The following is a 54,037-nucleotide window of genomic DNA, read 5'->3' as shown; positions in this document are numbered from 1 at the left end:
CCCCTCGCCCGCGGCGCTGCGGCTGCGCGAGCTGGCCGAGCGCGAGCTCGGCGCGATCAGCCGCGACGGCGCCCGGCTGGCCATCACCGACTACGGCCGGCACCTGCTGGGCTCGCCGGAGGCCATGTGGGAGGCGATCACCCGGCTGCTGCTGGCCAGGGGTGAGCACGAGTTCGAGGTCTCGGCCCGCGAGGCCACGCTCATGCTGCTGGCCGACGGCGTCCTGATGTCCCCCGCCGAGCTGCGCGAACGGGTGGCCGAGGTGGTGGGCGGCGAGGGCTGGCACCCGGCCACGAGCCTCGACGACGTCACCGCGCCGGTCGCCGACCTGGTCTCCCAGCTCACCGCGCTGGGCCTGGCCTACAGCGACGACCTGGTCGTCCGGATGGACCGGCCCGGCCAGTACGCGGCCCTGGCCGCGCTGCGCGCCCACGCCCTGCGCCCGCGCAAGTACGTCAGCTCTGGCTGACGGCCTTCACGGCGCGCTTGAACTCGGGGCACTCGACCAGCGGGTCGTGCTCGCACACGGCCGCGTGGCGCAGGCTGTCGCGCAGCCGGGTGAGCTGCCGCACCCGCTGGTCGACCTCGCGTTCCTTGGCGGCCATGCGCTCGCGCAACCGCGTGTCCGCCGGCCGGGCGCGCAGGAACTCGGCGATCTCCGACAGCGTGAACCCGGCGTCGCGGGCGCAGGTGATCAGCGCCAGCCGGTCCAGCGTCTCGGGCAGGTAGACGCGGCGCAGGCCGTTGCGGCCCTCGGCCTCGATGAGCCCCTTGCGCTCGTAGAAGCGCAGCGCGGACGCGGCCAGCCCGGTACGCCTGGCCACCTCGCCAATGTCGATCAACGTGTCCCGCATGCCCCGGCTCCTCGACTTGAACCACCCTTCAAGCCGGATATTAGCGGAGACCCCCGAAGAATGGTTACGCAGCGTAGTTACGATGGACACATGGAGCTCTTTCCGGCCATGCCATTCGAAGAGTGGGCCGACACCAAGGAGACCTTCCACCGCTTCGCGCAGATCGTCGGGAAAATCCGGCTGACGGTGAGTAACCGGCGTAACCATTGGTGGCAGGTGCCGTTCCATCTGACCGGGCGCGGCCTGACGACACGTCCCATGGGCGGTCTCGCCGAGCAGCCGCTGTTCTGCGTGGACTTCGACCTCGTCCGCCACCGCCTGGTGATCGACGTGCTGGACGGCCGCAGCGCGGAGTTCAGCATGATCGGGCTGTCGGTGGCCGCCTTCCAGTCCCGGCTCTTCCAGACGCTGGCCGACCTGGGGATCCGGCCGGAGATCTGGGCGGTGCCGTACGACCTGGACGACGAGACGCCGTTCGCCGAGGACACCCGCCACGCGCACTACGACCCGATCCTGATCAACCGCTACTGGCGGATCCTGTCGCAGGTGGCGCAGCTGCTCGACCGGTTCGCCGCGGACTTCGGCGGCAAGGTCAGCCCGGTGCACCACTTCTGGCACACCTTCGACATCGCGGTCACCCGCTTCACCGGACGCCCGGCCGAGGTGCCGGAGGAGGCCGACCCGGTCACGCGCGAGGCGTACAGCCGGGAGGTGATCAGCGCGGGGTTCTGGTTCGGCGACAAGGAGCGGCCCTGGCCGGCGTTCTACTCCTACACGGCGCCGGAGCCGAAGGGGCTGGAGCTGGAGCCGCTGCTGCCCGAGCAGGCCGAGTGGCTGCCCGCGCGCGGCAGCCATCTGGCCGTGCTGCGCTACGACGACGTGCGGGCCATGGGCGATCCCGTGGCGGGCGTGCTGGAGTTCCTGCAGAGCGCCTACCAGGCCGGGGCCAAGCTGACCCACCTGGACGCCGAGGAGCTGGCCTGCCCCGGCGGCATCACCGACCCGTACTACGTGAAGAACCGCCCGGCGTGAACGACGCGAAAGCCCGCCCTCCGGAGAGGGCGGGCTTCCACGTGTGCGTGTACCGGTGTGCAGGTCGCCTCTCGGCGAAAGGCACAACGCGGCTCCAGCCGAACGGTAGTCCGCGAAGGCAATAGGTGAGGCCCGGGGACACTGGACACACCGGCCACGGTCTATGTAACGGGGGCTCCCCCAGGAACATTCCCGCGTTTCCCCCGATTCCGCTCAGGCCCGGACGGCGGCCGGCTGCCGGGACGGGAGCCCGTTCTCGCGGACCAGCAACAGGACGGCGAAGGCCAGCAGGCCCGCGACACCGCCGGTCCAGGCGACGGTGGAGCCCACGGCCGCCGCACCGACCTGCGCGCCGATGAGCGACTGGGCGCAGGCCAGGCCGAAGGAGCCGCCGAGCTGCTTCGACAACGCCGAGCCCGCGGTGGCCGTGCCCATGTCGGCGTGCGGGACGCTGCTCTGCGTGGCGATGGTGAGCCCGCCCATGGCCGGGCCCGTGCCGAGACCCACGAGCAGCAGCCAGACCCCGACCAGGTACGGCGAGGTGCGCGGGCCGAGCGCGGCGAAGGCGATGGTGCCGGCGGTGACCAGCGCGGCCCCGGTCAGCAACACCGGCCTGGTCCGGCCGGAACGCAGCACGAGGACGGCCGTCAGCCGGTTCCCCGCGATCATGCCCACCAGCATCGGGAGCAGCAGCAGGCCGGAGACCGTGGCCGAGTAGGCGCGTACGTGCTGGAGGTACAGCGGCAGCAGCACGCCCGCGGGCAGCCCCGCCACCTGGAAGAAGAACCCGCCCGCGAGCAGCGCCGCGTACGTGCGGCGGCGCATCAGCCGCGGCGGCAGCACCGGCGTGTCCGCCCGCCGCTCGACGGGGACGAGCGCGACCAGCAGCGCCACCCCGCCGAGCAGCGAGCCGAGCACGGCCGGGTCGCTCCAGCCGCGGCCGGTGTTGCCCTTGAGGCTCAGGCCGACCAGCACCAGCGACAGGCCCGCGGTGAGCAGCGCGATCCCGGCCGCGTCGAGCCTGCCCGAGCTGCGCGGCGGACGCCGGTCGGGCAGGAGCAGCGCGATCAGCGTGGCCGCGAGCGCCCCGGCGGGCAGGTTGACCAGGAACGCCCAGCGCCAGCCCGCGTGGTCGGCGAGCAGGCCCCCGAGCAGCGGCCCGCCGACCATCCCGACGATCATCATGGCGGCCAGCAGGGTCTGCATGCGGATCAGGCCCTCCGTCCGGTGCGGCGGATGGAGGTCGCGGATCAGGGCCATGCCCAGGGTGAGCAGCGCGCCCGCGCCGACCCCCTGGACGGCCCTGCTGACGATCAGGACCTCCATCGAGCCGGCGAGCCCGCAGGCCAGGGAGCCGGTCAGGAAGATCGCGATGCCGGAGAGGAGGAGGCGGCGGCGGCCGTACAGGTCGGAGAAGCGGCCGTAGATGGGGACGCTCACCGACGAGGTGAGCAGGTAGGCGGTGATCAGCCAGACGTACCAGGAGGTGGTGCCGCCGACCTGCGCGACGATGCGCGGGAGCGCGGTGCCGACGACGGTGCCGTCGAGCATGCCCAGGAAGGCGCAGCCGAGTAAGGCGAAGGTGACCGCCGTGCGGCGGCGGGGCGCGAGGTCCTCGTAGAGGTCGGTCAAAGGCGTTCGCCCGCCCCGAGCGCGCCGTTCAGGAACAGGTCCACCAGCTCTTCCGAGCTCAGCGGGGACGGGCCGCGGCCGGCCGCCATCACCATGAACTGGAACGCCTCAGCCAGGCGCTCGGGGGCCAGCCTGAGCCGGTCGCGCTCGGGCTCGAACAGCCCGGCCAGGGCCTCGCGGGAGGCCGCCATCGACTGCTCCCGCCCGGACACGGGCCGCCCGCCGCCCTCGGCGGCTCGGGCCTCGCCTCCGGGGTCGGGGCGGTGCAGGCCGCCGGTGGTGGCCAGGGCGCCCGCGACCGCGCCCATCCTGGCCAGGTAGCCGCGCAGCGCCTCGGCGGCCTCCACCAGCCGGTCGCCCAGCGGCAGGTCGAGGGAGATCGCGGACACGTGGGCGAGGGTGTCGTCGGGGCGCAGCGCCTCGGCCATGCAGGCGGCGAGCAGCGCCTCCTTGTCGCCGAAGGCGCGGAAGATCGTGCCCTCGCCGATGCCGGCCGCGCGGGCGACCTGGGCGGTGGTCACGGAGGTGCCGTACTCCACCACCAGGGGGAGGGCGGCCTTCACGATCATCTCGCGGCGTCGTTCCGGGCTCATCGCCGGCGCTCTCCGCCGGCTCGTCTCGTTCGTCATGCCTTCACAGTACGGAGTGAGTACTCACTCCGTCAAGGGCACGAGTGTCGCCGTGGCACCATCGAAGGCGTGCCTTTCGCCATGACGACGGGCGGCGTCAAGCTGTCCTACCAGGTCCGCGGCAGCGGCCCCGCGCTCGTGCTGCTCCAGGGCCAGGCCAACGACCACCGCTGGTGGGACCCGGTCCGCGACGACTTCGACCGCGCCCACCGCACGATCACCTTCGACTACCGCGGCACCGGCGACAGCGACAAGCCCGACGAGCCCTACACCACCCGCGGGTTCGCCGAAGACGTGCTGACCGTGCTCGACGAGCTGGGCGTCGCCCGCGCCGACGTCTACGGCACGTCGATGGGCGGCCGGGTGGCCCAGTGGCTGGCCGCCGACCATCCCGGCCGGGTGGGGGCGCTGGTGCTCGGCTGCACCTCACCCGGCGGCGTCCACGGCCTCGAACGCGGCGCCGACGTGCGCAGGGCGCTCGCGCAACCCGACCGGGCCGCCGCCGGGCGGGCGCTGCTGGAGCTGATGTACACGCCGGGCTGGCTGGCCACGCATCCGGGGCCGTACCGGACGGTGGGCGATCCGGGCATGCCCGCCCACGCCCGCCGCCGCCACCTGGCCGCCAGCGCCGGGCACGACGCCTGGGCCGTGCTGCCCGGCATCACCGCGCCGACGCTGGTCGTGCACGGCACCGACGACGTGTTCAACCCGGCCGCCAACGCCCCGCTGCTGGCCGGGCGGATCCCGGGGGCGGAGCTGCGGCTCATCGAGGGGGCGCGGCACGCCTACTTCGAGGAGTTCCGGGAGGTGGCGAGCCCGCTGGTGCTGGAGTTCCTGGCGCGCTCGCGCGGGTGAGGCGGGCGGCCAGCCCCTGCAGGTGTGCGACGAGCTCGGGCGGCTCGTGCGCCTCGAACTCGCAGCCGAGCGTGATCAGCCGGAAGGCCAGCCAGTCCAGGGTGTCGGCGGAGGCGCGCAGGAGGCAGGTGTCCGCGTCCAGCGGGGTGACCTCGCCGGGGATCACGCGGGCCACGGCCTCGGCGGGCGCGTGCAGGGTCACGACCGCCTCGTACGTGGGCGCGCCCGAGTAGAGCTTGGCGGCGACGTACGCGGCGGGGTCCGCCGGCTCGATCGTGGTGATCCGGGCGCCCGTGGCCCGTACGTCGTCGATGCGGTCGACGCGGAAGAGCCGCCGGTCGTCCCGGTCGTGGTCGTGGGCCAGCAGGTACCACCGCCGTCCGGCGGCCACCAGCCGGTACGGGTCCACCAGCCGGGCACTCCGCGCGCCGTCGGCCGCCAGGTACCGGAACCGCACCCGTTCACGGTTGGCGACGGCCATGGCCAGCGTCGTGAGCCGGCCCGGATCGACGTCGAACCCCTCGGCGCCGGGCAGCGGGACGGTCGCGGCGCCGAGCGAGGCCACCCGGTGGCGCAGCCGGGACGGCAGCACCTGCTCCAGCTTGGCCAGCGCGCGCACCGACGCCTCCTCGATGCCCTGCACGGGATGCCGGGCCGCGGTGACCAGGCCCACGGCGATGGCGACGGCCTCCTCGTCGTCCAGCAGCAGCGGCGGCATGGCCGCGCCCGCGACCAGCCGGTAGCCGCCGTCCGCGCCCATGGTGGCCACCACCGGGTAGCCGAGGTCGCGCAGCCGCTCGACGTCGCGCCGGACCGTGCGGCGGCTGACCCCGAGCCGTTCGGCCAGCTCGCCGCCCGGCCATTCGCGCGGGGTCTGGAGCAGGGACAGCAGGCTCAGCAACCGCAAGGACGTCATGCGTCCAAGAATGCCGCCCATGTAGGACAGGAATTGACCTACTGGCCTCATAACGTCGTCTCGACGCACCGATCGAGGAGGCACATCATGACCGTCAACCCCATCCCCGAGGGCTACACCAGCGTGACGCCGTGGATCGTCTCGCGGGACACCGCCGGGCTGATCGACTGGCTCGAAGCCGCCTTCGACGCCGTCGAGCTGGGCCGGATGACCGGCCCGGACGGCGAGGTCCAGCACGCCGAGGTGCGGATCGGGAACGCCGTGGTGATGCTGTTCGACGCCCGGCCCGAATGGCCCTCGACACCCGGCCTGCTCCGCCTGTACGTGCCCGACGCCGAGGCCGTCCACCGCCGCGCGGTCGAGGCGGGCGGCACGTCCGTCACCGACGTCACGCACCTGTTCTTCGGCGACCTCGTCGGCCGGGTGCGCGACCCCTGGGGCAACCTGTGGTGGATCCAGACCCACGTCGAGGACGTCTCCGCCGAGGAGGCGGAGCGCCGGCTGGCCGACCCCGGGTTCGTCAGGGCGATGGAATACGTCCAGAGCGCGGAATTCTTCCCCGGGCGGTGAGCGCGGCGATCGCCGGCAGCGGGAAGAGCAGCAGGTAGAGGTTGGGGATCCACCAGGCGGGCGAGAAGTCGCCGCGCAGCGTCCAGAACGCGATCGCCATCAGCCCCGAGGCCGCCGTCAGCACCAGCGAGACCAGCATCAGCGGCTCGCCCGCGGGCGAGCGCCGGCGCAGCAGCCACAGGCTGGTCAGGCCGGTGGCGCTGGCCAGGAGGTCGATCCAGAGGAACGACCAGTTCCAGTCGGCCATCAGCGGATCGGCATAGTCGGCGAAGGCCCATTCGGGCGGGATCAGGCCGAGGCCGGTGACCGTGAAGTAGGCCACGAAGCCGAGATCCGTCAGCACCATCAACGCCTTAGTCGCGCGCAGCACGGTCGATGGCCTCCATCAGGTAGCGGCGGGCGGGTTCGTGCAGGCCGGGGCCGGGTTCGCCGAGGCCGAGCAGGCGGGCGGCCCACCAGCCGTCCACCGCCAGCCGGACGGCTGTCGCGGCGGCCGGGTCGATGCCGTCGTCGGCCAGCCGGGCCTGCCAGGCCGCGAACCGCTCGCGCAGCGGCTCCAGCCCGGCCGGGTCGACCAGCACGCCCGCCAGGAGCGCGACGGTGACCCGGTCGGCCGGGACGCAGGCGGTGTGCCGCTCGGGGATCGTGGCCCGCACGTACGCTCTCAGGAAGTCGCCCGGCCGTCCGCCGGCCGCCGCCAGCGCCTGGTCGAAGGCGTCGGTCAGCCGCGCGACCATGGCGGCGACCAGGGCCTGCTTGGTCGGGAAGTGGTAGAACAGGCCGCCCTTGGAGACGCCCGCCCGCCGGGCGACCGCCTCCAGCGTCAGCGACTCCGCGCCTTCCGTCAGCAGCACGTCGGCGGCGGCGTCGAGCAGCCGGTCCTTGGAACTGGGTCGTGGCATGGCCGTTACTGTACCGGCTGACCGGTATAGTTTCGAGCCGATCCGTCCCGCGCATAACTTCGTCCGACCCCGAGATCCGACATCCGCCCCCGGCCGATCGGAGCGAGCTCATGGATCATGTCGCGCACTTCCACCGGGAGGTGCGGGCGTTCGAGGCGGCCGCGCGGCGGGCGACCTCGGCGGGCGGCGCGCCCCTCGTGCCGTCCTGTCCCGGGTGGTCGGTCGCCGACCTGGTCATCCACCTGGGCGCGGTGCACCGGCACGTGCACGCGGTCATCGACGACCGTCTTCCCGGGCTGCCCGACCCCGCCGACGTCGCCGTGCTCGGCCTGCCGGCGGACTTCGGCGACTGGCCCCACCCCGACCGCGCGCCCAACACCGGGCCGGTGCCCCCGGCCGTGCTCGACTGGTTCGCCGAGGGCGCCGCGCGTCTCGGAGCGCGCTTCTCCGCCGCCTCCCCCGACGACCCCGCCTGGACGTGGTCCGCGGCGCAGACCGTCGGGTTCTGGCAGCGTATGCAGGCCATCGAGGCGGCCGTCCACCGCTGGGACGCCGAGAACGCGCTCGGCCCGGCCGCCCCGATCGACGCCGCGTTCGCCGCCGACGCCGTCACCCAGGTCTTCGAGGTGATGGCCCCGGCCCGCCGCTCCTGGACGCAGGCCCCGCCCGGCGAGGGCGAGCGCTACCTGTTCCGCCAGAGCGACGGGCCAGGGAGGTGGGCGGTGTGCTTCGACGGCGACGACGTCCGGCTCACCGGCGACTCAAAGGGCGCGGTCGAGCTCGCCGGAACGGCCTCCGACCTGCTGCTGCACCTGTGGCACCGGCTGCCCGCCGACCGGCTCGACGTACGCGGCGACCGGGCCCTGCTCGACCGCTACTTCACGCTCGTCCCACCCGTGTGAGCCTGCTCTCGGCCTCACGCCTCCCCGCCGAGGCGCTCGACCACCACCCCACCCGGATGCAGCGGCAGGCGGCGCCCGGACATGCGGTGCAACGGCAGCCGGACGAGCACCGGATCGGTCAGCTCCGGCCAGGGCGCGCCGGTCAGCCGTTCCAGCCGCCCGGCCTCCTCCCGATCCCGGACGACCTCCGCGACGCCGGTCACCAGCACGCTCCACCCGGTGCGCATGGCCGGCTCCATGTCGTCGATCTCGAACGCCATCGGCACACGGTGCTCGATCGCCTCCAGGATGCGGCCGGGCGGGATCCGGAACACGACGGTGTCGGCGTCGAGCGTGAAGTTCACCGGCAGCACGATGATCGTGCCGCCCGGCCGCGCCCACGCCACCCGGCCCACGGGGACCGTGGACAGCAGCGTCAGGCACTCCTCGCGACTCATCGTCCGGATGCCCCCCAGATCCATGCCGTCCATCCTCTCACCTGGGCGGACGCTTCCTCGCGGCAGGCTCGCGGGCGGTGGCGAGCATGGAGTCGAGCGCCTCCCGCGAGGCCGCCAGGCGGCTGATCTCGCCGCTGATGCGGGCGCGCTCGCGGTTGAGGTTGTCCATCATCTCGGGGCAGGAGGAGGGCACCATGTCGGCGCCGTCGTCATGGACGCAGTGCAGCACCCTGGTGATGACCGACGTGGGCAGGCCGGCGTCGAGCAGCGCGCGGATGTGGCGCACCTCCGCGACGTCGGTCTCGGCGTACTCGCGGTAGCCGTTCGGCAGGCGCAGCGGTTTGAGCAGGCCCTGGTCCTCGTAGTAGCGCAGCAGCCTGCGGCTCACTCCGGTCTGCCGGGCGAGATCGCCGATTCGCATGGAACCTCCGGGTTGACCTTCACATGGATGTGACCCTTTATCGTGCCCATTGTCGCCAATACAGATGGGAGATGAAGGTGTCCGGAGCAGTGATCATCGCAGCGGGGCCGGGGATCGGGCAGGCGGTGGCGCGCCGGTTCGCCGCCGAGGGGCTGCCGGTCGGCCTGGTCGCGCGCAGCGCGCGGACGGTGGAGTCGGCGGCGGCGTCCCTCACCGCGTACGGGGTGCCGGTCGCCACGGCGGTCGCCGACAGCACCGACGAGGACGCGTTGCGCGCCGCGCTCGACAAGACGGCCGCCGAGCTGGGCCCGCCCGACGTCGTGGTCTACAACGCCGCGATCGTCCAGGCCGACCGGCCCGGGGAGCTGCCGGCGCGGGCCCAGCTCGACGCGTACGCGGTCAACGTCGTCGGGGCGCTCACCGCCGCCGCCCACGTGGCGCCGGGGATGGCCGGGCGCGGCGGCGGCACGTTCATCGTCACGGGCGGCATGCCGTACCCCAAGCCGGACTACGTGAGCCTGTCACTGGGCAAGGCCGGCGTCCGGACCCTGGTGACGCTGCTCGACCAGGAGTACGGCGCGGACGGCGTGCACGTGGCCAGCGTCACGGTGGCCGGCGTGGTCGCCCCCGGCACCGCCTTCGACCCCGACGACATCGCCGAGCACTACTGGCGCCTGCACACCCAGCCCCGCGACCAGTGGGAACACGAGGCCCAGCACCTCGGCACCTGACCCCTCACCAGGCGGCGACCGGTGACTCGCCCTCGCCCGAGCGCTCGCCCGCGTCGATCGGGACCGACGTGGTGGACTCGTCGGCGAGGTCGACCCGGTGCGCCCGCCATCCGTCCGTGTACAGCAGGTGCCTGCCGGTCCCGTCGATGCTGAAGCGAAGGCCCAGCGAGGCTCCCCGCGGCAGGGTCAGCCGCGCCACCACCTGGGGCCGGCCGCCCCCGATCGGCACCCGCTCGACATCGTGACCGTTGGAGTACAGCAGGGCGCCCCCGTCGGGGGTGAAGGCCACCGACTGGGGGCTCCACACCGCCCTGTCCGGCCTGACCGGCCGCGACGCGGCGATCAGATCGGTGCCCGCGTTCCCCAGGTCGAGCACGCTGAGGCCCCCTCGGCCCAGCACCGTGGCCACCCGCCGCCCGTCGGGGGCCCAGGCCAGCCCCATGACGGCGGTGCTCTCCCGGGTGACCCAGTCCCGCCGCCGCCCGGTGGCCAGATCGAGGACCGCCACCTTGGTCCCGCCGCCGATGAGCGTGACGGTGTAGGCGAGCCTGGTGCCGTCCTGGCTGAGCGCCATCGCGGTCACCTGGTCGCGCTCGGGTTCCAGGTCGGGCACGAGCTCCGGCTCGCCGGGCCGCCCCTTCTCGTCGAGACGGATGCGGAAGAGCCTGAGGGGCGTGTCCAGCCCCGTCCATCCGGCCAGCACGAAGGTGCGGTTGTCGGGGGCGGCGGCGACGAGGTGCCAGGACGAGCGCACCCCGGGCGGCAGCGGCACGGCCGCCACGAAGGCGCCCGTCACGGCGTCGTTCACGGCGGGCGGCACCGGCGTGGCGTCCGCCGTCTTGGACGAGTCCGCAAAGGAGAAGATCGGCGTCCGGGCGGTGACGAAGAAGCGCGGCGGGCCGGTCGCCGTCAGCGGCTTGCCCGTCGCCATGGGCTCGGCCAGGGAGGTCGCCGGAACCAACGGGGGCGGCCGGAAGTACGACGGCGAAGGAGTGCCGCCCGGCATCGCCGGGGCGTCCGTGGCGACGTGGGGCATGGCCGGTGCCAGGCTGGACGACGGCGGCGCGGACGGGTCGTTCATCAGGGACACCCGCTGGGTCGCCGGGTCGGCGCAACCGCCGGTCAGCGTGAGCACGATCAGGCCCGCTAAGGCCACCTCCGTACGGGATCGCATGCCTCGATCGTGCCACAGCGACCGCCTACCCGGCGGGCGGACCGGCGGCGATCGCCATCCGGTTCCAGACGTTGATGGCGGCGATCGTCCACAGCAGGTGGGCCAGGCCGGTCTCGTCGAAGTGCTCGCGGGCCGCGTCGAACACCTCCTCCGGCACCCCGGCCTCGGCGATCCTGGTCATCGACTCGGTGAGCGCCAGCGCCGCGCGTTCGGGCCCGGTGAACAGGGTGCTGTCGCGCCAGAGGGCGAGGGTGCGCAGGCGTTCCTCGTCCTCGCCCGCCTCCAGGGCGGCGCGGGTGTGCATGCCGAGGCAGACCGCGCAGCCGTTGAGCTGCGAGGCCCGCACCCGGACGAGCTCGGCGATCGCGGGATCGAGCTCCCGGCTCGCGGCGGCGTCGAAGCGGGCCATCGCGGAGTGCACGCCGGGCGCGGCGCCGTGCAGGTCGATGCGCATCACGCCACCTCCAGGGGACGGCGGCCCTGCACGGAGTAGGTCACGCACGAGGTGGCGCGGAAGTCCGGATGGGCCAGCAGCGCGCGCACGCCGGCGAGCTGCCGGTCGGTCAGGCCCTCCTCGGCGAACCGGTCGCGCAGGTGCCTGGTGTGGTGGGCGACCAGCCGCGCCCCCGGCGAGCGCGCGTCCCACAACTCCACCCGGGGCCTGGGGTCGACGCCGGTCAGCCCGGCCCGCCGCATCGCCGCCGCCGCGTGACGTCCCCAGGCCACGTCCACCCCGGCGCGCGTCATCACGCGGATCTTGGCGCGTATGAACGTCTCGTAGAGCTCGGCCGAAGCCGGGTCGGGCATCAGCAGCCCGGGGCCGTAGGTGATGTCGAACTCGTCGAGCTGCAGCACGCCGCCCGGCCGCAGCGCCCGGACGAGCCGGTCCAGCACGGCCAGCCGCTCCGGCAGGAGCAGCAGCACCAGCCGCGCGTGCACCACGTCGAACGCGGCCTCCGGCAGCGGGTCGCGGACGATGTCGTGCCTGACCACCTCCAGCCGGGGGGCCACGGGCTCGAAGGCGGGCTCGATGTCGGTGGCCAGCACGCTCCCGGCCGATCCGACGCGGCGGGCCAGCCACTCCGCCACGCTGCCGCCGCCCGCGCCCACCTCCAGGCACCGCATGCCGGGACCGACGCCCGCCTCGGCCAGGCGTTCGATGGTCATCGGGTCGTAGGCCAGCTCCAGGCAGCGGTGCTGCTCGGCGACGTGGTCGCGGCGCTCGCCGAACACGTAGGCGGCCCGGCTCATCGGCCGCTCCTCATCGGGCTGCGCGGGACGGGCACCGCCGACCGCGCGGCCAGCCGGGTGAGGGTGGCGGCGCAGACCTTGCCGGTCGGGCCGAGCGGCAGTTCGGGCAGCCAGAGGAACCGTTCGGGGAGTTTGCGCCGATCCAGGCCGCGTTCCTCACGCAGGTAGACGATCAGCTCGGCCGGGGACGGCGGTCTCGCGCCGGGCCGCGGCGACACGCAGGCGCACATGCGCTCCCCCAGGTCGTCGTCCGGCACCGGGACGCAGAAGGCGTCGGCGACGTCGGGATGGGCGCTGAGCTCGCGTTCGACCTCGGCCGGGGAGATGCTGAGGCCGCCGCGCATCACGACGCGCTTGATCCGGTCGAGGACCCACAGCGTGCCGTCGGGGTCGAGGCGGCCCAGGTCGCCGGTGCGGACCCAGCCGCCGGGGGCGCGGTAGCGGTCGTCCAGGTCGGGGGCGGCGACGTAGCACAGGGGGGTCATCGGGCCGAGTGCCCAGATCTCGCCCGGCTCGCCCGGCGGCACCGGCTCGCCCTCGGCGTCCCGGATCGTGATCTCGGCGACGGCCGGGTCCGGGGTTCCGGCCAGGCCGGGGGCCCACCGGTCCGGGGTGCGGCCGGTGTGGCAGTTGACGCCGTCGGTGGAGCCGTACACGTTGACGAGCGGCACGCCGAAGCGGCGGGCGCACGCCTGCCTGGCCTCGCCGTGCAGGGGCTGGGCGCTGGTGACGACGCGGCGCAGCGACGACAGGTCGGCCTCGGCCGCCGAGTCGGCCATGCGGCGCAACATCGTCGGGACGCCGTACAGGTGGGTGGGGCGGTGCCGCTCGACGGCGCGCAACGCGTCGGCGGCGTCGAAGCGGGCGCGCAGGATCAGCGTGCCGCCGTGCCGGGCCAGCAGGACGGAGGTGCCGCAGGAGCCGTACGAGGAGGCCAGCGAGACCAGCAGCAGGTTGCGCGTGGGCCCGTCCTCGCCCAGCACGGCCCGCAGGTAGGCGCCCCGGCCGCCGGCCATGGCGTTGTGGGAGTAGGCGACCATCTTCGGCTCGGACTCCGTGCCGGAGGAGAGCAGGATGCGGGCGGGCCACTCGGCGGCCGGGCACGCGGGCCGCCACCCGCGGACGTCCCGCTCGGCCACCTCGTCGAGCGATCGGGTGCCCGGCATGGGCGGGCCGAACGTCCACGTCTGCGCCAGGTACGGCAACCCGGCCCGCAGCCCCAGAGCCAGCTCGGGCACGGTGATGAGCGCGGCCGCCCGGGACCGGTTCAGCAGGCCCGCGATGTCGCGCCGCCCCCGCGTGTGCGGGATGGGCAGGGCCACCGCGCCGACGGCGGCCACCGCCAGCTCGGCCACCACCGCGTCGCGCCCGTTGGGCAGCAGGACGGCGACGATGTCGGCCGGTCCGCGCCCGGCGGCGGCCAGTGCGGCGGCGGCCCGGCGCACGCGGGCGTCCAGCGCGGCGAAGTCGTGCGAGCCGGTCTCGTCGGCGACCGCCTCACGCTCCGGCGTGCGCCGCACGTGCCGGCTGAACAGGCTGTACAGGTCCAGGTCGGGGCACAGGCCGCGGGCGGTCCATGCCGCGCGCACGCCTGCGGGCACGCGGTCGGCCAGGACGATCCCGTTGGCCGACGTCCAGGGCAGGGGGTCGGTACGCATTCAGAGGGCCTCCTCGTGGCGGGGGGCTGGCACGAACGTCCAGGGGGCACGGCTGTAGGCGGCTTGCGGGGTACGGTCGAGCACCCGGTCGAATGCGGGGTCGTCGGCCATGGCGGCCAGATCCGTCACGGGGGCGGTCTCCCGGCTCGCCGGGGCCGTCCCGGGCGGGCCGGCGCGCAGCAGGCGGGCCGCGTCCATGAGCGCCGTCCCGGCACGTACGCCGGCGCCGGTGCGGGCGCGGGCCACCAGGGCCGCGACGACGGCTTCGGCGCTGATCAGCGCGCCCAGCACGTCGGTGAGCGTCATCAGGGACGGCGCGGGCTGCTCGCCGGGTCCGGCCAGCCGCGCCGCCACCCCGCTGTAGGCCTGCACCAGGTAGTCGGTGCCCATGGGCTGCGGCGGGGGCAGCGCCTCGGCCCATCCCCCGGCCTGCGCGTACACCAGGGACGGCCGCATGGGCGCGAGGTCGTCGTGGTCCAGCCCGTACGAGCAGGCCCGGCCGGGCGGCCAGTTGTGCAGGAACACGTGGGCGCAGGCGATCAGGCGCAGGGCGGCCCGGCGTCCGGCGCCGGACTTGAGGTCGGCTTCGAGGGCGCGTTTGCCCCGGTTGAGCGCGAGGAACCGGGCCGAGGTGGGCCCCGCCATCGGCGGCACGCCGCGCAGCGGGTCCCCGCCGGGCGGCTCCAGCCGTATGACGTCCGCGCCGAGCAGGCCGAGCACGTGCCCGGCCAGCGGCCCCTGCACCCGGTTGGTGGACTCCACGACGAGCAACCCGGCCAGCGGGCTCAGGGCGTCCCGGGCGAGCGGCGGCAGGCCGGCCGGCTCCCCGGCGGCGGCCTCGGTCAGCGCGCGCAGCCGCCACGGCGAGGTGGGCGGGGGCGCCAGCGGCGCGTCCGCGTCCCGCACGGGGAGCACGCTGACACCGGCGTCCGCGGCGGCCGCCACGACGTCCCGGTAACCGGCGACGGCGGCCGTCCTGCCCAGGCCGGACGGCAGCGTGCAGGTCGCCGTCGCGAACCGCTGCTGGAACGGCGGCCAGCCCGCCGCCGCGGCCCGCGGCTCGGCGCCGAGCAGGTCCCAGAACCGCCGCCAGCACTCGGCGTCGAACGTCTCTATCTCGAACCGCACGCCGTCCGCCGACCGGAACGGCGGCACCCGCCCCTCTCCCCGGGACGGCATGCCGCCCGCGGAGAGGGGCGGGTCGGAGCGTTCACAGGTGGCGACCGCGATGTACTGGGTGAGCGCGAGCAGCGCCGCCTGCGCGACGGACGTGCGCGCCGCCAGCGCGGGCCCGCCCCGCAGCAGCGCGAGCAGCACCGCCGTGAGCGCCTGGGCGCTGAGCACCCCCGCGCACACCGACGCGTAGTCCAGGCGCAGCGTCCTCGGCCCGCCGGTGGCCCGCCCGTGCACGTGGGCGATCCCGCAGGCCGCCTGCACGTCGCGCTCGTCCGCCATCGGCACCCCGACCGGCCCCGACCAGCCGATCCCGCACTCCGGCAGCGCCTCCCCGGCCTGCCGAACGGCGCGGACGCGACCCCCAGCCACCCGGCGGGCGCCCCGTCCGGCGGCGGCGCGCCGTCGAACCGGACCTCGCAGCCCAGCGCGCACAACCGCTGGACGGCCACCCGCAACGCGACCGACTCGCCGCGCGCCCGCACCACCACGCCCGCCAGCGGCCAGGCGACAATCTCCCGCTCGGCGACGGACCGGCCGGCGGCCCGCGATCCCGGCCTCACGTCCACCGCCCGGTGCCGTAGGTGTCCGGGGTCTCGCCCAGCAGCTCGCGCAGCGCCGTTCTGCGGACCTTGCCCGTGCCGGTGCGGGGGACCTGGTCCCAGGTGATCACCACGGGGTCGGCCAGCTCGGGCAGGTCCGCGACGGCCCGCCGCCACGCGTCGCGGTCGAGGCCGCCGTCCTCGGTGACCACGACCGGCACGGAGGGCCGTCCGGGAACGCCCAGGATCACGCACTCCAGCACCCCGGGCAGCCGGTCGTCGATCACGTCCTCCAGCTCCACGCAGCTCGCGCCCGGGATCGTGTCGGTCTCCCGGTCCACGAACCGCACCCGGCCGGTACGACTGAGCGCCCCGACGTCCCCGGTGTGCCACCACCCTCCGAGCCGTTTGCCCAGCCACCGGTCCTGCTCGCCGACGTACCCGAGGCACAGGGCCTTGGTGCGGCAGACCACGAGCCCGCTCGCGCCGCGCGGCAGCGGACGCAACGTCTCGCGGTCCACCACCCGCAGCCGGGTCCGCGTGGGCACCGGACGCCCGAGGTCGCGCGTGGTCGGGTGCCGGCCGTCGCCGTCCGCCATGGACCGGCGGGTGAGCAGGCGGAAGGTCAGCGGCCCGGTCTCGCTCTGCCCCCAGCCCTGCATCCACACCGGCCGCCGGCGCCGGGTGGCGTTCAAGAAGGCGCGCACGGTGGGCGGGTGCACGGCGTCGAACGTGCTGATGTACAGGCGTACCCGCGCGAACGGGCCGGCCTCGCCCAGCGTGCGCCGCTGCCACCGCACGTATGTGGCCGGCAGCGCCTCCAGCGTCGTGGGCCGGTGCCGGGCCAGGAACGGGCCGGCCTCCTCCCAGCCGGGCGCGGAGACGGCCAGCACCTTGGCGGGGCCGAGCCACAACACGCTCGCGGTCCAGGCCAGGGCCCGCCCGTGGGCGAAGGAGATGGCGCTCGCCACGACGTCGTCCGGACGGCTGCCCAGCACCGGCCACCGATGGGCCTCGAACCCGGCCAGGCGGCGCAGCAGCGTACGGGTGGAGTGCACGACGAGTTTGGGCACCCCGGTCGTCCCCGAGGTGTGCATGACGGCCAGCGGATCGTCCAGCGCGGGCCGGTGCACCGGCGGCACGGCCCAGCCGCGCACGTCGTCCAGCGACAAGAGCCCGTCGGCCGTGCCGTCGACGACCAGGGTGCGCGGCGCGTGGAAGGCCAGGCCGGGCCGGGCGGCGAGGGCGGAGTCGGTGACGAGGAGCGCGGGCTCCAGCCGTTTGAGCAGGATCTCCAGCACGTCGGGCGGCAGGTCGGCGGACAGTGTGGCGGGCACCGCCCCGATGCGCGCGGCCGCGCAGGACAGCAGCACGTAGTCCCAGTGGTTGCGCTTGACGACGGCGACCCGGTCACCGCGGCGCGCGCCGGCGGCTGCCAGCCAGCCGGCCGCCTCCCTGACCAGCTCTGCCAGGTCCGGCAGGTCGAGGTCGGTGCCGAGGTGGGGGGCGATGTCCAGAGGGCGGCTCACGTGCACGCCGGTCCGGCGGCCGCGTTCGGCGAGGTCGTCGAAAAGGGTGCCCAACTCCATGGGCCGGGTGAAGAAGGCCATCTGCTTTCTCTCCATGCGCGTACGTCGTTGACAGGCGGGCGGGCGGCTACGACAGGCGGGCGAGCACCCGCGCGGCGGCCTGCTCCCCCGCCGCGACCGCGCCTTCGCTGCACGGCCGCAGGGCGACCCAGTCGCCCGCGTAGTCGACCGCCGCCCCGGGACGCCCCTCGAACGCCGCCCGCAGCGCCAGCGCCCGCGGCGTCGCCTCCGGCAGCCCGTGCGGGAAGCGGTGCACGTGGAAGCGGGCCACCCGGCCGGCCAGGCCGGGCACGAACCGCTCGGCGCGTCCGACGAGCTGGTCGGCGACCTTCTCGTCGCTCTCCCCGATGAGCGCGGCCGTGCCCTGCGGCGAGGTGATGAGCGAGATGAGCCCGGTACCGGCGGGGGCCCGGCCCGGGTGCTTGTGGTGGTCGACGGTGATCACGTTGAGCACGGGGTCCTCGGCCGCGGGCACGAGCGTGGCGAACCCGCGCCAGCCGGGCGCCGCCGGCCGGGAGAGGACGAGGCTGAGCCGCAGCATGGGCGCGTACGTGCACGCCTCCAGGTACGCCCGCTCCGCCGGCGGGGCGCCGGGGTGCAGCCGGGCCGCCACGGGCGCGGGCACGGCCAGGACCGCCGCCCGCGCGCTCACGCTCCCCCGCGGCGACTCCAGCCGCACCCCTCCCGGGCACGGGACCACCCCTGTCACTTCGTGCCCGGTGACCACGTCGAGCCCGGTGGCGAGCACCCTGGCCAGGGTGTCCATGCCGTCTCGGTAGGTGTGCCAGGTGTTCGTGCTCCCGGTGCTCGTCAGGTGCTCGGCGAACACCGCGGCGGACGAACGCCCGGCGTCCCAGCCGAAGAACCCGGCGACCAGCGGCTCGACGAGGAACGCGCGCAGGTCGGGATGGTACTTCCCGACCAGGTCGGCGACGGTGGCCTCCGGGCCAGGACGGCTGCGGGCCAAGCGGAGCCGGAGGCGTACCAGGTCGAGCCGGGCGCGCGGCGGCAGGCCCGCGCCGGTGAGCAGCCCGAGCGGGCGGCCGACGTGCGGATGGACCCGCCCGTCGCGCCACACGCCGACGGCGTCGGGCACCCTCGGCACGGCCGCCGCGTCGAGGCCGACCGCCCTGATCAGCCGCCAGGTGGCCGGGTAGCCGTCCGCGGAGGGCAACATCTCGGCGCCGGTGTCGATCAGGCAGCCCCGCGCCCGCAGGGTGCGCATCCGCCCGCCCACCGCCTCGGCCGCCTCCAGGACGCGGACCGCGAGCCCGGCCCGGTCCAGCGCGTACGCGGCCGCCAGGCCCGCCGGCCCGGCCCCCACCACCGCGACGTCCACGTTCATGCCAGGACCAGGTTGGCCAGGATCAGCACGCCGACGGTGACGCGGTGGGTGCGGATCGCCACCCGCCGGGCCCGCAGCACGTCTCCCCGTACGAACCCGATCACGAGCTGGGTCGCGCGGAGGGAGAGCAGCGGCACGAGCACGCCCAGGAACCACCAGGGCGCGACCCCGGCGGCCACGGCCCACGCGACGACCAGGCTCTCGGCCGCGCTCACCGCGGTGACGAAGGCGGCGTTGACCCGCGGGGACGTCCGCGCCGCGACGGTGAACCGCCCGGCCGCCCGGTCACCGCGCGCGTCGTTGGTGTTGGAGTACAGACCGAAGATCATCGGCCCGAGCCCGAAGAGCACCGCCTGCACCGCCACGAACCCGCCCGCCTGCCCGGTCAGCAGCCCGTACGGCACCAGCACCCACCCCACGCCGAGCCCGACGAGGAACAGCTCCTGGAACCCCCGGTAGCTGAGCTTGAGCCCCCACGAGTACTGCACGGCCGCGACCACGCACGCCGCCGCCGTCACGACCACCCACGCGGGCCGGTGGGGGGCGGCGGCCACGACCGCGGCCCAGAGCACGGCGCTGATCGCGGTGGCCGTCCAGGCGAAGCGCAGCGCCTGCCGCTCGGTGAGCGTGCCGGCGACCAGCGGTTTGCGGGCCAGTCTGCGCCGGGCGGCGTCGGAGGAGTAGTTGGCCGCGTCGCTGCCGTCGCGGTGGCCGGTGATGTCGTCGAACCCGACCATCGCGGCCACCACGGCCGCCTCGGCGATCAGCACGGACAGCAGCAGGCCGACGGCGTACGGCTGCCAGCGCCCGGCCGGCGGCAGCAGCGACCACACCAGCGGCAGGCCCAGGTAGTAGTCGTAGATGTCGAGCTTGGCCAGCCGCGCGTAGGGGCCGAGGCCGCGGGTGACCACCTGGTCGGTCATGGGTTCTCCTGCGGGGAGCCGTGGGCGAACGCGCAGACCGCGTCGGCGATGCGTTCGACCTCGGCGTCGGCGAGCCGCGGGTGCAGCGGCAGCGACAGATTGCGCCGGGCGGCCGACTCGGCCACCGGCCAGGACGCGCCGGGCGGCGCGAAGGAGGCGAAGGCCGGCTGGGCGGGCAGCGTGCGCGGGTAGTAGACGTGGGTGGCGATGTCGCGGGCGGCCAGGTGGGCCGCCAGCGCGTCCCGGTGCTCGGTGAGCACGGTGTAGACGTAGGGGAACCGCCCGTCCCCGCCGACGGGCGGTGCCACGAGCCCGCGTTCCGCGAGGGGCTCGAACCGCCGGGAGTAGTAGGAGGCGATCTCGGCCCGGCGCGACAGGCGGTCGTCGAGGCCGGCCAGCCGGTGGAGCTGGAAGGCCGCCATCACCTCGTCGAAGCGGCTGTTGTGGCCGACGCGGTGGTGGTGGAAGCGCCGGGCGCCGTCCTGGCCGTGGTTGCGCAGCATCCGTACGCGCGCCCCCAGTGCCGGGTCGTCGGTGATCACCACACCGCCCTCCCCCGGCATGCCGAACGTCTTGACCTGCACGAACGAGTAGACGCCCGCGTCACCCCACCGACCGGCGGGCCGTCCGCCCAGCGTGCCGCCCTGGGCCAGCGCGGAGTCCTCGACCAGCCGCAGGCCGTGCCGGTCGGCCAGCTCGCGGAAGCGCGGCATGTCAGCCATCACGGAGAACATGTGGGCAGGCATCACCGCTCTGGTCCGCCCGGTGACCAGCGACTCGGCGGCGGCGGGGTCGGCGGTGAGCCGCACGGGGTCGACGTCGGCGAAGACCGGCCGCGCCCCGGCGCCGACGACGGTGGCGGCCAGCGGGGCGCAGCCGAAGGCGGGCACCACGACCTCGTCGCCGGGCCCCACGTCCATGGCGGCCAGCACCAGGGTGAGCGCGGACGTGCCGCTGGAGCAGGCCACGACGTCGGCCGCGCCGAGCCGGTGGCGCAGCTCGCGTTCGAACCGGGCGGTGTGCTCGCCCAGGATGAACTTCTGGGCCTCGCCGGTGCCGACGGCGTAGACCGTGCGCAGCAGCGTCGCCCGGTCGGCCTCGAACAGGTCGGCGGCGAAGAACGGCACCCGGCTCATCCGCGCCGCCCTCGGTAGAAGCCCTCGATCTCGTCGCACACCCGATCGGCCGCGGCGTCGGACAGGTCGGGGTAGAGCGGCAGGGCGAGCGCCCGCTCGCAGGCCGCCTCCGCCCTCGGGAAGTCGCCCCGGACGTGGCCGAGGTGGGCGAAGCAGGGCTGGAGGTGCAGCGGGACCGGGTAGTAGACCTCAGTGCCGATGCCCGCCGCGGCCAGGTGCGCCGCCAGTGCGTCGCGGGACTCGACCTCGACGAGGTAGACGTAGCTGACCCGGTTGCCGCCCGGGTGCGGCGGCGCCGCGCCCGGCACGGCCAGCACGCCGGGCACGTCGCGCAGCCGCGCGTCGTAACGGGTGGCCAGCTCGGACCTGCGGGCGATGTCGGCGTCGAGCCGGGCGAGCTTGGCCAGCAGGACGGCGGCCTGGAGGTCGTCCATCTTGCTGTTGCAGCCGGGCAGGATCGTGGGGTTGGCGATGCCGGGGAAGTGGTCGAGGGTGCGGCCGCCGCGGCCGTGGTGGCGCAGCGCCCGCGCGGTCTCGGCGATGCCGTCGTCGTCGGTGAGCAGCGCGCCGGCGTCGCCGATGGCCCCGAGGGTCTTGGACGGGAAGAACGACAACACGCCGCCCGCGCCGACGAGCCCGGCGTGGGTGCCGTCGAGGCGCATGCCGATGGCCTCGGCGCTGTCCTCCAGCACGGTCAGGTCGCGCCGCCGGGCGACCTCGCACACGCCCCGCAGGTCGGCCAGGCGGTCGAACAGGTGCGCCGGCATGACCATCGTGGTGCGCGGCCCGGCCACGGCGTCGACGGAGGCCGGGTCGATGCCGTGGCCGTGCTCCTCGATGTCGGCGAAGACCGGCACGCCGCCGGCCAGCACGACGGAGCTGGCCGTCGCGATGAAGCTGTAGGCGGGCACCACGACCTGGTCGCCGGGTCGCAGGCCGGCCGCGCGCAGCAGCAGCACCAGCGCGTCGGTGCCGGAGTTGACGCCGACGACGTGCGCGGCGCCGGTCCACAGGGCGAGCCGGCGTTCGAGCTCGGCGACCTTCGCGCCGTGGGAGAACTTGCCGCGGTCCAGCACGTCGACGCACCCGGCGCGGATCTCCTTCCACAGCCGGTCGAACGTCGCCGCCTGGGAGAAGAAGGGGATGGGAGCGGCGGCGCGGGGCGGCGATCCTCCGGGCGGAGAGAGTGTTTTCTCCAAGGTTCCCGTCCTGGGTGCGATGGTGGCGGCGGGGCCGCCCGGGGATGCGGCCCGGACGGCCCCTTCTTCGGGCGGAGCCGCCCGGGGACAAGGCCCCCGGACGGCTCCCTCGGCGGAGCCGCCCCGGAGACAGCGGCTCTGGGCGACCCTTCGGCCTGCTCGGGCCTAGGTCACCTGCCGAGCAGGGGGATGTCGTTCTTGCCGAGGTGGTAGTCGCGGACGGCGGCGACCAGCTCGGAGACGGAGAGTCTGCCGGTGCCGTCGGTGTCCATCTGCCGGAAGGCCTCGGCGGCGACCGCGCCGTCGAGCCCGATGGCCGCGAACCACTTGGCCATCTCGGAGGAGTCGACCTCGCCGTCGTTGTCACGGTCGAGGACGTTGACGATGGCCTGGATGGTCGGGCCCACGACCTGGGCGAACCCGTCGTCGCCCCTGCTGATGATCTCGCGCTCGGCGGCCTGGAGGAACTGCGCCTGGTCGAGCCGCGACGCGCCCACCGCTCCCGCGAGGTGGTCGAACATCGCCAGGTACGCCTGCTTCAGCTGCTGCGCCTGCGGCGTCCCCTGCACGCCCAGGCCCTCGATGATGCCGTCGGCCTCGTTCTCGAAGTCGGAGCGCTCGATCGCGCCGGAGCCGTCGTTGTCCCAGAGGCGGAAGCGCTCTTCCAGCCGGCTGGTCGTCTTGGTGCCCGCAGCCATTGTCTGTCCTTTCGTGACACGCGCCCGCCCGCCGTCGTGGGGATCATCGGGGGGAGGGACGCGACCTCTAGTGGGGCTCGAAAACGAGTGGTTCCCACTACTGTGCGCAATCAACAGATTACCCTGAGTGACTGAAGGTAAACCAGAGGTCACGGAAAGTAATCGGAAGTCTCTGGAACGGCTCTACAGCAGGGGCCAGCGGAGGACGCGGGCGCCGCCCTCTTCGGGGTCCTCCGGGAGCGCCTGGCTGAACACCAGCGGCTCGCCCGGCATGAGTCCCAGCTCCCGGCCGGTGACGGCGGGATCGCTGTGGATCAGCACGTTGTAGTGGTTGGGCAGGTGGCAGGCGTCGAAGCCGAGCAGCACCCCGACCCGGCGCCCGCCGATCCAGACCTCGTCGCCCCGGTCCAGCACGCCGGCCGCGACGATCTCGGCGAAGCCCAGGAAGGCGACCCGGTCGATCCGGGCGCCCGCGTCGGTCTCGGTGTGGTCGGTGGCGACCAGCTCGTGCACCTCGCCGGCGCGCACGCACCGGCTGGCGTGCGGTTCGAGCCGCATGCCGCGGTCCTGCCTGCGGTGCACCAGCACCTTGAGCAGCGTCCCGGTGACCGCGGTCTTGGGGCCGTCCTCGTCGGGGTTCACGCGGCCCCCCGTCCCGCGCCGGCCTTCTCCAGGCGGTAGACGTCCTCGACGAAGCGCAGGGCGGGCAGGCCGCCCTCGCCGTCGGGGGTGCCGTAGCGCACCGAGCGTTCGAACGCGGCCAGCACGCCCTCGTACTCGTGCCACAGGGAGTTCTTGAAGCCGGAGTGGCCGGCCAGCATGTCGGCGTACAGGGTGCGGCCGTCGGCCAGGCGTACCTGCAGGTCCTTGCGTTCGCCCGGGTAGGACCAGTCGAGCAGGATCCGCGCGCGGGCCGCGCCGGCGCGCAGCTCGACGTCCGCCTGCCGGTCGGCTCCCGCGGCGTCCCGGTCGACGTGTGCGGAGACGACGTGCGCCGGGCCGAGCAGCAGGTCCACCAGGTCGTAGGCGTTGGGCCCGTTGTCGGCGACGCAGCCGCCGCCGCAGCGCCGTACGTCCAGGTACCAGGAGTCGTCGCCCGCATGGTCCTCGATGCGTTCCAGGTAGCGCACGGTCAGCTCCTCGACGCGGGCGCCCGCGCACGCCGCGCGCAGCCGTCCGACGGCGGAGTTGTAGCGCCGGTGGAAGGCGGTGAACAGCGGCACGCCCGAGCTCGCGGCCAGGTCCGTGAGCCGCCTGCCCTGCGCGGCGTCGAGGGCGAGCGGCTTCTCCACGCAGACCGGGATGTGCCGCTCCAGCGCGTCGGCGCAGACCCGGGCGTGCAGGTCGTTGGGGACGGTGACCACGACGGCGTCGGGCCGTTCCTCCTCCAGCAGCCGGACGTGGTCGCGGTAGCCGGGGACGCGGTGCCCCTCCAGGACGCGCGGATCGGTGTCGCACACCGCGGCCAGCCGCAGCCCGGACGAGCTGTGCAGGGCCGCCAGGTAGAACCGCGAGATCACGCCGAGCCCGATGACCGCGACGCGCAGCCGGGCGCTCACCGCTCCACCACCAGGGCGGGGGCGTCGAGTCCGGTGGCGGCGGCGAGGGCGGCCAGCTCGTCGTACAGGTCCGTGGCGAGCGGGACGCCCGAGCGCCGGTGTTGCTCGGCCCGGCGATGCTCGTGCCAGCCGGGATAGCTCACCGGCGAGCCGGGATCGGCGGGCGGGCAGCCGAGCAGCGCGCCGAACATCGTGGCCGCGTCGCCCTCCATGCCCTCGCGCAACGCGCCCGGCGCGACGGCCAGGGCGAGGAAGCCGATGTCGTCGTCGCGCCCGCTCGGGCCGCCGTCGCCGTCGTGGGCGTCGGGGTGGGCGCCGAGACCCGCGCCGGACACCAGCGCGGCCAGCACCTCGACCGCCACCCCCAGCCCGAAGCCCTTGTACTGCCCCGCCTGGCCGCCCAGCCAGAGCAGGTGCGCCCGCCCCTCGTCGAACGCCGCCGCGTCGGTCACGGCAGCGCCGTCGTCGCCGGCCAGCACCCCTTCGGGCAGCACGTCGCCGTGCCGCGCGGCCTGCCTGACCCGCCCGGTGGGCATGGCCGTCGTGCTCATGTCCAGCACGAACGGCGGATGCCCGCCCGCGGGGGCCGCGACGCTGATCGGGTTGGTGCCCAGCATCGCCACCGCGCCACCGGGCGGTCTGGCGATGCGCTGCCGGCCGCAGTTGCTCGCGATGACGCCGACCATGCCGTACTCGACCGCGCGCAGCGCGTGGTGTCCGGCGCAGCCGAGATGGGTGCCCCCGCGTACGGAGACCAGGCCGACGCCGTACGTCGAGGCGCGGCCGGCGGCGATCTCCATGGCCAGGCCGGCGGCCCACAGGCCCAGCGCGCGGTCGGCGTCGAGCAGCACGGCCGCGCCCCGGTCGGCCAGCACGGACGGCTCGGCCAGCGGATCGACCCGCCCCTCGTCGAACAGCGGCAGGTAGAGCCGGGTCAGGTTGGCCAGGCCGTGTGAGGTCATGCCGACGAGGTCGCCGTAGCACAGCGCGGCGGCGGCCTCGCGGGCTCGTTCCGGGGCCAGGCCGCGGGTGGTGAACACGGCGGCGACGAAGTCCAGCAGGTCGTCGTGGCGCACCCGTACGGCGGCCCGCGCCGGCTGCCGGGCGACCCTCGGGACCGGCGGGTACGGCTGCGCGGGCGGTGCGTCCGTCGCGGGTGAGGCGGTGGGGTTCATGCTCCTCGTCCAATCCTGTCGTCGGTGAAGGCGATCATCAGCCGGGCCACGGCGGCGGCGAACCCGGCGAGTTCGGCGGCCCGCGCGAACTCCCCTTCGGCATGGGCGTTGTTGCCGGCCAGGTCGCCCGGCCCCAGGACGACCGTGCAGGCGCCCTCGACGCCCGCCATCCAGATGGCGTCGCAGGTGAACGCCGGCTCTCCGGCGGGCCAGGGCGGGATCCCGGCCCGGTCGCGCAGGAGCGCGTGCCCCCACGCGTCGCGGTCGTCGAGCACGGGCAGGCCGCGCTTGCGCCACTCCAGCCGGGTGACGGCCCTGGCGTCGCGGGCGGTCCTGGCGAACAGGGCGGTGCCGCCGAAGGCCGCCGCGAAGGCCGCGAGCCCGTCGTCCAGGGCCCGTGCGAGGTCCCGTTCCAGGCGCCGTCCGGTGGCGGGGGTGGCGTAGGGCAGGTTGAGCAGGAGGGAGCCGCGGCCGTACACCTGGTTGTGGCGGGTGCCGGTGTGCAGGCCCGCCACGCACACGGTGTCCGGGTCGAGCGCCCTGGCCAGGTGCTGGGCCAGGAAGCCGAGCAGGACCGTGGCGTTGTGCCCGGCGGCCGGGCGGTCGTCCACGGCGTGGTCGCCGTCCACCACGATCCGCGCGGTCGCGGCGGCCGTGCTGCGCGGCAGGAACCGTACGCCGGTGGGCTCGCAGAAGACGTTGAGCCGCCCGACGTAACCGCGTTCGACGAGCGGGCGGGTGCCGAGCACGCCCATGGCCCCGCCCTCCTCGCCCGCCACGGCCTGGATCAGCACCCCGACCTCGCGCCCGATGGCCGGACGGCACACGCGCGCCGCCCGCAGCCCGGCCAGCAGCGCGACGGCCGGGCCCTTGGCGTCGATCGCGCCGCGGCCGTGGAACCGTTCGCCGTCGAAGCCGGCCGGTCCGCCGCCGGCGACCGTGTCGAGATGCACGTTGAACATCACCGTGCGGGACGCCGGGAGGCCGGGGCCCAGCCGCAGCACCAGGCTGGGCTGGCCGTCCAGGAAGCCGGGCAGGTCAAGGGCCTCGCGCACGGGCGCGGGGACGTCGGCGCGGTCCAGCTCGGCCGGGCGCACCGAGGTGTGCCGCACGGTGCGGAAGCCGAGCGGCGCGGCGGCCCGCGCGTACTGCTCCTGGGCCTCGCGCAGCCGCGGCGGCGGCCCGGCCGGTCCGGTCTCCAGCGGGCCCGCCGTGGGCAGCCGCAGCAGCCTCAGCAGCAGGTCGCGCTCCGCCGCGTCGAGAGGCACGGCGTCAACGTCCATCGACCTGCCCCACCAGCCGTTCCAGCGCCCGCCCGTACCGGACGAACGCGGCCCGGTCGCCGGCGCCCGGGTCGTCGAGGTGGGGGCGCAGCCGCAGGTGCGGCTCGATGGACAGGGCGCCGGCGTAACCGTGGGCGGACAGCAGGCGCAGGCACTCGGCGACGCCCGCCCGCCCCTCGCCGGGCAGCACGTAGACGACCTCGCCGCCGGGGCCGGTGACGGCGTCCTTGACGTGGACGTGCGCGACGTACGGGACGACCTCGCGCAGCATCGGGGCCGCCGGATAGCCGTGGGCGACGCCGTTGCCGATGTCGAAGAGCAGCCGCAGCGCCGGGCTGCCGATCCCGGTGACCAGGTCCAGCATGCGGTCGGCACGGTCGCCCGCCCAGCCGGCGCAGTTCTCGTGGACCAGCAGCAGGCCGGCGTCCTCGGCCCGGCGGGCCAGCTCGCGCAGCCGGTCGCGGACCCTTCGCCCCCACTCGGGCTCGGGCAGGCCGCCCGAGGGGAAGGACATGATCCGCACCAGCCGCGTCCCCAGCACGGGGCAGCGGCGCGCCAGCACGTCGAGCTCGGCGAGGTCGAGCGCGAAGTCGCCGGTCACCGGCCGCGACCAGTCGCCGATCTTCGAGGCGACCGCGACGACCTCGGCCCGCGCCTCGCGCAGCCGCCGCGCCGCGCGCCGGAACGCCTGCTCGCCGAGCGCGGCGACCGGCACGCCGTCGACCGTGCGCAGCTCCAGCCGGTTCCAGCCCAGCTCCCCCACGGCGGCGAGCTGGCCGTCGAGGTCGGGGGCGGCCTCGTCGCCGATGCCGGCCAGCTCAGGAGGTGGTGCCTGCACGCGGCGCCTCCTCACGCCCCGGCTCGTGCGCCGCGCACAGGTGCTTGGCCTCGGTGAGCAGTCGCACGGCGTCGACCTGGACGGGCAGCGCGCCGGGCGAGCGGCGGGCGCGGGCGTAGCGGCGGTAGGCGGCCAGCAGGAAGGCGGGCAGGGCGTCGTCGGTGAACACCGTACGCCGTTCGCCCTCGGCCGTGGCCACCCTGAGCTGGGCGGTGTGGTCGGCGTCGCTGCACGGGTAGTGGCCGGTGAGCGTGCCGTGCTCGAAGTGCAGGGAGATGCGCCGCTCCCGGACGGGCGAGGTCAGGTCGGAGTCGATCTCCGTGCGCACGCCCGAGTAGTGGTCGAGCCGCAGCCTGGCCCGTCCGAGCCGGGGCAGCCGGAGGCGTTCGGTGACCATGTCCTCCCAGGACGCCGCCGAGATCCGGGCGCCGCCGGCCAGGCTGAGCACCACGGCGAGCGCGTGCGGCATCTCGATGTCGAAGGCCGTGGTGGCGTCGGGACGCGCCGCGCTGCGGGTGAACCTGGGCTTGTTCTGCACGACCCGGATCTGCCGCAGGGGGCCGAACTCCTCGGCCCGCATCGCCGCCCGCAGCCGGCCGGTGAGCGTGCTGTCGAGCCAGTGGGTGGCGACCGTGAGGTCGAGGCCCCAGCGCCGGCGCACCCGGGCCACGGCGGCCAGCCCGACCAGGTCGAGCGCGAGCGGCTTCTCCACGATGAACTTGCGGTAGCCGAGCGGCGCCAGCCGGGCCAGCATCCCGGCCCTGACGTGCGGCGGGGTGCACAGGTGTACGACGGTCCGGTCGGGCGGCGCCAGCGCGGCGGCCTCCTCGGGCGACCCGGCCGTCACCGCCCCCGCACGCCCCCGGGCGGCAGGAGGGGGTCGAGGACGACGACCGGATCGGGCGCCAGCAGCCCGGGGGCCGCCTCGCGCACCTTGGCCAGGGACGGCAGATGCAGCCCTGCGCCGGATCTGCCCATCCCGACGATGAATGCGTGCAACATGCTGGCGAGCGCCTCTACTCCGTCGCGTACTCGGCTTTCCGGCCCGTACTTTTCCCGCCGGAAGGACGACCTCATTTGGCGCTGTCATTGTCGAATAACTTACCGTGACATGTCAATTACTTTAAGTTACGAGACCGCCCCTGACCAGGAGGGCCGGCTACCGGGACACGAGCTCGCGGAGCGCCCTCGCGATCTCGGCGGGAGACTCCTCGGCCATGAAATGTCCGCATGTGACCGTGTCGTGCCGCAGGTCGGGCGCCCAGGCCCGCCACACCTCCGCGGCGTCGTAGCCGAGGGCGGCGCCCCAGTCCTGCTGCAGCACGGTCACCGGCATGCCCAGCCGGTTGCCCGCGGCCAGGTCGGCGCGGTCGTGCTCGACGTCGATCCCGGCCGAGGCGCGGTAGTCCGCCACGATCGACGGCACGGCGGCCCGGCAGGCGTCCAGGTACGCGGCCCGTACCTCGGCCGGGATCGCCGCCGGGTCGTTGGTCCACAGGTCGAGGAAGTGGGCGAAGAAGGCGTCCGGGCTCGCGCCGATGAGCTGCTCGGGCAGGCCGGGCGGCTGGGCCATGAGGTAGAGGTGGAAGCCGACGGCGGCGGTGACGCCGCGCATGACGTCCCACATGTCCAGGGTCGGCAGCACGTCGAGGCAGGCCAGGTGGGTGACCGCGGCCGGGTGGTCGAGGCCGGCGCGGAAGGCGACCAGCGCGCCGCGGTCGTGCCCGGCCAGGGCGAAGCGCTCGTGGCCGAGAGCCCCGGCCAGGGCGACCACGTCGGCGGCCATGGTCCGCTTGGAGTAGACGTCCGGGCCGGTCTCGGCCGGTTTGTCGCTGGCGCCGTAACCGCGCAGGTCGGGGCAGATGACGGTGTGGTCGGCGGCCAGGTCGGCGGCGACGTGCCGCCACATCAGATGGGTCTGCGGGAAGCCGTGCAGCAGCACGATCGGGCTGCCCGAGCCCCCGACGGCCGCGTGCAGCGTGACGCCGTCGGCGACGGGGACGCGGCGGTGGTCGAATCCGGGGATGGTCATGAGGTGCCCTCCTTCGATGGGTGACCGGGTCGGTTCCCAGCGTGCCGGGGGCGGATGAGCATCCGGTGAGCAGGAAGGATGGGGGGCGTGTTCGGGGTGCTGGGGCCGGTGGCGGCCTGGGACGACGAGGGCGAGCCGATCCCGCTGAAGGGGCCGCGGCACCGCGCCGTGCTGGCCCGTCTGATCGTCGCCCGGCGCCGCGTCGTCCCGGTGACGCGCCTGGTGGCGGACCTGTGGGACGACCCGCCGCCGGACGCGGTGGGGGCGGTGCGCACGTTCGTGGCCGCCCTGCGCCGGGCGCTGGAGCCCGCACGCCCGCCACGCGCCCCCGCCCGGCTGCTGGTCACCGAGGGCCCCGGGTACGCCCTGCGCGCCGATCCCGACGCCGTCGACGCCTGGCGCTTCGAACGCGCCGTGACCGCCGGCCCGCCGGAACCGGCCCGGCTGGCGGAGGCGCTCGGCTGGTGGCGCGGCCCGGCCTACGCCGAGTTCGCCGACGAGCACTGGGCGCGCGCCGAACGTGCCCGCCTGACCGAGCTGCGGCTGCACGCCGTCGAACTTCGGGCCGAGGCGCAACTGGCGCTCGGCCGGGCCGCCGAAGCCGTCGCCGACCTGGACTCGCACGTCGCCGAGCACCCCTGGCGGGAGGACGCCTGGCGGCTGCTCGCCCTCGCCCTCTACCGCACCGGACGCCAGGGGGACGCCCTGGCGGTGCTGCGCCGGGCGCGGACGCTCCTGGCCGAGCACCTCGGCGTGGACCCCGGGCCCCGGCTGCGCCGCCTGGAGTCGGACATCCTGCACCAGGACCGCGGCCTGGCCGCCCCCGCCGACGCCACGGCCCGGGTGTGGGCGCAGGCGGCCGAGGCGTACGACCGCACGGTGGGGGCCGGGGCCCGGGCGCGGCTGGAGTCGACGGTCGGCCTGCTGCGCAACCTCGCGGTGACCGGGGGCGGCGGCCTGGAGGCGGCACGCGGGCACCGTACGGCGGCCATCGCGGCGGCCGAGGAGCTGGGCGATCCGGAGCTGACCGCCCGGGTGATCGGCGCCTACGACGTCCCGGCGATCTGGACCCGGTCGGACGACCCCGAGCAGGCGGCCCAGGTCGTCGCCGCGGCGGAACGGGCCCTGGCCGGACTTCCGCCCGGTGCGCCCGAGGCGGCGCGGGCGCGGCTGCTGGCCACGATCGCCGTCGAGTCGCGCGGTGCCCGGTCGGCCCGCGGCCCGCTGGCCGCCGCCGAGGCCGAGCGCATCGCCCGCCGCCTCGACGATCCGGCGCTGCTGGCTTTCGCGCTCAACGGGGTGTTCATGCAGGCGTTCGAGCGGGCGGGGCTGGCCTCCTACCGGGACGGGATCGGGGCCGAGCTGGTCGCCTTGTCGTCGCGGCACGGGCTGGTCACGTTCGAGGTGCTGGGGCACCTCGTGCGCGTCCAGGCGCTGGGGGCGCTCGGCGACTTCGGCGCCGCCGACCGGCACGCGGCCGCCGCCGACCGGCTGGCCGAACGGAACGAGCTGCCGCTGGTCGGCGTGTTCACCGACTGGTACCGGGTGTTGCGGAAGGCGGCCGGCGGGCGGGTGCCGGCGGCCGAGGAGGAGGCGGCCTACCGGGCGGTCGCGGCCCGGCTGGACGACGTCGGCATGCCCGGGTTGCGGCGGGGGCTGCTGCCGCTCGCGCTGCTGTCCGTACGGGTGCGGCACGGCCTGCCGGTCCTGGGCGAGGCCGATCGGGACGCCGTGGAGTGGGGGCCGTACGAGCCGTGGGTGCGGCCGCTCGTCCTGCTGGCGGAAGGGCGGGGAGCGGAGGCCGCCGAGGCGGTCGGCCGGATCCCGGAGCCGCCCCCTGACCTGCTGCTGGAGGCCATGTGGTGCCTGGTCGCGAGAGCCGCCGTCGCGGTCGGCGACCGGCGGGCGGCGGCCCGCGCCCGCCAGGCGCTCACCCCCGCCGCGGCCGAGCTGGCCGGAGCCGGCAGCGGCCTGATCACGCTGGGCCCGGTCGCCGGTTTCCTCGCCGAGCTCGGGGGCTAGCCCATGGCCGCCGGACTGTCGGTGGCGGCCTGTTCAATGGCGGGCATGACCACGCACGCGGACAGGCGCGGAATGTTCTGGGACATGGTTGCCGGGCGGGTTCCGCCACCGCCGGCGGCGGCGCTGCTCGGCTGGGAGCTCGTCGAGGTCGATCCGGAGGCGGGCACGATCGAGGTGGCGTTCCGGGCGGGCGAGCAGTTCGCCAATCCGGTCGGCGTGGTCCAGGGCGGCTTCCTGGCCGCGATGCTCGACGACACGCTGGGGCCCGCGCTGGTGGCGACGCTGCCTGAAGGCCAGTTCGCGCCGACCCTCGATCTCCATGTGCAGTTCCTGCGTCCCGCGCGGCCCGGGCGGCTGGTCGGGCGGGGGCGCGTGGTCAGGCGCGGCAGAGACGTGTGCTTCCTCGCCGGCGAGCTCCTCGATCCGGGCGGCGACCTCGTGGCCACGGCGACCGCGACCGTCCTGGTCCGGACGATGAGCCGCCCCTGATCCGGCGCGAGGCCGGGGCCACCCCCTGTGTGGGGCGGCCCCGGCGGCGTGCCGCGTGGTTACGGCAGGGCGTCGATGACGGCGTCGCGCCAGTCGTAGTTCATCCAGTCGTAGTTGGCCCACATGCCGCCGGTGACGGCGGCGAGCTCGTTGTCGTCGAGCTCGCGGGCGCCGGTCTCGAAGTCGTTCATCTGGGAACGTCCCCCTCTGTCGTGGTGAATGTCGCGCACTCACGGTCGCAGGAGGCACTTGGGGACGTCTTGGCGATCACTAGGGGCGGGTGGCGTGCCCGCTTGCGCCTCACTGAACGAGCGGCCAGGTGACGGCGCAGACCGCGAGGGCGGCGCCCGCGGCGACGATCGGGACGGCGCGGGGGACGTGCGGCATGGTCGTCCAGGCCGCCGCCGGGTAGGCGATCAGGCCGCTGAGGATGATGAGGGCGAAGCCGCTGCCGGAGCCGTCCGAGAGGAGTACCAGCGCCACCTGCCAGAGGGCCACCAGGAACAGCGCGGCCATCAGGGCGGCCCGCCACGCCGGGCGCACCCGCAGCTGGCGCAGCAGCGGCCAGGCGGCGACCAGCGCCACCCACCGGCCGTACTCCCAGGTCAGGAAGACGTAACCGAGGCAGCCGGTGTACTCGCCGCAGTAGCGCGCCTGCGACGAGGGGATGAGGACCGGCATCACGATGGCCCAGGTGAGGAGAGCGACGGTGAGCCCGGCTCCCACCACGGCGGCCAGGACCAGCCTCATGGCCACGCGCCGCCCGGACGACGCGATCACCTGCGGAGCGATCATCCACGCATCGTGGCACCCACGGCCGGCGATGTCGATGAGTGGGTCAGGGGATGGTCCACTCCAGTTCGCCGGCGACCGCCTCGGGCTTCCAGTAGCCGACCGTGCCGCCGGTCTCCAGGGCGTCGGCGGTCGCCTTCAGCAGGGCGTGGTAGGAGCGGATGCGGATGCCGCCGGGGGTGAAGCTCATGCTGTCCTCGTGGTCGGTCTCGCCGACGTCGCGGCGTACGGAGTCGATCACCAGGCTGTTGCCCATGCCGTCGTAGCCGACGGGGATCATGCGTCCGTCCCACCATTCGGTGCGGGGGTCGTCCGAGTCGTCGGTGTCGTCGATCTCGCACAGGGTGCGCCAGTGGTCGCGGATCTGGCGGATGGTGGCGTTCACGTTGTCCAGGAAGCCGAAGGGCCAGGTGCCCTCGGTGTTGACGGAACCGTTGTGGCGCAGCAGCGAGGCCCGCAGGTCGTCGGGGAAGGACAGGCCCGTCTGCGCCTCGGCGACCGCGATGGTCCGCGCCCTTCCCGGCGCGCCGAGCGTGCGGTAGCTCTTGGGCGCGTTGGCCTTCAGCCACGTCTCGATCCGCCGCCACTGCCGGTTCACCGCGCGGGTCACCTTCGCGTCGATCGCGCGTACGTGCGGCCGGGCCGTGCCGGGGGTGCAGTCGGTGTCGGCGGCCGACTGCCGGGCGACAGGGGGCTCCTGCGACTCGGCGTGCTGCTGCTCGCCCATGACCGGCTCCGCGGCCGGTCCCCGTTCGATGTCCGTGTCCACCACGCAGCGGACGCCGGCGTCCGCGTAGGCCGGGGCGCAACCGCCGAAGTGTTCCTCGGTCGGGTAGCCGCCCTTGGAGAACACCGCCCACTCCAGGACCTGCGCGCTCCCGGCCAGCAGGACGACCGCCAGTGCCACCGCGGCCCAGCGGTTCAGCCGCCGCCGGGTGGGGCCGTCGAGGGGCTGCCGCTCCGCGAGAAGGGCGGCGACGGCGGGGTGGTCGAAGAAACCGGCCGGTCTGGTGGCGTAGCGCTCGACGTCCGCCTTCGTCGGCGTGCCGAGGATCGGGACGGGCGGCCACGGCGGCGGGGCGTCCCGCTCGAAAGGCGGTCCTTGCAGAGCCGGACGCTCGTCGGGCGGGGCCGGGTACGGCGTTCGCGAGCGGCGGAGGAACCCCACCGCCGCCACCGCCACGGCCGCCGCCGCGAGCGCCCACCACAAGCCCCGAGAGGTGATCATCCGCCGCACGTGCGGCACAGTACTCGAAGGCACCGACATGCCCCGAGAAATCACTTCAAATGGTCCGGCGCTGAGGGCGCCGGCCGCGTCAGAGCCAGTGCCAGGTGATCCGGGCCTCCCGGGCGGCGCCGGTCAGCCACTCCTCGAAGGCGGCCTCGCCGGCGGCCTTCAGCGTGGCCGCGTCCGCCACGGCCTCCTGCCGTTCGACGACCTGGCCGGTCAGGAAGCCCCCCTCGAAGGGGACCGGGCCGGCGGCGCCACCGGCCGGCACCTCCCGCAGCGGTGCGGGCAGCTCGCCCGCCCACGTCCTGGCCCTGGTCAGCCGCACGTCCCAGCGGCCGGCGAGAGGTCCGTCGAGCTCGGCGGCCTCGACCGGGTCGTCCGACAGCACCCAGGCCGCCCGTACCCGCGCGAACCGGTCACGATGGCGGTCGAGGTACGCGGGAGCCAGCTCGGCCCGCTTCCGGGCGCGGAACCGCTGATCCTTGGCGGTCATGGTCATGTGGTCGTGGAACGCCTCGGCGCTCATGCCCATCCGGTCCAGCCACGCCGCCATCGTGTCGTGGCCGAGCAGGCCGCGCCGCCTGCGGAACCCGTCCGCGGCGGCCTGGACGTCGGCCAGGCCGACCTCCTCCTGCTCGGCGGCGTTGCGCAGCACGCAGAACCGGACCAGCTCCTCCTGCGGCGACATCCCGGGACGCGCCAGCGAACGCAGCATGAGCATCGCCTCGGACACCGACACGTGGGTCCCGTCCACGGTCAGCACGTAACCGGCGGCCCAGTGGGTCGAGTGGTCGACCAGCCAGGACGTGCCGTCCTCGGCCTGCACGCCGAGCATGATGGTGCCGCCCGACGGGTGGTCGAGCAGCAGGTCGTAGTCGACGACCGGCGAGCCGGGACGCGGGCTGGTCACGAGCTGGGCGCCGAGCCGCGGGTGCGCCTGGGCCCAGGCGGCGGTGGTGCGGCGGGCCTCCTCCACGGCCGAACGCCGGCGGGTCAGCCCGCGCAGCAGGTTCACGCCGCTTTCGAGGGCCGGCCCGAGGGAGAGCTGAGTCATTGCGCGTCCGTTTCTCCGGCAGTGAGCCAGTCGGCGATGGCGTCGCTGATGGGCAGGCCGGTCAGGTCTTCGATCCAGGCCCACTGGCCGTTGGGGTTGATCTCCAGGAAGACGTACTCCCCGTCGGGGGTGAGGATGAGGTCGATCGCCCCGAAGGACACGCCGAGCGCGGCGACCAGGTCGACGCAGCGGCGGGCGACGTCGTCCGGCAGGTCGTGCACGCTGTGGCGGGCGCGGGCGAAGTCGTAGTGACGCCAGTCGTCGCGGGTGCGCGGCGAGTCCTGGGAGGCGATCTCGGCGGTGAACACCTGCCGTCCGACCACGGTGACCCGCAGCTCCACCGCCTTGGGCACGTACGGCTGGAGGATGACCGGCTCGTGGCCGATCCGCCCCCGGCCGCCGAGTGACCGCCGGGTGACCACGGTCGTGTAGACGGCGTGCGCGCCGCCGTCGATCTCGAACAGGGTGTGCTCCATCGCCTTGGCGATCAGCCGCCCGTCCGCGTGTTCGTAGGCGGGCACCAGCTCGGACGGGTCGTTGGTGATCACGGTCCGCGGCACGGCGAAGCCCAGCCGCCGGGCCAGGGCCAGGTGGACCAGTTTGTTGTGCGCCCTGCGCAGCACCGGTTGGCGGGCCGGCAGCCAGCGCGCGTCCAGCAGGTCCCAGAAGCCGTCCGTGAACCACTCCGACAGCTCGTCCACCCGCGCGCGCAGGTCGTCCGCGGTGACGTCGTCCGCGGCGCGCGGGCGTCCGGGGCGCCGGGTCCAGACGGCCGTCGTGCCGGAGAGGTCGAAGACCTGCCCGTCCCTGGTCAGGACCAGTTCCTCACCGTCCGCACCGAAGCGCGCGGTCAGCCGGGCGGCGGACGGGTACTCGCCCGGATCCCACCACAGGACGTCCGCGCCCCGGGCCTTCAGCTTGGGCAGGACCAGGTCCACGGTCGCGTCGCCGGGCTCGCTCAGAATCAGTAGCACGTGTCCCCCCAGCCGCGTGGGAGGAAGGCACGCTCCCTCCCACGCGACCGCGAATCGTCTCTATCAGTAGTCGGAGACCCAGTCGGTGGGCGGGTTGCCGTTGGTGCCGTAGCAGCGCTGCATCCGCATGCCGCCCGCGACGAGGCCGAGATCGGCCTCCTCGATCACCGCCAGTTCGTCACCCAGATCGTCCAGACTCACGATCTTCTTGCTCATGGTCGATGCCTCCCTTCACATCGAGCTGCGAGCCCCCGGCTCGCGGACGTGCGGACACGTCCTCAGCTCGTGCGCCAAGCCCACCATCCGGAGTTTGGAAGTGGCTTGGATGTGACTTGAGAGGCGGAAGTGAAACGACGCCGGCTCAGGCGCGCGCGGCCAGCGCCACGCGGACGATCTCGCGGGCCAGCAGGCGGGCCGGGTCCACGACGGGGACCGGGACCGTGGCGGGGTCCAGGGCGAGCAGCACCTCCGTGCACGCGGCCACCACGCGCCGCGCGCCGCGCGCGGCCATCGAGCGGGCCTGGGCCGCCAGCGCGTCGGCGTGCTCCCGGCCGGCGCGGCCGGCCTTGACGGCGGCGATGGCGGCCATGACCTTGCGCTGGCCGGGCTCGTCCGGCTCGACCGGGGTCACGCCGTGCCGTCGCAGCGCGGGGCCGTACAGGTCGGCGCGGAGCGTGCCGGTGGTGGCCAGCAGCCCGGCGGCGGGGACGCCGTCGGCGGCGAGGGCGGCGGCGGTGACCTCGACGATGCTGACCAGCTCCAGCCCGGCCTCCTCGGCCAGGCGCGGCACGAACGCGTGCGCGGTGTTGCACGGCACCGCCAGCACCTCGCACCCGGCCCGCCTGAGCGCCCCGACGCCGCGCCGCAGCTGCGGGGTGGGGTCCTCCCCCTGCCCGAGCAGGCTCGTCGACCGGTCGGGGACGCGGGGGTCGCCCCAGATGACGACCGGCACGTGCTCCTGGTCGCCGGCCGCGCCGGTCGCGGAGGTCTCCTCCACGAGCTTGCCGTAGAAGTCGACGGTGGCGGCCGGGCCCATGCCGCCCAGCACGCCGACCATCCTGGCCCGGCCGAGCGAGGTCATCCGCGGGTCTCCCTTTCCGATGGCTCCGCCTGACGGCGGTCGGGCCCAGGATCCCGGTATAGGGTGTCCCGACCGCTGGAACGCAGCAATCAGACATCGAGGGAGGATCAGTGCAGGATTCCGGCGTACAGCCGCCGTCGTTGCTGGCCGAGTCCGACCTTGAGCTCATCGACGCCCTGCAGATCAGTCCGCGGGCGAGCTGGGTGGAGGTGGGGGCGGCCGTCGGGGCCGACCCGGTGACGGCGGCGCGGCGCTGGCAGCGGCTCACGAGCACCGGCGAGGCGTGGACCACGGTCGCCCTCGGCCCCCGCCAGATGCACGCGCTGAGCATGGCGTTCCTGGAGATCGACTGCGCGGCCGGCGCGGCGGCCGAGGTCGCGGCTGCGCTGGCGCGGGAGCGGCATCTGATCACCGTCCAGCACGTCGCCGCCGGGCACGACCTGTTCGTGATCGCCGTGGCCCCGTCGATGCCGGCCCTGGCCGACCACGTGCTCACCGCGCTGCCCCGGGTGCCGGGCGTGGCCAAGGTCCGCACGCACGTCGCCACGCGGGTGTTCGAGGCGTCGTGCCGCTGGCGGTTGCGGGTGCTGCCGCCGCGCACCGCCGCCGCCCTGGCCAGGCGGCCGGCCGCGCCGGAGTCGACCAGGGAGATGGACGAGATCGACCGGCGGCTGTTCACCGCCCTGCTCCCCGACGGCCGGGCGCCCTACGCCGAGCTGGCCAGGGCGGTGGGCACGTCCGAGCGCACGGTGCAGCGCCGGCTGACCAGGCTGGTGGCCACCGGCGACCTCGACTTCCGCTGCGACCTGGCACGTTCGCACGCGGGCTGGCACTCGGCCGCGCTGCTGTGGCTGCGGATGCCCGACGCGCTGCTGGAGGAGACCGGCCGGGCGCTGCTCGGCTGGCCCGAGACGCGTACGTGCGCGGCGCTCGCCGGGCCGCGCAACATGCTGCTGACGGTGGGCCTGCACGGCGTGGCCGACCTGCATCCGCTGGTGGTACGGCTGGAGGAGCGCTTCCCGCACGTGACCGTGGCCGACCGGCAGATCGTGCTGCGCCAGTCGAAGCTGTACGGGCGGCTGCTCGACCCGTACGGCCGGTGCGCCGAGGTGGTGCCGGTGGATCCGTGGAGCCTGCCCCGGGCGGCCTGACCAGCGGACCCTTGAGGATCAGCGCGGCTCGGGGATCGTCCCGCCGCGGATCTCCCTGCACATCCCCGCCCGCAGCACGGCGGCCTCGCTCGTGGCGACGAGCTGCAGGTCGCCGACGGCCAGGGCGGGCAGGCCGAGCGCCGACACCGTCGCGGTGATCCGGCCGACCTCGCCGCGCACCCGGGCCTCGTCGCAGCCGACCCGGGGCGCGGGCGCGCCGAGCGTCGGCATGACCAGCAGGTCGATGCCCTCGACGGCGGCCGCGAACGCGGCCCGCAGCGCCGCCAGCCGCTCGACGGCCCGCCGGTACTCCTCGTGGCCGACGCCGCCGGCCGCCGCCAGCTTGGCCCGCACCCCGGGGCTGTAGCGGGCGGCGCACTCGGGGAAGGTGCCCTCGTGCGTCCGGCGCGCCTGCGCCCCCACGATCGTCCAGTACGGTTCCAGCACCTCGGCGGGCAGGGCCACCTCGCGCAGCCGCGCGCCCAGCTCGGCGAAGTCGCCGGCCTGACCGCAGCCTTCCGCGACGCCCACGACCAGCCCGGCCAGCGAGTCGGGCGGCTCGACGGCCTCGCCGGTCAGCGCCTGCCAGACGCGGGCGCAGTCGGCGACCGAGGTGGTCATCGGGCCGACCACGTCGAAGGCCGGGGCGAGCGGCGCCACCCCGTCGGCGGGCACGGCCCCCGAGCGGGGGCGTAGACCCACCACGCCGCAGCAGGCGGCGGGCATGCGCACCGAGCCGCCGGTGTCGGTGCCGAGCCCGAACCGGGCGATCCCGGCCGCGAGCGCCGCGGCGGTGCCGCCGCTCGAACCGCCGGGGGTCAGGTGCGGGTGGCGCGGGTTGCCCACGTCGCCCCAGTGCGGGTTCTCGCTGGTCACGCCCCAGGCGAACTCGTGCTGGTTGGCCTTGCCGACCAGCAGCGCGCCGGCCTCGTCCAGCAGTTCGACGCAGTGGGCGTCGGCCAGGGCGGGTTCGGCGCCGTACAGGGCGGAGCCGCGGGTGGTGGGCAGGCCGGCCACGTCGATCATGTCCTTGACGACGTACGTCCAGTTCCGCAGGGGGCCGTCCGGCGTGCGGCGGTCGTCGCGCCCGAGGCGGTCGAGCACGGGCTCGGGGCCGGCCTCGATGAGGATGTGGTGCCCGCTGTGGAGGCGGATTGCCTCGGCGGACTGGGCGATCGCCGCCTCGCGTTCCACGGTGAAAGATCTCCTTAGCCTTGCGCGGGCACGGCGACGCCAGGTGGCCGCGGCCCGGGGGGATGATCCGGCACATGCTGGCAGATGGGCCCCGGCCGCGTCGAGGGGCGGTTCAGACGGTCAGCTCGTCCAGCAGCCACTGCAGGCGGGCGGTCTCGCGGTCGGGGTGGACCAGCGTGAAGATGCTGCGGCTGATGTTGAGCCACGGCACGTCGACCACCACGACGTCCTCGCCGTGGCCGCGCAGCGCGAGGTCGGGGATGAGGGCCGCGCCCACGCCGGCGCCGATCAGCGACAGGGTGATCTTGAAGTCGTCGGAGTGGCAGACCACCCGTGGGTGCAGGCTCCAGTGGGCGAACAGGGCCTCGAAGAGGGTGGCGTCGCTGCTGGCCGGATGGTGCATGATCCACGGCAGGTCCACGAGCTGCTCGGCCCGGTACGGCGACAGATCCGGCCAGAGCCTGGGCAGGACGAGCCGGTACCGGTCCTCGGCGATCCACCGCCTGGTCAGCACCGACGGCCACGACAGCCCGCTGTTGCCGACCTGGTAGACCACCGCGGCGTCCATCTCGCCGCCGCTGCCCAGACGGGCGATGAGCTGCGAGGACTCGGCGACCGACAGCCGGATCCCGGCCCGGTCCTCCGGCTCCATCTCCCGCATGACGCCGGCCAGCACGTCGGTGAAGCTGGGGAACAGCCCGAGCCGGATCTGCGGCTCGCTGTTGCGGTGGACCGCCTGGACGGTGGCCACCATGCGCTCGATGTCGGCCAGCACGGTCTCGGCCTGCCTGGCCAGCACCTCCGCAGCGCTGGTCGGCAGCACGCTGTGGGCGAAGCGGTCGAACAGCCGCACGCCGGTCTCCCGCTCCAGCGCGGCCATCTGCTGGGAGACGGCCGAGGAGGTGTAACCCAGCCGGTTCGCCGCCGCCGCGAACGACCCCAGACGCACGACCTCACGCAGTGTGCGCAGATGTTCTGGCTTGAGCATAAGCGTTCCTTGCTCTCAGCGCTGCTAAATGTCGTGTTTATATCGCTTCCTACTTCTTTCCGCCACTTCTACAGTGAGCCGCACCACCCCACCCGAAACCCCTGAGAGATCCATGACATGCGCGTATACCGCAACGCCACCATTCGCACCGGCACCAACGGCGCCCCCGCCGCCCAGGCCATGGCCGTGGACGGCGAGCTGATCGTCGCCGTCGGAACCGAGGCCGACGTGCGCGCGGCGGCGGGCCCGGGAGCCGAGCTCGTGGACCTCGACGGCACCGCCGTCCTGCCCGGCCTGTACGACGCGCACATCCACACGGCCCAGTACGCCCAGAGCCTCGGCGCGGTCGACCTGCGCGACGTGCGCTCCCTGGACGAGGCCCTGGCCAAGGTGGCCGAGCACGCGGCGACCCTGCGGCCGGGCGCCTGGCTGTTCGGCGGCCGGTGGAACAGCAACATCTGGAACCCGCCGGTCCAGCCCGACCGCAAGGCCCTCGACTCGGTCTGCCCCGACCTGCCGGTGGCGCTGCCCAACGTCGACGGCCACACCGTCTGGGCCAACTCCGCCGCCCTGCGGATGGCCGGGATCGACGCCTCCACCCCCGACCCGGTCGGCGGCGAGATCGTCAGGGACGCGTACGGAGAGCCCACCGGCATCCTGCGCGAGTCCGCCTCCTACCCGCTGCGCGCCCTCATGGTCTCCGGCGACCTGCGCGACCGGCTGCGCGCCGGCCAGGAGGAGCTGCTGTCGTTCGGGCTGACCAGCGTGCACGACATCGACGGCGAGGACTGCCGGGCCGCCTACCTGGAGCTGCGCGACGCCGGCGAGCTGAAGATCCGCGTGCACAAGGCGATCCCCACGGTCGCCCTGGAGGCCGCCATCGCCGAGGGCCGCCGCACCGGCCAGGGCGACGACTGGGTCCGCACCGGGCCGGTCAAGGTGTTCAGCGACGGCGCGCTCGGCTCGCACACCTGCCACATGCACGAGGCGTTCGCCGGTGAGCACGACAACACCGGCATCGCGGTCACCCCGTACGAAGACCTCGTACGGATCTTCAGCAAGGCGGCGGCGGTCGGCATCGCGGTCGCCACGCACGCCATCGGCGACCGCGCCAACCGGCTGGTCCTCGACGCCTACGAGGCGATCGGGACCACCGCCGGCCTGCGGCACCGCATCGAGCACGCCCAGCACCTGCGCCCTCAGGACCTGACCAGGATGGCCAGGCTGGGCGTCGTCGCCTCGATGCAGCCGGTGCACTGCACCACCGACATCGCCCTGGTGGACTCGCTGCTCGCCGGCCACGACCTGGCCTCCTACGCCTGGCGAGGCATGCTCAACGCCGGGGTCGCGCTGGCCTTCGGCTCCGACGCGCCGGTGGAGAGCCCCGACCCGTGGGCCGCACTGTACGCCGCGGTCACCCGTACCCGGCAGGACGGCACGCCGGCCGGCGGCTGGCAGCCCGAGCAGCGGCTGAGCATGGCCGAGGCGATCACCGCGCACACCCTCGGCGCCGCGTACGCGGCCGGCGAGCAGGACCGCAAGGGCGTGCTCGCGCCCGGCATGCTCGCCGACTTCATCGCCGTGGACACCGACCCGTACCTGGAGCCGCCGGAGGCGGTGCTGCGCACCCAGGTCCTCACCACCGTCGTCGGCGGCGAAGTCCGCTGGCAGCGATCCTGAAGGAGCACCCCCTCGTGAACATCCGCACTCTCTCCGCCCTCGCCGCCGGCGCGCTGCTGGCCGCCACCACCGCCTGCGGCGCCCAGTCCCTGGACGGCGGCGGCGACGCCGCCGCCCCGGCGGACGGCGGCGCGGCGGCGGTCACGCTCGACCAGGCCCCCACCGAGGAGAAGGCGGCCGACGTGATCAACGCCATCACCCCGGACCAGGCTCTCGCCGCCAAGGCGCCCGCCCGCCTGAAGACGCAGGGCCTGAAGGTCGTCACGTCCGTCGGCTACCCGCCCATGGAGCTGTACGCGAGCGACGGCAAGACGGCGATCGGCTTCGACCCGGCGCTGGCCAGGGCCATCGCCAGAAAGCTCGGCGCCAAGGTGACCATCTCCGACGAGGAGTTCAACTCCCAGATCCCCGGCGTGCTCACCGGCCGCTACGACTTCGTCATCTCCTCGATGAGCGACACGCCGGAGCGGCAGAAGCAGGTCACGTTCGTGGACTACGTGCAGGCCGGCGCCGGCCTGCTGGTCAAGAAGGGCAACCCGGCCAAGATCGGCGGCCCGGCCGACCTGTGCGGCAAGACGGTGTCCGTCGTCGACAACGGCTCGTCCATGGAGCTGGCCGAGGGGTACGACGCCGACTGCAAGAAGGCCGGCAAGACGGCCGTGAACATCCTGAAGTTCCCCGGCGACCAGGAGGCCCTGATCCAGGTCACCGGCGGGCGGGCGCAGGCCACCATCACCGACTACGTGGTGGCCGCCAGCAAGGCCGCCGACCCCAAGCTGGACGTCGAGGCGATGGCCCTGGAGGGCACCGAGAGCCCGTGGGGCATCGGCATGAAGCCGGACGACAAGGAGCTCGTCGACTCGGTGAAGGGCGCGCTCGACTCCCTCATCGCCAGTGGCGAGTACGCCAAGCTGCTGAAGGCGTGGAACCTGGACAAGCTGGCCGTCCAGTCCGCTGTCGTCAACGGCGGTAAGTGACCATGCGCACGGAGCCCTTCACCGGGCCGTCCGGGGAGCACGTCCCGGTCGCCAGGACACGCCACTGGGGCCGCCTGCTGGCCGCGGCCGTCGTGACGGCGATCGCCGGCTGGCTGGTCTACCTGGTCGTGGTGAACCCGCGCCTCGACTGGGGCAAGGTCGCCGAATACCTGTTCAACGACCGCATCCTCGCCGGGGTCTGGGTCACCATCGAGATCTCGGTGCTGGCGACCGTGCTGGGGCTGGTGCTCGGCGTCGCCGTGGCGATCATGCGGCTGTCGCACAACCCGGTGCTCAGCGGACTGGCTACGCTCTACATCTGGTTCTTCCGCGGCACGCCGGTGCTGGTGCAGCTCATCTTCTGGTACAACCTGGCCTTCCTGTTCCCCGAGCTGGTGCTCAAGGTGCCGTTCACCATGATCGGCGTCAAGTGGGACACCAACGAGGTGATGACCGGTTTCACCTCGGCCATGCTGGGGCTCGGGCTGAACCTGGCGGCGTACTTCGCCGAGACCGTACGGGCCGGGATCCAGGCCGTCGACCACGGCCAGACCGAGGCCGCGTACGCGCTGGGCATGACCCCGGCCAAGCGGATGCGCGTGATCGTGCTGCCGCAGGCGCTGCGGATCATCATCCCGCCCACCGGCAACGAGTTCATCTCCATGCTGAAGACCACCTCGCTGGTCTACGTGGTGGCCGGGCACGACCTGATGACCAACGCCAGCCAGATCTACAAGGCCAACAACCTGATCATGGAGCTGCTCATCGTGGCGAGCCTGTGGTACATGCTGATGACCGCCGTCGCGACCTTCCTCCAGGGCCGCCTGGAACGCCGGTTCGGCTCCGAGGCCGTACGGCTGGTCCGCGGCGGCGGGCTGGCGGCCCGGATCCTGCCGAAGGCGGCGGCGTGAGCCCCGTCGTGCACGCCACGGGCGTGCGCATGGGCTTCGGCGACACGCAGGTGCTCAACGGCGTCGACTTCACCGTCGCGCCGGGCGAGGTGAGCTGCGTGATCGGGCCGTCCGGATCGGGCAAGTCGACCTTCCTGCGCTGCGTCAACGGGCTGGAGCCGGTGCTCGGCGGCAGCCTGCGGGTGCTCGGCGAGGAGGTCGGGCACAGCCTGCGCGAGGGCCGCTACCGGCCGTGGACGCCCAAGGAATTCGCCGTCTTCCGCCGCCGGATCGGCATGGTGTTCCAGCGGTTCAACCTGTTCGCACACCAGAGCGCCCTGGAGAACGTGGCCTGCGCCCCCGTCCACGTCCTCGGCGTCCCGGCGGAGCGGGCACGGGCGACCGCGATGGAGCACCTGGAGCGCGTCGGCCTGGCCGCGCACGCGCACAAGCGGCCCCACCAGCTCTCCGGCGGCCAGCAGCAGCGGGTCGCCATCGCCAGGGCGCTGGCGATGAGCCCGGAGCTGATGCTGTTCGACGAGCCCACGTCCGCGCTCGACCCCGAGCTGGTGGACGAGGTGCTGGAGGTCATGCGCGGCCTGGCCGCCGACGGCATGACGATGGTCGTGGTCACCCACGAGATCGCCTTCGCCAGGGAGGTCGGCGACCGGCTGGCCTTCTTCGCCGACGGGGTCGTGGTCGAGAGCGGCCCGCCGGCCGAGCTGCTGGCCAACCCGGGGCACGAGCGGACCAGGGCGTTCCTGTCCAGCGTCCTGACCCAGGACCGCACCTGACGCAAGGGGGCTCCGCCCGACGGAGCCCCCTTCCCCCTTCTAGCGCGCGCTGAACCGCAGGAAACCGGCCGTCTGCGTCACGACGACGAGCAGCGAACCGGCGATCAACGCCAGCCACAGGCCGGGCAGCCCCCACGCCCCCGCCGCCGGCCCCGCCACGGACGCCACCAGGCCGTTCCCGAGAACGGCCGACCCCAGCGTCCAGGACGACCGCCTGAGCGCCGTCAGCCCGGCCGACATCACGATCGCGCAGTGGTCGGCCAGGGCGTGCACCACCGACAACGGCACCAGGCTCACGGCGACGGCGAGCACGGCGGCGTCCGAGGTGAACAGCCCGAGCACCGCCTCCCCCAGGAGGACCAGCACCAGCCCGCCGGCCAGCACACCGGCGGCGGCGATCGTCAGCGCCGCCCGGTTGAGCCGGCGTGCCTCGCCCGGCAGGACCGCCCTGGCGATCTCCGGCGTCGCGGCCTGCGCGACCGCGACGGCGGCCAGCCCGAGGAATCCGTGCAGCGACAGCAGGATGGCGTGGGCGGCCGCCCCCTGCGCCCCGGTCCGCGCGGCGGCGTACGTCACGCCGCCCATGACCGCGAACTTCACGACGAGCGTGGCCGACATCGGGACGCCCACCCTCGCCATCCGCAGCATCTCCCGCCACCGCGGGCGCCCCGGCCACGACGACCGCCCGCCCAGCTCGGGCAGGCGCAGCAGCAGCGTGTTGGACACGGCGACGGCCACGGCGGTGGACGCCACCAGCGCCACCCCGCTGCCCTGGACGCCCATCCGCGGCACCAGGACGAGATGCAGCACCACCCCCGTGGCCGTGCTCGACAGGCCGGCCCAGAGCACCAGGCGGCCGCGTCCGAGCGCGACCAGCACGCCGCCGGCGCCGCTGCCCGCCGAGTACAGCAACACCTGGAGCGCCAGCAGCGGCGGCAATGCCCCGAACTCGGCCACCACCTCGCCGGGCGCCCCGCCGATCCGCGCGATCACGGGGACGCCGAGCATGACGCCCGCACCGGCCGTGCCGAGGCCGACGGTGAGCCACCGCGCGTCCTTCAGGACGAGCAGCGCCTCGGCCGGACGGTCCCGGCAGGCGGCGACGAACGGCACCATCCCTCGCAGACCACCCGACACCGCGGCCGTCACGGGGGTGAGCACCGCGTTGACCAGCGCGAAGGCCGCCAGTTGGGCCGTGGCCTGGCGGCCGAGAAGGGAGGTGGTGATGAGCTGGGCGACGATCCCGGCGCTCATGGACAGGAAGAGCGGGACGGCCGCGGCGAGCAGCGCGCGATGAGGTGAGGAAGGCATGAAACGCAAGATCCCGGGAGCGCCTGCCCGCCGGGATGCATGATCATTATACCGGTACACCACCCGCCCTGTCTGCCCTTCCCGTCTCAGCCGCCCTTGAGATGAAGCGCTCCGTCAGGGGCCATTCGCGCGTCAGCAGGCCGTCGCTCCTGTGGACCACGAGCCTCCAGTCGGGGACGATCCAGTCGTCGGAGAGCACCCGCACCTCCAGCCCGCTGCCGTCCGGGCCGGGGATGCTGGAATGCACCCGCATGCCGGTCACGAGACCGGCCGCTCCGGCCACCGTCCAGATCATCACGAGCGCGACGACGGGCCCGCGCGGACCGCCGCCGAAGGCGAGCGCCCCCGAGACGACGACCAGGCTCGCCGCCGGCGTCCCCAGCAGGAGCGGCCGGTCGAGTCGGCCGGTTCAGCCTCCATCGAGGTTCTCCGCGGCTCGGCCGGTTCAGCCGAACCTGACCTCCAGCCTGATCCGCTGGTTGGTCCCGCTCTGCTCGAAGTCGGCGGTGACCTGCGAGCCGAAGGAGGCGGAGCCGGTCAGCTTCACCTGGAGCGGGTAGACCTTGCCGCTGGTGGCCGAGCGGTAGGTCGCGGCGATCCGGTACCGGCCCAGGGGCACGTCGACCACGGCCCAGCCGCTGTCCGTGTAGACCGGTGCGCGCCCGGAGACGACCTTGCCCCTGCTGCCGTCGATCAGCGGGCCGACCGGGGTCATCGTCAGCCGTACGTTCTCCTGGTCGACGTCTTCAGGAAGGTTGTCGAACCAGAGGTTCGTGGCGACCAGGCCGCCGTAGAAGCGGCCGTCGGCGCCCGGCCGCCTGCCGGTGACGCGCCAGGTGAAGTTCCGCACGCCGCCGGCGCTCGCCCGGACGGAACCGGTCGAGGAGGGCTCCAGGTCGAAGGTGTACCGCCGGCCGTGGAACTGCCGCGTCACCGAGGCGCTGACCAGCCAGGACGACGGCTCGCGCGGCAGTTGCGCGCGATAGAGGCCGTTGCCGTCGCTGTGCAGCACGATGTCGCTGTTGTAGTAGCGCCGGTCCTTCACCACGACCTTGGCTCCCTGGACCGGCCGGCCTGCCGAGTTCACCACCTTGCCCCGCACGACATAGGCCGCCGCGCCGACGGTCGCGTCGGCCGCGTCGGCGGGGCCCGCCGCGCAACCGAGCACCGCGCTCAGGACGAGCGTCGCCCCCGTCCTGCCCAGAACCGACCGGGTCCTAGTCTCGCCCATCTTCTCCCCGTCCGCCGAGTGCGTTCTGCTGACCGGTCAGACCCTGGCCGCGGCCCCTTGGAAACGACTGGAAACCACTGGAGACGGCCGGTCGAGGGCCGTCGACCGGGCCGTCGACGGCTGGGGCGGTGGGCGAGCCTCGGCTACAGTGGAGAGAAGAAGGTGCATAAGCAACCATGATTCAGGGAGGCAGGGCCCGTCGCGGCGGGCTCGTTGTTTTGAGAGGTCTGACGAGCAGTCTGGGGCAGGACGAAACCGGGGCCGTGTGGCGCGGCGCCCCCTACCCGGTTCTGGTGGTGGACACCGCAGGCGTCATCGCCCAGGCCAACGACGCGGCGCTGCGGCTGCTGCCCGGGGCGGTCCCCGGCGCGGCATTGGCGGACAGCGCTCCCGACTGGCTCTCCCACGCCCACGACTCCGCGACCCCGCTCCCTGACGTCGCTCCCTCCGACGCTGCTCTTCTGGACGCCGCTCTTCCGGACGCCGCTCTTCCCGACGGTGTGCGCGGTCCCATCGGGGCGGCCACCTTCGAGGCGCGTCCGGTCCGCGACGGCGACGTGATCGCCTGGTGGCTGGCCGACACCACCGACCTCGAACGCGCCACCCAGGCCCTGCACCTCGAACGCGAGCGGACGTCGTTCCTCGACAATGCCTCCAGCGAGCTGCTGTCCTCGCTCAACCTCGACCGCTGCCTGGAGGTGACCGCCCGGCTGGCCGCCCGCCACCTGGCCGACGCCGCGCTGGTCATCCTGCCGCCCTACCGGCGCAGGCACCCCATCGCGTACTGCGGGCCGGACGGCGTCGTCGTCCGGGAGGAGCTGGCCGTCGATCCCGAGACCGTGCCGGGCCTCGCCGAGGCGCTGCAGGGCTACCCGCCCCTGCCCTCCCGCTGGATCGACCCCGCCGCCGCCCCCGGCTGGCTGACCCGCGACGGGCTCGGCGAGATCGGCTCGATGGTGGTGACCGCACTGCCCGGCCACGGCGTCCCGGCCGGGGCGCTCGTGCTGCTGCGCGGCAGCGGCCAGGCGTGCTTCTCCGACGGCGAGGAGATCTGCGCGCGGCTGTTCGCGGCCCGCGCGGGGGCCGCGATGTCCGCCGCCCGCCTGTACGCCGAGCAGGCCGACATCACCGAGACCCTCATGCGCGAGCTCCTGCCGCCCCGCGTGCGGAGCCTGCACGGCGTCGAGATCGCCGCCCGTTACCGTCCCTCGGAGCAGACCGCCCGGGTCGGCGGCGACTTCTACGACCTCCACCCGCCCGCCGAGTCCGGCCAGGAGTCGCTGGTGGTGCTCGGCGACGTGGCAGGCAAGGGCCTGGAGGCCGCCGTGCTCACCGGCAAGATCCGGCACACCCTGCAGGCCCTGCTGCCGATGGCCGGCGACCATCAGCGCGTGCTCGAACTGCTCAACGGCGTTCTCATCAAGGGCGGCGACCGTTCCCGCTTCGTCACGCTCGTCCTGGCCTCGATCCAGCGGGCCGGCAACCGCGTCCTGCTCCGGGTCACCAGCGCCGGGCACGCGCCGCCGCTCGTCGTACGCGGCGACGGGCGCGTCGACGTGGCCAGCACCAAAGGCACCCTCATCGGCATGCTCGACCGCGTCACGAGCGTCACCGACACCGTGGTCCTCGAACCCGGCGAGACCTGCCTGCTCTACACCGACGGCATCACCGAGGCCATGGGCGGCCCGCTGGGCGCCGAGATGTTCGGCGACGAGCGGCTGCAGGAGGAGTTGCGGCAGTGCGGCGGCATGCCGCCCGAGGCGATCACCGAACGTGTGGAGATGTTGTCCTCCCAGTGGGTAGGAGGTGGCGATCACGATGACATGGCCGTCATCGCCATCACCGCGCCGCGCGGGGCACATCTGAGCGCGGTGGGAGGACACGGACGGGGAAGGTTCACCGCATGACGCACGCAGACGGACTCTCCGCCTGGCGCGAAAAACTCTGGAACGCCGCCGTCGCCGGCGACGAGTACGCCGCCACGGACGCCGCGCTCGCCGCGCTCGACCAGGACATCTCGCTGGAAACCCTGCTGCTGGGCGTGGTGGCCCCCGTCCAGGCCCGCGTCGGCCTGGAGTGGGAGGGCAACCAGATCACCGTGGCGCAGGAGCACACCGCCACCGCCGTCAACGAGCGGGTGCTGGCCGCGCTCGCCCACCACCCCGCCGCCCGCGCCGCCGCCGCGAACGGCCCCGCACTCGGGCGCATCGCCGTCGCCTGCATCGACGGCGAGTGGCACGCCATGCCCGCCCGCATCCTGGCCGAGGTGCTGCGGCTGCGCGGCTGGCGGGTCGACTACCTGGGCGCGCAGGTGCCGACACCCCACCTCATCACCCACCTCCACCGCACGGCCTGCGACGTGGTGGCGCTGTCCAGCTCCATCCCCACCCGGCTGCCCGGCGCCCACGCCGCCATCACCGCCTGCCAGGCGACCGGCACGCCGGTGATGGCCGGCGGCGCCGCGTTCGGACCGGACGGCCGCTACGCCCGCCTCCTCGGCGCCGACGCCTGGGCCGCCGACGGCGCCACCGCCGCCGACCGGCTCGCCGCCGGCCCGCTGCCCCGCCCCGTCGCCCCCCGCCAGGCCGTGGACGACCTGCCGCACCTGGACGACCAGGAGTACACCATGGTCAGCCGGTCGGCCCGGAGCCTGGTCAGGGACGTCATGGGCGGCCTGGAGGAACGCATCCCGGCGATGGCGCACTACACGCCGCAGCAGCGCAGGCACACCGCCGAGGACATCCTGCACATCGTCGACTTCCTGGCCACCGCGCTCTACGTGGACGACCCCGGGCTGTTCACCCGATTCCTCACCTGGACGGCCGGCGTCCTGACCGCTCGCGGCGTCCCGGCGGGCACGCTACTGCCGGCTCTCGACCTGCTGGGCAGGCGGCTGGAGGACTTCCCGCGCGCCTCGGCCCTGATCGCGCACGGGCGCGACGCCCTGAGCGCCGCGGCCTCCCCGACCGACCACACCCCGCTCCCCGTCCACGGAAAGATCGCATGACCGCCTTCGCCCCCGACCCGCTGACCCTCGTCCAGGCCACGCCCCGCCCGGGGGTGCTGCACGTCGCCGTCATCGGCGACCTGGACTACAACACGGCGCGAGAGCTCCTGACCACCGCGCTCGCCGCGCTCGCCGACGGCGGCCTGACCGACCTGCACCTCGACTTCGACGGCCTGCACTTCTGCGACTCCAGCGGCCTGTCGGCGCTGCTGATGATCCACCAGCACGCCGTGACGGCCGGCACCCGGCTGCACCTGGAGCAGCGCCCGCGGGTGCTGGAGCGGCTGCTGGACGTCAGCGGCACGTACGAGCACCTCACCGGCGCCCCGGCCGGCGTCACCCAGCACTCCTTCACCCAGGACTGACCGGGGACGTCCGCCCGCGGCGTTCAGCCGGCCGCGGCCTGGTCGGCCGTGCCGGCCCTCGTGCGGCGCAGGATCGCCGCCCCGGCGATCGCGGCGGCCACCGTGTCGCCCATGGCGATGTGGTCGGCCAGCCCCGTGCGCCGCATCATGTTGGTGCAGATCGGCGGCGGCCCGGCCACCGCCAGATCTCCGCCGGCGTCACGCGCCTGCCTCCACAGCGCGATGACGACGGACAGCCCGGTGGAGTCGAAGAACTCGATGCCTCGAAGGTCGAGCACGACCATCGGCGCCGTGCTCCCGCCGTTGGCGCTGTTCCCGTCGTTGGCGCCGCCGGCCACGACGCCGAGCGCCCATTGCCGGAACTCGGGTTTCTGCATGAAGTCGAGCTCCCCGCTCAACCCCATGACCAGGCACCCGTCCGCCTGTCTCGTCTCCGCCCGCAACCGGGGCCCTCGCCAGCTCGTCTCGTCTTCTCCGCCGTCGATGCCGCTCACCTCCCGGTGGTTCCTCTCCTACCCGGCCGATCATCGGCCACGCCGCCGCCTTGTGAGAAGCGTACGCATCCCAGGTGTCGAGTGCCGCCCGCCGGAGCGATACGAGGCGAGATGTCCGGTATGAAGCCGTGGGACAGGTAGGTTGGCCGACCATGGACGATCTCCGACGCCCGTTCCGCGCCCGCCCGCCGAAGCCCCGCACCGGCCGGGGCCGTACGCTCGCCTGCCTCCTGCTGGTGAGCGCGGCAGTCGCCGGGACGGGCGGATGCGGCGGCACGGCCACGACCGCCGCCCCCTCCTCGCCCTCCGCCCCCTCCTCGGCCTCCGCGAAGGCGACGGACGCCTCCCCGTCGGCGACGGCGAGCGCCGGCGCCTCCGCCGGCCAGGCGCTCCCCGCCCCCGGCGCGCCGCTCCCCGCCGACCCCGCCCGCCTGGCGACGGCCCTCCGCGACACGACCACCGCCCTGAACGCGGCCATCGACCGCTGGCGCCCCTCGACGGGCACCCCGCCGCGGGACGTCGAGCTCCTGGCCCTCTACCAGCAGCGTCTCTACCGCCACGCCGCCCGCCACCGCGCCCTGGCCGACCGCGCCTTCGCCCGCCTGCCCGCCGCCCTCGCCGCCCAGGCCAAGGACAACGTCAGCGCCCTGCGGGAACTGCTCGCCCTGACCCGGCCCATCAAGCCGTCCGCCGTGTTCAAGGTCCAGCCGGCCCGCCCGGCCGCCGAGCTGCTCGGCCACTTCAAGCGGGCCGAGCGCCGCTTCGGGGTGGAATGGGAGGTGCTGGCGTCGGTGATGTTCGTCGAGACCAAGTTCGGACGGGTACGCGCCGACAGCCACGCCGGAGCCCAGGGCCCCATGCAGTTCATGCCGGCGACCTGGCGGGCGTACGGGATGGGCGGCGACGTCCAGAACCCCCGGGACGCCGTCATGGCCGCGGCCAACTACCTCCACGCCAGCGGCGCGCCCCGCGACTACCGGCGGGCCCTGCACGCCTACAACCCGTCCCAGGCGTACGTGGACGCCGTCCTCCTGCACGCCCGCCAGATGCGCCGCGACCCGCGCGCGTACTACGCGTACTACAACTGGCAGGTCTTCGTGCTCACCACAGCAGGCGAGCGCCGCCTGACCGGCCCGAAGTAACCCCGGCCGCCGGGTCCCGGTCGCGTCACCGGACCGGGCTGTACTCCGGCAGGGGGCGGGCGTTCCTGCTCTGGACGCGGCGTTCCACCGCCCCCACGGCCTTCATCAGCGGGAGCCGGACCAGGGCGTCCCGGACACATCGCCCGCCCTCGGTTCTCGGCACCATGAGCCGGACGTTCGGGCCGATCTGCTGCTTCCTGCCCACCAGCGGACGATGGACGGCCTCGTACCGCGCGAAGGCGACACGATGATCACCACCGGCGGCGGCGAGCTCCCCCGCCAGCCGGTACGCCCCCACCAGGGCCAGCTCGGCGCCCGCCCCCGAAGCCGGCGAGGCGCACCAGGCGGCGTCGCCGAGGAGCACGACGCGGCCCTCGGACCAGGAGTCCATGTGCACCTGGCCCAGCGCGTCGAAGTAGAAGTCGGGATCGGCCAGGGCCGAGTCGAGCAGCTCCCGGGAACGCCAGGACGTCTCGTCCCCGAACGTCCGGCTCACCAGCCGCTTGTGCTCGGCGACGTCCCGGTGGTCGTAGTCCAGCGGCGCGGAGCGGAAGATGAAGTACGCCTTGGCCTGGGCGTGGTTGCCCGACCGGTAGATGCCGGCCATGCGGCCCGGCGTGTTGAACATCGTGACCCAGCGGTCCTCCCCGAGCGCGGCGTCGGCGTCGGCGAAGGCGAAGTAGTGGTCCTTGTGCCGGACGAACCGCTCCTCCGGCCCGAAGGCCAGCCGCCGCACGTGGGAGTGCATGCCGTCGGCGCCGACGACCAGGTCGAAGGTGCGGGCGGGCGCGTGCTCGAAGGTGACTCGCACACCCTCCTCGTCCTGGTCCAGGCCGCTGATCGCGTCGCCGAACATGATCTCCACGTCGGTCGCCTCGTGCAGCAGCGCCACCAGGTCGCCGCGCATGATCTCCACCGAGCCGGGGTCGCGGGTGTCGACGCGGGCGACGGGCCGGCCGCCGGCGTCCACGAACTTCATGCCGTGCACGTCGGTGGCCAGCGCGCGCACCTGCGCCATGATGCCCATCCTCGCGGCCACCTCGACGGCGTGGTCACGCAGGTCCACTCCGTTGCCGCCGGCGCGCAGGCGCGGGGCGCGCTCGACGACGGTGGGCCGGAAGCCCAGCCGGGCCAGCCAGTGAGCCAGGGCCAGCCCGGCGATGCCGGCTCCGGAGATCAGGATCCGCTCGTTCACCGAGGCTCCTCGCGGTACAGTAACTGAAATAAGCGTTCCAGTTAACTATGTGGAATGAGCATTTCAGTTGTCAACACCCGCCGAGCCCAAGCGCCGTGCCGACGCCGTGCGCAACCGCCGACTCGCCCTCGACGCCGCCATGGCACTGCTGGCCGAACCCGGTGCGACGCTCACCGTCGAGGCCATCGCCAGACAGGCGGGCCTGGGGGCCGCGACCGTCGTACGCGCCTTCGGCGGCAAGGACGCCCTGCTGGACGCCGCCGTCTCCGGGCTGCTCGAACCGGTCGTCCGGCGCGCCCGCGACCTGCTCGCCGAGACCACGGCCTACCAGGCGCTGCAGACCTTCCTCGGCGAGCTGATCGCGTTCCAGACCGCCCACCACGCCGTCAACGACCAGCTGGACGGCCTGGAGCTGCCGGCCACCACCGCCCTGCGCGCCGGGCTGGTCGCCGCCGTCGAGGAGATGATCGAGGGGGCGCGGCGCGAGGGCGCGATCCGCACCGACATCGACCCCGCCGT

At 74.4% G+C, this 54,037-nt stretch carries 59 protein-coding genes (2 of these 59 only partly in view); 18 read left to right on the top strand and 41 right to left on the bottom strand.

What is annotated here, in order from left to right; genetic code table 11:
• Positions 1-469: the 3' end of a hypothetical protein gene (locus ACNF49_RS09490; RefSeq protein ID WP_482943455.1), read on the top strand. Its footprint begins 731 nt before the window's first position; the window shows 469 of its 1,200 coding nt (coding positions 732-1,200); the start codon falls outside the window, past its left edge; the stop codon is at positions 467-469.
• Here ACNF49_RS09490 and ACNF49_RS09485 read toward each other — a convergent pair.
• On the bottom strand, positions 456-854 hold the full coding sequence (locus ACNF49_RS09485; RefSeq protein WP_357985352.1) for a MerR family transcriptional regulator: 399 nt from the start codon (positions 852-854) through the stop codon (positions 456-458). The genes ACNF49_RS09490 and ACNF49_RS09485 overlap by 14 nt on opposite strands.
• A 108-nt stretch (positions 855-962) precedes the next feature.
• Here ACNF49_RS09485 and ACNF49_RS09480 point away from each other — a divergent pair, with 108 nt between their 5' ends.
• Positions 963-1,886: a DUF5996 family protein gene (locus ACNF49_RS09480; protein ID WP_482943454.1), complete on the top strand. Its 924-nt coding sequence runs from the start codon at positions 963-965 to the stop codon at positions 1,884-1,886.
• 213 nt (positions 1,887-2,099) lie between these two features.
• Here the strand turns inward: ACNF49_RS09480 and ACNF49_RS09475 are convergent, their stop codons facing one another.
• Both ACNF49_RS09475 and ACNF49_RS09470 read right to left on the bottom strand, forming a co-directional pair.
• Positions 2,100-3,518: an MFS transporter gene (locus ACNF49_RS09475; protein ID WP_357985358.1), complete on the bottom strand. Its 1,419-nt coding sequence runs from the start codon at positions 3,516-3,518 to the stop codon at positions 2,100-2,102.
• Positions 3,515-4,147, bottom strand: a complete 633-nt coding sequence (locus ACNF49_RS09470; RefSeq protein ID WP_482943453.1) for a TetR/AcrR family transcriptional regulator — start codon at positions 4,145-4,147, stop codon at positions 3,515-3,517. Before ACNF49_RS09470 ends, ACNF49_RS09475 begins: the two co-directional genes overlap by 4 nt.
• Before the next feature lie 69 nt (positions 4,148-4,216).
• Between ACNF49_RS09470 and ACNF49_RS09465 the strand changes: the two genes are divergently transcribed.
• Positions 4,217-5,002, top strand: coding sequence for an alpha/beta fold hydrolase (locus ACNF49_RS09465; protein WP_482943452.1), 786 nt, complete (start codon positions 4,217-4,219; stop codon positions 5,000-5,002).
• On the opposite strand, the gene ACNF49_RS09460 is transcribed toward ACNF49_RS09465, so the two are convergent.
• Complete coding sequence (locus tag ACNF49_RS09460; protein WP_482943451.1) at positions 4,911-5,918, bottom strand: helix-turn-helix transcriptional regulator; 1,008 nt, start codon at positions 5,916-5,918, stop codon at positions 4,911-4,913. The two genes, ACNF49_RS09465 and ACNF49_RS09460, sit on opposite strands and share 92 nt — an antisense overlap.
• Positions 5,919-6,005: 87 nt before the next feature.
• On the opposite strand from ACNF49_RS09460, the gene ACNF49_RS09455 reads away from it, so the two are divergent.
• A complete protein-coding gene (locus tag ACNF49_RS09455; RefSeq protein WP_482943450.1) occupies positions 6,006-6,488 on the top strand; it encodes a VOC family protein in 483 nt (160 codons plus the stop codon).
• On the opposite strand, the gene ACNF49_RS09450 is transcribed toward ACNF49_RS09455, so the two are convergent.
• Together ACNF49_RS09450 and ACNF49_RS09445 are read right to left on the bottom strand one after the other, a co-directional pair.
• On the bottom strand, positions 6,439-6,858 hold the full coding sequence (locus ACNF49_RS09450; RefSeq protein ID WP_482943449.1) for a DUF5360 family protein: 420 nt from the start codon (positions 6,856-6,858) through the stop codon (positions 6,439-6,441). The genes ACNF49_RS09455 and ACNF49_RS09450 overlap by 50 nt on opposite strands.
• Entirely contained in the window at positions 6,842-7,390 is a 549-nt protein-coding gene (locus tag ACNF49_RS09445) for a TetR/AcrR family transcriptional regulator (protein ID WP_482943448.1), read from the bottom strand. Before ACNF49_RS09445 ends, ACNF49_RS09450 begins: the two co-directional genes overlap by 17 nt.
• Before the next feature lie 110 nt (positions 7,391-7,500).
• Here ACNF49_RS09445 and ACNF49_RS09440 point away from each other — a divergent pair, with 110 nt between their 5' ends.
• A complete protein-coding gene (locus ACNF49_RS09440) occupies positions 7,501-8,292 on the top strand; it encodes a maleylpyruvate isomerase N-terminal domain-containing protein (protein WP_357985379.1) in 792 nt (263 codons plus the stop codon).
• Between the two features lie 14 nt (positions 8,293-8,306).
• On the opposite strand, the gene ACNF49_RS09435 is transcribed toward ACNF49_RS09440, so the two are convergent.
• Both ACNF49_RS09435 and ACNF49_RS09430 read right to left on the bottom strand, forming a co-directional pair.
• The gene (locus ACNF49_RS09435; protein ID WP_357985382.1) at positions 8,307-8,753 is read right to left on the bottom strand and encodes a pyridoxamine 5'-phosphate oxidase family protein; all 447 of its coding nucleotides are present in this window, start codon (positions 8,751-8,753) and stop codon (positions 8,307-8,309) included.
• Positions 8,754-8,766: 13 nt separating this feature from the next.
• The gene (locus tag ACNF49_RS09430; RefSeq protein WP_357985385.1) at positions 8,767-9,150 is read right to left on the bottom strand and encodes a MerR family transcriptional regulator; all 384 of its coding nucleotides are present in this window, start codon (positions 9,148-9,150) and stop codon (positions 8,767-8,769) included.
• A gap of 89 nt (positions 9,151-9,239) precedes the next feature.
• On the opposite strand from ACNF49_RS09430, the gene ACNF49_RS09425 reads away from it, so the two are divergent.
• The gene (locus ACNF49_RS09425; protein WP_482943447.1) at positions 9,240-9,881 is read left to right on the top strand and encodes an SDR family NAD(P)-dependent oxidoreductase; all 642 of its coding nucleotides are present in this window, start codon (positions 9,240-9,242) and stop codon (positions 9,879-9,881) included.
• 4 nt (positions 9,882-9,885) lie between these two features.
• On the opposite strand, the gene ACNF49_RS09420 is transcribed toward ACNF49_RS09425, so the two are convergent.
• From ACNF49_RS09420 to ACNF49_RS09330, 19 genes are all read right to left on the bottom strand, one after another.
• A complete protein-coding gene (locus tag ACNF49_RS09420; protein WP_482943446.1) occupies positions 9,886-11,055 on the bottom strand; it encodes a WD40 repeat domain-containing protein in 1,170 nt (389 codons plus the stop codon).
• A gap of 25 nt (positions 11,056-11,080) precedes the next feature.
• The gene (locus tag ACNF49_RS09415; RefSeq protein WP_482943445.1) at positions 11,081-11,509 is read right to left on the bottom strand and encodes a carboxymuconolactone decarboxylase family protein; all 429 of its coding nucleotides are present in this window, start codon (positions 11,507-11,509) and stop codon (positions 11,081-11,083) included.
• The gene (locus ACNF49_RS09410; protein ID WP_482943444.1) at positions 11,509-12,306 is read right to left on the bottom strand and encodes a class I SAM-dependent methyltransferase; all 798 of its coding nucleotides are present in this window, start codon (positions 12,304-12,306) and stop codon (positions 11,509-11,511) included. The genes ACNF49_RS09415 and ACNF49_RS09410 overlap by 1 nt, the downstream gene beginning before the upstream one ends.
• Entirely contained in the window at positions 12,303-13,964 is a 1,662-nt protein-coding gene (locus tag ACNF49_RS09405; protein WP_482943443.1) for a class I adenylate-forming enzyme family protein, read from the bottom strand. Before ACNF49_RS09405 ends, ACNF49_RS09410 begins: the two co-directional genes overlap by 4 nt.
• A complete protein-coding gene (locus tag ACNF49_RS09400) occupies positions 13,965-15,509 on the bottom strand; it encodes a CoA transferase (RefSeq protein ID WP_482943442.1) in 1,545 nt (514 codons plus the stop codon).
• A gap of 187 nt (positions 15,510-15,696) precedes the next feature.
• Entirely contained in the window at positions 15,697-17,304 is a 1,608-nt protein-coding gene (locus tag ACNF49_RS09395) for an AMP-binding protein (protein ID WP_357985406.1), read from the bottom strand.
• Between the two features lie 31 nt (positions 17,305-17,335).
• The gene (locus ACNF49_RS09390) at positions 17,336-18,613 is read right to left on the bottom strand and encodes a protoporphyrinogen/coproporphyrinogen oxidase (RefSeq protein ID WP_482943441.1); all 1,278 of its coding nucleotides are present in this window, start codon (positions 18,611-18,613) and stop codon (positions 17,336-17,338) included.
• Positions 18,610-19,536 carry a UbiA family prenyltransferase gene (locus tag ACNF49_RS09385; protein WP_482943440.1) on the bottom strand — a complete coding sequence of 309 codons (927 nt, stop codon included), beginning with the start codon at positions 19,534-19,536 and terminating at the stop codon, positions 18,610-18,612. Before ACNF49_RS09385 ends, ACNF49_RS09390 begins: the two co-directional genes overlap by 4 nt.
• The gene (locus tag ACNF49_RS09380; protein ID WP_482943439.1) at positions 19,533-20,672 is read right to left on the bottom strand and encodes a DegT/DnrJ/EryC1/StrS family aminotransferase; all 1,140 of its coding nucleotides are present in this window, start codon (positions 20,670-20,672) and stop codon (positions 19,533-19,535) included. The genes ACNF49_RS09385 and ACNF49_RS09380 overlap by 4 nt, the downstream gene beginning before the upstream one ends.
• Positions 20,669-21,871 (bottom strand): DegT/DnrJ/EryC1/StrS family aminotransferase, encoded by a 1,203-nt coding sequence (locus ACNF49_RS09375; RefSeq protein WP_357985417.1) that lies wholly within the window; start codon positions 21,869-21,871, stop codon positions 20,669-20,671. Before ACNF49_RS09375 ends, ACNF49_RS09380 begins: the two co-directional genes overlap by 4 nt.
• A 170-nt stretch (positions 21,872-22,041) precedes the next feature.
• Entirely contained in the window at positions 22,042-22,569 is a 528-nt protein-coding gene (locus ACNF49_RS09370; protein ID WP_357985421.1) for an EF-hand domain-containing protein, read from the bottom strand.
• Positions 22,570-22,752: 183 nt separating this feature from the next.
• A complete protein-coding gene (locus ACNF49_RS09365) occupies positions 22,753-23,211 on the bottom strand; it encodes a DUF6917 domain-containing protein (RefSeq protein ID WP_482943438.1) in 459 nt (152 codons plus the stop codon).
• Positions 23,208-24,128 (bottom strand): Gfo/Idh/MocA family protein, encoded by a 921-nt coding sequence (locus ACNF49_RS09360; RefSeq protein WP_482943437.1) that lies wholly within the window; start codon positions 24,126-24,128, stop codon positions 23,208-23,210. The genes ACNF49_RS09365 and ACNF49_RS09360 overlap by 4 nt, the downstream gene beginning before the upstream one ends.
• Positions 24,125-25,303, bottom strand: coding sequence for an Ldh family oxidoreductase (locus ACNF49_RS09355; RefSeq protein ID WP_482943436.1), 1,179 nt, complete (start codon positions 25,301-25,303; stop codon positions 24,125-24,127). The genes ACNF49_RS09360 and ACNF49_RS09355 overlap by 4 nt, the downstream gene beginning before the upstream one ends.
• The gene (locus ACNF49_RS09350; RefSeq protein ID WP_482943435.1) at positions 25,300-26,586 is read right to left on the bottom strand and encodes a M20/M25/M40 family metallo-hydrolase; all 1,287 of its coding nucleotides are present in this window, start codon (positions 26,584-26,586) and stop codon (positions 25,300-25,302) included. Before ACNF49_RS09350 ends, ACNF49_RS09355 begins: the two co-directional genes overlap by 4 nt.
• Positions 26,576-27,424: a sugar phosphate isomerase/epimerase family protein gene (locus ACNF49_RS09345; protein ID WP_357985436.1), complete on the bottom strand. Its 849-nt coding sequence runs from the start codon at positions 27,422-27,424 to the stop codon at positions 26,576-26,578. The genes ACNF49_RS09350 and ACNF49_RS09345 overlap by 11 nt, the downstream gene beginning before the upstream one ends.
• On the bottom strand, positions 27,405-28,271 hold the full coding sequence (locus tag ACNF49_RS09340) for a Gfo/Idh/MocA family oxidoreductase (protein ID WP_482943434.1): 867 nt from the start codon (positions 28,269-28,271) through the stop codon (positions 27,405-27,407). Before ACNF49_RS09340 ends, ACNF49_RS09345 begins: the two co-directional genes overlap by 20 nt.
• A complete protein-coding gene (locus ACNF49_RS09335) occupies positions 28,268-28,426 on the bottom strand; it encodes a hypothetical protein (RefSeq protein WP_482943433.1) in 159 nt (52 codons plus the stop codon). Before ACNF49_RS09335 ends, ACNF49_RS09340 begins: the two co-directional genes overlap by 4 nt.
• Positions 28,427-28,583: 157 nt before the next feature.
• The gene (locus ACNF49_RS09330) at positions 28,584-29,456 is read right to left on the bottom strand and encodes an alpha/beta fold hydrolase (RefSeq protein ID WP_357985442.1); all 873 of its coding nucleotides are present in this window, start codon (positions 29,454-29,456) and stop codon (positions 28,584-28,586) included.
• A 78-nt stretch (positions 29,457-29,534) separates the two neighbouring features.
• Here ACNF49_RS09330 and ACNF49_RS09325 point away from each other — a divergent pair, with 78 nt between their 5' ends.
• Positions 29,535-31,478, top strand: a complete 1,944-nt coding sequence (locus ACNF49_RS09325; protein WP_482943432.1) for an AfsR/SARP family transcriptional regulator — start codon at positions 29,535-29,537, stop codon at positions 31,476-31,478.
• 45 nt (positions 31,479-31,523) lie between these two features.
• Positions 31,524-31,967 carry a PaaI family thioesterase gene (locus ACNF49_RS09320; protein WP_482943431.1) on the top strand — a complete coding sequence of 148 codons (444 nt, stop codon included), beginning with the start codon at positions 31,524-31,526 and terminating at the stop codon, positions 31,965-31,967.
• Between the two features lie 59 nt (positions 31,968-32,026).
• On the opposite strand, the gene ACNF49_RS09315 is transcribed toward ACNF49_RS09320, so the two are convergent.
• The 7 genes from ACNF49_RS09315 to cuyB all read right to left on the bottom strand — a co-directional run bounded on the left by ACNF49_RS09315 (position 32,027) and on the right by cuyB (position 37,099).
• Positions 32,027-32,158 carry a bacteriocin gene (locus tag ACNF49_RS09315; protein WP_352353089.1) on the bottom strand — a complete coding sequence of 44 codons (132 nt, stop codon included), beginning with the start codon at positions 32,156-32,158 and terminating at the stop codon, positions 32,027-32,029.
• A gap of 109 nt (positions 32,159-32,267) precedes the next feature.
• A complete protein-coding gene (locus ACNF49_RS09310) occupies positions 32,268-32,762 on the bottom strand; it encodes a hypothetical protein (protein WP_482943430.1) in 495 nt (164 codons plus the stop codon).
• A gap of 43 nt (positions 32,763-32,805) precedes the next feature.
• Positions 32,806-33,987, bottom strand: coding sequence for an SMI1/KNR4 family protein (locus tag ACNF49_RS09305; protein ID WP_482943429.1), 1,182 nt, complete (start codon positions 33,985-33,987; stop codon positions 32,806-32,808).
• 88 nt (positions 33,988-34,075) lie between these two features.
• Entirely contained in the window at positions 34,076-35,044 is a 969-nt protein-coding gene (locus tag ACNF49_RS09300) for a TIGR04500 family putative peptide maturation system protein (protein WP_482943428.1), read from the bottom strand.
• Positions 35,041-36,018, bottom strand: coding sequence for an MvdC/MvdD family ATP grasp protein (locus ACNF49_RS09295; protein ID WP_482943427.1), 978 nt, complete (start codon positions 36,016-36,018; stop codon positions 35,041-35,043). Before ACNF49_RS09295 ends, ACNF49_RS09300 begins: the two co-directional genes overlap by 4 nt.
• A 63-nt stretch (positions 36,019-36,081) precedes the next feature.
• Entirely contained in the window at positions 36,082-36,234 is a 153-nt protein-coding gene (locus ACNF49_RS09290) for a hypothetical protein (protein ID WP_358300966.1), read from the bottom strand.
• Between the two features lie 145 nt (positions 36,235-36,379).
• On the bottom strand, positions 36,380-37,099 hold the full coding sequence (cuyB, locus tag ACNF49_RS09285) for a cysteate racemase (protein ID WP_482943426.1): 720 nt from the start codon (positions 37,097-37,099) through the stop codon (positions 36,380-36,382).
• 110 nt (positions 37,100-37,209) lie between these two features.
• Between cuyB and ACNF49_RS09280 the strand changes: the two genes are divergently transcribed.
• On the top strand, positions 37,210-38,250 hold the full coding sequence (locus ACNF49_RS09280; protein ID WP_352353095.1) for an Lrp/AsnC family transcriptional regulator: 1,041 nt from the start codon (positions 37,210-37,212) through the stop codon (positions 38,248-38,250).
• Between the two features lie 18 nt (positions 38,251-38,268).
• On the opposite strand, the gene ACNF49_RS09275 is transcribed toward ACNF49_RS09280, so the two are convergent.
• Together ACNF49_RS09275 and ACNF49_RS09270 are read right to left on the bottom strand one after the other, a co-directional pair.
• Positions 38,269-39,444 (bottom strand): amidase, encoded by a 1,176-nt coding sequence (locus tag ACNF49_RS09275; RefSeq protein WP_482943425.1) that lies wholly within the window; start codon positions 39,442-39,444, stop codon positions 38,269-38,271.
• Between the two features lie 112 nt (positions 39,445-39,556).
• Positions 39,557-40,432 carry a LysR family transcriptional regulator gene (locus ACNF49_RS09270; protein ID WP_482943424.1) on the bottom strand — a complete coding sequence of 292 codons (876 nt, stop codon included), beginning with the start codon at positions 40,430-40,432 and terminating at the stop codon, positions 39,557-39,559.
• 117 nt (positions 40,433-40,549) lie between these two features.
• Between ACNF49_RS09270 and ACNF49_RS09265 the strand changes: the two genes are divergently transcribed.
• The 4 genes from ACNF49_RS09265 to ACNF49_RS09250 are packed head-to-tail and all read left to right on the top strand — an operon-like array spanning position 40,550 to position 44,773.
• Positions 40,550-42,112 (top strand): amidohydrolase, encoded by a 1,563-nt coding sequence (locus ACNF49_RS09265; RefSeq protein ID WP_482943423.1) that lies wholly within the window; start codon positions 40,550-40,552, stop codon positions 42,110-42,112.
• Between the two features lie 14 nt (positions 42,113-42,126).
• The gene (locus ACNF49_RS09260) at positions 42,127-43,089 is read left to right on the top strand and encodes an ABC transporter substrate-binding protein (protein ID WP_482943422.1); all 963 of its coding nucleotides are present in this window, start codon (positions 42,127-42,129) and stop codon (positions 43,087-43,089) included.
• Positions 43,090-43,091: 2 nt separating this feature from the next.
• Positions 43,092-44,000, top strand: coding sequence for an amino acid ABC transporter permease (locus ACNF49_RS09255; RefSeq protein WP_352322116.1), 909 nt, complete (start codon positions 43,092-43,094; stop codon positions 43,998-44,000).
• 29 nt (positions 44,001-44,029) lie between these two features.
• A complete protein-coding gene (locus tag ACNF49_RS09250) occupies positions 44,030-44,773 on the top strand; it encodes an amino acid ABC transporter ATP-binding protein (RefSeq protein ID WP_357985597.1) in 744 nt (247 codons plus the stop codon).
• A gap of 39 nt (positions 44,774-44,812) precedes the next feature.
• Here the strand turns inward: ACNF49_RS09250 and ACNF49_RS09245 are convergent, their stop codons facing one another.
• The 3 genes from ACNF49_RS09245 to ACNF49_RS09235 form a co-directional block, all read right to left on the bottom strand.
• Entirely contained in the window at positions 44,813-46,084 is a 1,272-nt protein-coding gene (locus ACNF49_RS09245) for a hypothetical protein (protein WP_482943421.1), read from the bottom strand.
• Between the two features lie 46 nt (positions 46,085-46,130).
• On the bottom strand, positions 46,131-46,382 hold the full coding sequence (locus ACNF49_RS09240) for a hypothetical protein (protein WP_482943420.1): 252 nt from the start codon (positions 46,380-46,382) through the stop codon (positions 46,131-46,133).
• Positions 46,383-46,529: 147 nt separating this feature from the next.
• Complete coding sequence (locus ACNF49_RS09235) at positions 46,530-47,315, bottom strand: hypothetical protein (RefSeq protein WP_482943419.1); 786 nt, start codon at positions 47,313-47,315, stop codon at positions 46,530-46,532.
• A 293-nt stretch (positions 47,316-47,608) separates the two neighbouring features.
• On the opposite strand from ACNF49_RS09235, the gene ACNF49_RS09230 reads away from it, so the two are divergent.
• Genes ACNF49_RS09230 through ACNF49_RS09220 form a run of 3 tightly spaced genes read left to right on the top strand, consistent with a single transcriptional unit; the run spans position 47,609 to position 50,687 of the window.
• On the top strand, positions 47,609-49,222 hold the full coding sequence (locus ACNF49_RS09230) for a PP2C family protein-serine/threonine phosphatase (protein WP_482943418.1): 1,614 nt from the start codon (positions 47,609-47,611) through the stop codon (positions 49,220-49,222).
• On the top strand, positions 49,219-50,322 hold the full coding sequence (locus ACNF49_RS09225) for a cobalamin B12-binding domain-containing protein (protein WP_357985494.1): 1,104 nt from the start codon (positions 49,219-49,221) through the stop codon (positions 50,320-50,322). The genes ACNF49_RS09230 and ACNF49_RS09225 overlap by 4 nt, the downstream gene beginning before the upstream one ends.
• Entirely contained in the window at positions 50,319-50,687 is a 369-nt protein-coding gene (locus ACNF49_RS09220) for an STAS domain-containing protein (RefSeq protein ID WP_482943417.1), read from the top strand. The genes ACNF49_RS09225 and ACNF49_RS09220 overlap by 4 nt, the downstream gene beginning before the upstream one ends.
• Positions 50,688-50,710: 23 nt before the next feature.
• On the opposite strand, the gene ACNF49_RS09215 is transcribed toward ACNF49_RS09220, so the two are convergent.
• The gene (locus ACNF49_RS09215) at positions 50,711-51,181 is read right to left on the bottom strand and encodes an STAS domain-containing protein (protein ID WP_498702273.1); all 471 of its coding nucleotides are present in this window, start codon (positions 51,179-51,181) and stop codon (positions 50,711-50,713) included.
• Positions 51,182-51,333: 152 nt separating this feature from the next.
• Here ACNF49_RS09215 and ACNF49_RS09210 point away from each other — a divergent pair, with 152 nt between their 5' ends.
• Positions 51,334-52,323, top strand: coding sequence for a lytic transglycosylase domain-containing protein (locus ACNF49_RS09210; RefSeq protein WP_482943415.1), 990 nt, complete (start codon positions 51,334-51,336; stop codon positions 52,321-52,323).
• Between the two features lie 25 nt (positions 52,324-52,348).
• On the opposite strand, the gene ACNF49_RS09205 is transcribed toward ACNF49_RS09210, so the two are convergent.
• A complete protein-coding gene (locus tag ACNF49_RS09205; protein WP_482943414.1) occupies positions 52,349-53,518 on the bottom strand; it encodes an FAD-dependent monooxygenase in 1,170 nt (389 codons plus the stop codon).
• A gap of 67 nt (positions 53,519-53,585) precedes the next feature.
• Here ACNF49_RS09205 and ACNF49_RS09200 point away from each other — a divergent pair, with 67 nt between their 5' ends.
• Positions 53,586-54,037, top strand: partial view of a TetR/AcrR family transcriptional regulator gene (locus ACNF49_RS09200; protein WP_482943413.1) — the 5' portion only. 118 nt of this gene lie beyond the right edge of the window; 452 of the gene's 570 nt are visible here — the first part of the coding sequence; its start codon is at positions 53,586-53,588; its stop codon lies off the right edge, out of view.

The sequence above is a fragment of the Actinomadura sp. ATCC 39365 genome (genome assembly GCF_054392275.1).
Note: the sequence above shows the minus strand (reverse complement) of the source record. Positions and strands in the feature narration are given on the sequence as shown.

What these genes read in the sequence shown, in the direction of transcription:
- ACNF49_RS09485 (WP_357985352.1), bottom strand. Translation starts at nt 854, where the DNA reads ATGCGGGACACGTTGATCGACATTGGCGAGGTGGCCAGGCGTACCGGG.
- ACNF49_RS09480 (WP_482943454.1), top strand. Translation starts at nt 963, where the DNA reads ATGCCATTCGAAGAGTGGGCCGACACCAAGGAGACCTTCCACCGCTTC.
- ACNF49_RS09470 (WP_482943453.1), bottom strand. Translation starts at nt 4,147, where the DNA reads ATGACGAACGAGACGAGCCGGCGGAGAGCGCCGGCGATGAGCCCGGAA.
- ACNF49_RS09460 (WP_482943451.1), bottom strand. Translation starts at nt 5,918, where the DNA reads ATGACGTCCTTGCGGTTGCTGAGCCTGCTGTCCCTGCTCCAGACCCCG.
- ACNF49_RS09455 (WP_482943450.1), top strand. Translation starts at nt 6,006, where the DNA reads ATGACCGTCAACCCCATCCCCGAGGGCTACACCAGCGTGACGCCGTGG.
- ACNF49_RS09445 (WP_482943448.1), bottom strand. Translation starts at nt 7,390, where the DNA reads ATGCCACGACCCAGTTCCAAGGACCGGCTGCTCGACGCCGCCGCCGAC.
- ACNF49_RS09440 (WP_357985379.1), top strand. Translation starts at nt 7,501, where the DNA reads ATGGATCATGTCGCGCACTTCCACCGGGAGGTGCGGGCGTTCGAGGCG.
- ACNF49_RS09435 (WP_357985382.1), bottom strand. Translation starts at nt 8,753, where the DNA reads ATGGATCTGGGGGGCATCCGGACGATGAGTCGCGAGGAGTGCCTGACG.
- ACNF49_RS09430 (WP_357985385.1), bottom strand. Translation starts at nt 9,150, where the DNA reads ATGCGAATCGGCGATCTCGCCCGGCAGACCGGAGTGAGCCGCAGGCTG.
- ACNF49_RS09420 (WP_482943446.1), bottom strand. Translation starts at nt 11,055, where the DNA reads ATGCGATCCCGTACGGAGGTGGCCTTAGCGGGCCTGATCGTGCTCACG.
- ACNF49_RS09415 (WP_482943445.1), bottom strand. Translation starts at nt 11,509, where the DNA reads ATGCGCATCGACCTGCACGGCGCCGCGCCCGGCGTGCACTCCGCGATG.
- ACNF49_RS09410 (WP_482943444.1), bottom strand. Translation starts at nt 12,306, where the DNA reads ATGAGCCGGGCCGCCTACGTGTTCGGCGAGCGCCGCGACCACGTCGCC.
- ACNF49_RS09405 (WP_482943443.1), bottom strand. Translation starts at nt 13,964, where the DNA reads ATGCGTACCGACCCCCTGCCCTGGACGTCGGCCAACGGGATCGTCCTG.
- ACNF49_RS09395 (WP_357985406.1), bottom strand. Translation starts at nt 17,304, where the DNA reads ATGGAGAGAAAGCAGATGGCCTTCTTCACCCGGCCCATGGAGTTGGGC.
- ACNF49_RS09390 (WP_482943441.1), bottom strand. Translation starts at nt 18,613, where the DNA reads ATGAACGTGGACGTCGCGGTGGTGGGGGCCGGGCCGGCGGGCCTGGCG.
- ACNF49_RS09385 (WP_482943440.1), bottom strand. Translation starts at nt 19,536, where the DNA reads ATGACCGACCAGGTGGTCACCCGCGGCCTCGGCCCCTACGCGCGGCTG.
- ACNF49_RS09380 (WP_482943439.1), bottom strand. Translation starts at nt 20,672, where the DNA reads ATGAGCCGGGTGCCGTTCTTCGCCGCCGACCTGTTCGAGGCCGACCGG.
- ACNF49_RS09370 (WP_357985421.1), bottom strand. Translation starts at nt 22,569, where the DNA reads ATGGCTGCGGGCACCAAGACGACCAGCCGGCTGGAAGAGCGCTTCCGC.
- ACNF49_RS09355 (WP_482943436.1), bottom strand. Translation starts at nt 25,303, where the DNA reads ATGAACCCCACCGCCTCACCCGCGACGGACGCACCGCCCGCGCAGCCG.
- ACNF49_RS09350 (WP_482943435.1), bottom strand. Translation starts at nt 26,586, where the DNA reads ATGGACGTTGACGCCGTGCCTCTCGACGCGGCGGAGCGCGACCTGCTG.
- ACNF49_RS09335 (WP_482943433.1), bottom strand. Translation starts at nt 28,426, where the DNA reads ATGTTGCACGCATTCATCGTCGGGATGGGCAGATCCGGCGCAGGGCTG.
- ACNF49_RS09330 (WP_357985442.1), bottom strand. Translation starts at nt 29,456, where the DNA reads ATGACCATCCCCGGATTCGACCACCGCCGCGTCCCCGTCGCCGACGGC.
- ACNF49_RS09325 (WP_482943432.1), top strand. Translation starts at nt 29,535, where the DNA reads ATGGGGGGCGTGTTCGGGGTGCTGGGGCCGGTGGCGGCCTGGGACGAC.
- ACNF49_RS09320 (WP_482943431.1), top strand. Translation starts at nt 31,524, where the DNA reads ATGACCACGCACGCGGACAGGCGCGGAATGTTCTGGGACATGGTTGCC.
- ACNF49_RS09315 (WP_352353089.1), bottom strand. Translation starts at nt 32,158, where the DNA reads ATGAACGACTTCGAGACCGGCGCCCGCGAGCTCGACGACAACGAGCTC.
- ACNF49_RS09310 (WP_482943430.1), bottom strand. Translation starts at nt 32,762, where the DNA reads ATGATCGCTCCGCAGGTGATCGCGTCGTCCGGGCGGCGCGTGGCCATG.
- ACNF49_RS09305 (WP_482943429.1), bottom strand. Translation starts at nt 33,987, where the DNA reads ATGATCACCTCTCGGGGCTTGTGGTGGGCGCTCGCGGCGGCGGCCGTG.
- ACNF49_RS09300 (WP_482943428.1), bottom strand. Translation starts at nt 35,044, where the DNA reads ATGACTCAGCTCTCCCTCGGGCCGGCCCTCGAAAGCGGCGTGAACCTG.
- ACNF49_RS09290 (WP_358300966.1), bottom strand. Translation starts at nt 36,234, where the DNA reads ATGAGCAAGAAGATCGTGAGTCTGGACGATCTGGGTGACGAACTGGCG.
- cuyB (WP_482943426.1), bottom strand. Translation starts at nt 37,099, where the DNA reads ATGACCTCGCTCGGCCGGGCCAGGATGGTCGGCGTGCTGGGCGGCATG.
- ACNF49_RS09270 (WP_482943424.1), bottom strand. Translation starts at nt 40,432, where the DNA reads ATGCTCAAGCCAGAACATCTGCGCACACTGCGTGAGGTCGTGCGTCTG.
- ACNF49_RS09265 (WP_482943423.1), top strand. Translation starts at nt 40,550, where the DNA reads ATGCGCGTATACCGCAACGCCACCATTCGCACCGGCACCAACGGCGCC.
- ACNF49_RS09255 (WP_352322116.1), top strand. Translation starts at nt 43,092, where the DNA reads ATGCGCACGGAGCCCTTCACCGGGCCGTCCGGGGAGCACGTCCCGGTC.
- ACNF49_RS09250 (WP_357985597.1), top strand. Translation starts at nt 44,030, where the DNA reads ATGGGCTTCGGCGACACGCAGGTGCTCAACGGCGTCGACTTCACCGTC.
- ACNF49_RS09245 (WP_482943421.1), bottom strand. Translation starts at nt 46,084, where the DNA reads ATGCCTTCCTCACCTCATCGCGCGCTGCTCGCCGCGGCCGTCCCGCTC.
- ACNF49_RS09235 (WP_482943419.1), bottom strand. Translation starts at nt 47,315, where the DNA reads ATGGGCGAGACTAGGACCCGGTCGGTTCTGGGCAGGACGGGGGCGACG.
- ACNF49_RS09225 (WP_357985494.1), top strand. Translation starts at nt 49,219, where the DNA reads ATGACGCACGCAGACGGACTCTCCGCCTGGCGCGAAAAACTCTGGAAC.
- ACNF49_RS09220 (WP_482943417.1), top strand. Translation starts at nt 50,319, where the DNA reads ATGACCGCCTTCGCCCCCGACCCGCTGACCCTCGTCCAGGCCACGCCC.
- ACNF49_RS09210 (WP_482943415.1), top strand. Translation starts at nt 51,334, where the DNA reads ATGGACGATCTCCGACGCCCGTTCCGCGCCCGCCCGCCGAAGCCCCGC.